At 69.6% G+C, this 56798-nt stretch carries 56 protein-coding genes, 1 tRNA gene and 2 pseudogenes (2 of these 59 cut by a window edge); 49 read left to right on the top strand and 10 right to left on the bottom strand.

What is annotated here, in order from left to right:
* Positions 1 to 473 carry the 3' portion of an aminoglycoside phosphotransferase family protein gene (locus tag ABZ453_RS30820; protein WP_359019908.1) on the top strand. Its footprint begins 454 nt before the window's first position, so only the last 473 of its 927 coding nucleotides appear in the window; its start codon lies off the left edge, out of view; the stop codon is at positions 471 to 473.
* A gap of 703 nt (positions 474 to 1176) precedes the next feature.
* Here ABZ453_RS30820 and ABZ453_RS30815 read toward each other — a convergent pair.
* Complete coding sequence (locus tag ABZ453_RS30815; protein WP_359019899.1) at positions 1177 to 2409, bottom strand: hypothetical protein; 1233 nt, start codon at positions 2407 to 2409, stop codon at positions 1177 to 1179.
* A gap of 405 nt (positions 2410 to 2814) precedes the next feature.
* Between ABZ453_RS30815 and ABZ453_RS30810 the strand changes: the two genes are divergently transcribed.
* The 3 genes from ABZ453_RS30810 to ABZ453_RS30800 are packed head-to-tail and all read left to right on the top strand — an operon-like array spanning position 2815 to position 4010.
* Positions 2815 to 3375 (top strand): bifunctional DNA primase/polymerase, encoded by a 561-nt coding sequence (locus tag ABZ453_RS30810; protein WP_359019897.1) that lies wholly within the window; start codon positions 2815 to 2817, stop codon positions 3373 to 3375.
* A complete protein-coding gene (locus tag ABZ453_RS30805) occupies positions 3365 to 3685 on the top strand; it encodes a hypothetical protein (protein WP_359019895.1) in 321 nt (106 codons plus the stop codon). Before ABZ453_RS30810 ends, ABZ453_RS30805 begins: the two co-directional genes overlap by 11 nt.
* Before the next feature lie 4 nt (positions 3686 to 3689).
* The gene (locus ABZ453_RS30800; RefSeq protein ID WP_359019893.1) at positions 3690 to 4010 is read left to right on the top strand and encodes a hypothetical protein; all 321 of its coding nucleotides are present in this window, start codon (positions 3690 to 3692) and stop codon (positions 4008 to 4010) included.
* Between the two features lie 1207 nt (positions 4011 to 5217).
* Here ABZ453_RS30800 and ABZ453_RS30795 read toward each other — a convergent pair.
* Positions 5218 to 5958: a GntR family transcriptional regulator gene (locus ABZ453_RS30795; protein ID WP_359019891.1), complete on the bottom strand. Its 741-nt coding sequence runs from the start codon at positions 5956 to 5958 to the stop codon at positions 5218 to 5220.
* Positions 5959 to 6160: 202 nt separating this feature from the next.
* Between ABZ453_RS30795 and ABZ453_RS30790 the strand changes: the two genes are divergently transcribed.
* The 9 genes from ABZ453_RS30790 (at position 6161) to ABZ453_RS30750 (ending at position 12137) form a co-directional block, all read left to right on the top strand.
* Positions 6161 to 6508, top strand: a complete 348-nt coding sequence (locus tag ABZ453_RS30790) for a hypothetical protein (protein WP_329267315.1) — start codon at positions 6161 to 6163, stop codon at positions 6506 to 6508.
* Positions 6508 to 7830, top strand: coding sequence for an FtsK/SpoIIIE domain-containing protein (locus tag ABZ453_RS30785; RefSeq protein ID WP_359019888.1), 1323 nt, complete (start codon positions 6508 to 6510; stop codon positions 7828 to 7830). The genes ABZ453_RS30790 and ABZ453_RS30785 overlap by 1 nt, the downstream gene beginning before the upstream one ends.
* Before the next feature lie 12 nt (positions 7831 to 7842).
* On the top strand, positions 7843 to 8037 hold the full coding sequence (locus ABZ453_RS30780; RefSeq protein WP_359019886.1) for a hypothetical protein: 195 nt from the start codon (positions 7843 to 7845) through the stop codon (positions 8035 to 8037).
* A 32-nt stretch (positions 8038 to 8069) separates the two neighbouring features.
* Positions 8070 to 8360, top strand: a complete 291-nt coding sequence (locus tag ABZ453_RS30775) for a hypothetical protein (RefSeq protein WP_359019884.1) — start codon at positions 8070 to 8072, stop codon at positions 8358 to 8360.
* A 104-nt stretch (positions 8361 to 8464) separates the two neighbouring features.
* The gene (locus tag ABZ453_RS30770) at positions 8465 to 8725 is read left to right on the top strand and encodes a hypothetical protein (RefSeq protein WP_078508950.1); all 261 of its coding nucleotides are present in this window, start codon (positions 8465 to 8467) and stop codon (positions 8723 to 8725) included.
* Complete coding sequence (locus ABZ453_RS30765; RefSeq protein ID WP_359019882.1) at positions 8722 to 10092, top strand: replication initiator; 1371 nt, start codon at positions 8722 to 8724, stop codon at positions 10090 to 10092. Before ABZ453_RS30770 ends, ABZ453_RS30765 begins: the two co-directional genes overlap by 4 nt.
* Positions 10082 to 10294 carry a helix-turn-helix domain-containing protein gene (locus ABZ453_RS30760; protein ID WP_007500496.1) on the top strand — a complete coding sequence of 71 codons (213 nt, stop codon included), beginning with the start codon at positions 10082 to 10084 and terminating at the stop codon, positions 10292 to 10294. The genes ABZ453_RS30765 and ABZ453_RS30760 overlap by 11 nt, the downstream gene beginning before the upstream one ends.
* Positions 10291 to 11673 carry a tyrosine-type recombinase/integrase gene (locus tag ABZ453_RS30755; RefSeq protein ID WP_359019879.1) on the top strand — a complete coding sequence of 461 codons (1383 nt, stop codon included), beginning with the start codon at positions 10291 to 10293 and terminating at the stop codon, positions 11671 to 11673. Before ABZ453_RS30760 ends, ABZ453_RS30755 begins: the two co-directional genes overlap by 4 nt.
* Before the next feature lie 128 nt (positions 11674 to 11801).
* A complete protein-coding gene (locus ABZ453_RS30750) occupies positions 11802 to 12137 on the top strand; it encodes a hypothetical protein (RefSeq protein WP_359019877.1) in 336 nt (111 codons plus the stop codon).
* A 274-nt stretch (positions 12138 to 12411) separates the two neighbouring features.
* Here the strand turns inward: ABZ453_RS30750 and ABZ453_RS30745 are convergent.
* Positions 12412 to 12483: transfer RNA gene (locus ABZ453_RS30745), tRNA-Arg, on the bottom strand.
* A gap of 176 nt (positions 12484 to 12659) precedes the next feature.
* Between ABZ453_RS30745 and ABZ453_RS30740 the strand changes: the two genes are divergently transcribed.
* The 26 genes from ABZ453_RS30740 (at position 12660) to ABZ453_RS30615 (ending at position 40859) form a co-directional block, all read left to right on the top strand.
* Positions 12660 to 13301 (top strand): response regulator, encoded by a 642-nt coding sequence (locus tag ABZ453_RS30740; RefSeq protein ID WP_359019875.1) that lies wholly within the window; start codon positions 12660 to 12662, stop codon positions 13299 to 13301.
* 148 nt (positions 13302 to 13449) lie between these two features.
* Complete coding sequence (gene nrtL, locus ABZ453_RS30735; protein WP_359019873.1) at positions 13450 to 14655, top strand: ArgS-related anticodon-binding protein NrtL; 1206 nt, start codon at positions 13450 to 13452, stop codon at positions 14653 to 14655.
* 13 nt (positions 14656 to 14668) lie between these two features.
* Complete coding sequence (gene lysA / locus ABZ453_RS30730) at positions 14669 to 16060, top strand: diaminopimelate decarboxylase (RefSeq protein ID WP_359019871.1); 1392 nt, start codon at positions 14669 to 14671, stop codon at positions 16058 to 16060.
* 186 nt (positions 16061 to 16246) lie between these two features.
* Positions 16247 to 17539, top strand: coding sequence for a homoserine dehydrogenase (locus ABZ453_RS30725; protein ID WP_133044663.1), 1293 nt, complete (start codon positions 16247 to 16249; stop codon positions 17537 to 17539).
* Between the two features lie 6 nt (positions 17540 to 17545).
* Entirely contained in the window at positions 17546 to 18604 is a 1059-nt protein-coding gene (thrC, locus tag ABZ453_RS30720) for a threonine synthase (protein WP_133044664.1), read from the top strand.
* 326 nt (positions 18605 to 18930) lie between these two features.
* Entirely contained in the window at positions 18931 to 19848 is a 918-nt protein-coding gene (thrB, locus tag ABZ453_RS30715) for a homoserine kinase (protein WP_359019868.1), read from the top strand.
* A 405-nt stretch (positions 19849 to 20253) separates the two neighbouring features.
* Complete coding sequence (gene rho / locus ABZ453_RS30710) at positions 20254 to 22278, top strand: transcription termination factor Rho (RefSeq protein ID WP_359019866.1); 2025 nt, start codon at positions 20254 to 20256, stop codon at positions 22276 to 22278.
* Between the two features lie 137 nt (positions 22279 to 22415).
* Positions 22416 to 24221 carry a trypsin-like serine protease gene (locus ABZ453_RS30705; RefSeq protein ID WP_359019864.1) on the top strand — a complete coding sequence of 602 codons (1806 nt, stop codon included), beginning with the start codon at positions 22416 to 22418 and terminating at the stop codon, positions 24219 to 24221.
* 206 nt (positions 24222 to 24427) lie between these two features.
* A complete protein-coding gene (locus ABZ453_RS30700) occupies positions 24428 to 25561 on the top strand; it encodes an LCP family protein (protein ID WP_359019862.1) in 1134 nt (377 codons plus the stop codon).
* A gap of 122 nt (positions 25562 to 25683) precedes the next feature.
* On the top strand, positions 25684 to 25908 hold the full coding sequence (gene rpmE, locus ABZ453_RS30695) for a 50S ribosomal protein L31 (protein ID WP_019753312.1): 225 nt from the start codon (positions 25684 to 25686) through the stop codon (positions 25906 to 25908).
* Between the two features lie 109 nt (positions 25909 to 26017).
* Positions 26018 to 27094, top strand: a complete 1077-nt coding sequence (prfA, locus tag ABZ453_RS30690) for a peptide chain release factor 1 (protein ID WP_359019860.1) — start codon at positions 26018 to 26020, stop codon at positions 27092 to 27094.
* 40 nt (positions 27095 to 27134) lie between these two features.
* Complete coding sequence (gene prmC / locus ABZ453_RS30685; RefSeq protein ID WP_133044669.1) at positions 27135 to 27980, top strand: peptide chain release factor N(5)-glutamine methyltransferase; 846 nt, start codon at positions 27135 to 27137, stop codon at positions 27978 to 27980.
* Between the two features lie 61 nt (positions 27981 to 28041).
* A complete protein-coding gene (locus ABZ453_RS30680) occupies positions 28042 to 28689 on the top strand; it encodes an L-threonylcarbamoyladenylate synthase (protein ID WP_133044670.1) in 648 nt (215 codons plus the stop codon).
* Complete coding sequence (locus ABZ453_RS30675) at positions 28686 to 29366, top strand: protein-tyrosine-phosphatase (protein ID WP_356768974.1); 681 nt, start codon at positions 28686 to 28688, stop codon at positions 29364 to 29366. Before ABZ453_RS30680 ends, ABZ453_RS30675 begins: the two co-directional genes overlap by 4 nt.
* A 71-nt stretch (positions 29367 to 29437) precedes the next feature.
* Entirely contained in the window at positions 29438 to 30679 is a 1242-nt protein-coding gene (gene glyA / locus ABZ453_RS30670) for a serine hydroxymethyltransferase (RefSeq protein ID WP_359019856.1), read from the top strand.
* A 150-nt stretch (positions 30680 to 30829) separates the two neighbouring features.
* The gene (locus ABZ453_RS30665) at positions 30830 to 32182 is read left to right on the top strand and encodes an MraY family glycosyltransferase (RefSeq protein ID WP_359019854.1); all 1353 of its coding nucleotides are present in this window, start codon (positions 30830 to 30832) and stop codon (positions 32180 to 32182) included.
* A 300-nt stretch (positions 32183 to 32482) separates the two neighbouring features.
* The gene (locus tag ABZ453_RS30660; RefSeq protein WP_356768968.1) at positions 32483 to 32920 is read left to right on the top strand and encodes a hypothetical protein; all 438 of its coding nucleotides are present in this window, start codon (positions 32483 to 32485) and stop codon (positions 32918 to 32920) included.
* Between the two features lie 273 nt (positions 32921 to 33193).
* Positions 33194 to 33964 carry a F0F1 ATP synthase subunit A gene (gene atpB / locus ABZ453_RS30655; RefSeq protein WP_359019906.1) on the top strand — a complete coding sequence of 257 codons (771 nt, stop codon included), beginning with the start codon at positions 33194 to 33196 and terminating at the stop codon, positions 33962 to 33964.
* Between the two features lie 76 nt (positions 33965 to 34040).
* Positions 34041 to 34280, top strand: a complete 240-nt coding sequence (atpE, locus tag ABZ453_RS30650; RefSeq protein ID WP_046591560.1) for an ATP synthase F0 subunit C — start codon at positions 34041 to 34043, stop codon at positions 34278 to 34280.
* Positions 34281 to 34319: 39 nt separating this feature from the next.
* Positions 34320 to 34868, top strand: a complete 549-nt coding sequence (locus ABZ453_RS30645; protein ID WP_240868647.1) for a F0F1 ATP synthase subunit B — start codon at positions 34320 to 34322, stop codon at positions 34866 to 34868.
* On the top strand, positions 34865 to 35680 hold the full coding sequence (locus ABZ453_RS30640; protein WP_359019850.1) for a F0F1 ATP synthase subunit delta: 816 nt from the start codon (positions 34865 to 34867) through the stop codon (positions 35678 to 35680). The genes ABZ453_RS30645 and ABZ453_RS30640 overlap by 4 nt, the downstream gene beginning before the upstream one ends.
* A gap of 130 nt (positions 35681 to 35810) precedes the next feature.
* Positions 35811 to 37400, top strand: coding sequence for a F0F1 ATP synthase subunit alpha (gene atpA / locus ABZ453_RS30635; protein ID WP_359019848.1), 1590 nt, complete (start codon positions 35811 to 35813; stop codon positions 37398 to 37400).
* A 21-nt stretch (positions 37401 to 37421) separates the two neighbouring features.
* Entirely contained in the window at positions 37422 to 38339 is a 918-nt protein-coding gene (locus ABZ453_RS30630) for a F0F1 ATP synthase subunit gamma (protein ID WP_133044678.1), read from the top strand.
* Positions 38339 to 39775, top strand: coding sequence for a F0F1 ATP synthase subunit beta (atpD, locus tag ABZ453_RS30625; protein WP_359019845.1), 1437 nt, complete (start codon positions 38339 to 38341; stop codon positions 39773 to 39775). The genes ABZ453_RS30630 and atpD overlap by 1 nt, the downstream gene beginning before the upstream one ends.
* A gap of 111 nt (positions 39776 to 39886) precedes the next feature.
* A complete protein-coding gene (locus ABZ453_RS30620) occupies positions 39887 to 40261 on the top strand; it encodes a F0F1 ATP synthase subunit epsilon (protein WP_133044680.1) in 375 nt (124 codons plus the stop codon).
* A 151-nt stretch (positions 40262 to 40412) separates the two neighbouring features.
* The gene (locus tag ABZ453_RS30615; protein WP_133044681.1) at positions 40413 to 40859 is read left to right on the top strand and encodes a DUF2550 domain-containing protein; all 447 of its coding nucleotides are present in this window, start codon (positions 40413 to 40415) and stop codon (positions 40857 to 40859) included.
* An 87-nt stretch (positions 40860 to 40946) separates the two neighbouring features.
* Here the strand turns inward: ABZ453_RS30615 and ABZ453_RS30610 are convergent, their stop codons facing one another.
* The gene (locus ABZ453_RS30610; RefSeq protein WP_359019842.1) at positions 40947 to 42773 is read right to left on the bottom strand and encodes a glycoside hydrolase family 18 chitinase; all 1827 of its coding nucleotides are present in this window, start codon (positions 42771 to 42773) and stop codon (positions 40947 to 40949) included.
* A gap of 181 nt (positions 42774 to 42954) precedes the next feature.
* Here ABZ453_RS30610 and ABZ453_RS30605 point away from each other — a divergent pair, with 181 nt between their 5' ends.
* From ABZ453_RS30605 to ABZ453_RS30590, 4 genes are read left to right on the top strand one after another with little or no spacing between them, the layout of a single operon-like run.
* The gene (locus ABZ453_RS30605; protein WP_359019840.1) at positions 42955 to 43647 is read left to right on the top strand and encodes a response regulator transcription factor; all 693 of its coding nucleotides are present in this window, start codon (positions 42955 to 42957) and stop codon (positions 43645 to 43647) included.
* The gene (locus ABZ453_RS30600; protein WP_359019838.1) at positions 43644 to 45107 is read left to right on the top strand and encodes a HAMP domain-containing sensor histidine kinase; all 1464 of its coding nucleotides are present in this window, start codon (positions 43644 to 43646) and stop codon (positions 45105 to 45107) included. The genes ABZ453_RS30605 and ABZ453_RS30600 overlap by 4 nt, the downstream gene beginning before the upstream one ends.
* A gap of 52 nt (positions 45108 to 45159) precedes the next feature.
* The gene (locus ABZ453_RS30595; protein ID WP_359019834.1) at positions 45160 to 45561 is read left to right on the top strand and encodes a hypothetical protein; all 402 of its coding nucleotides are present in this window, start codon (positions 45160 to 45162) and stop codon (positions 45559 to 45561) included.
* Complete coding sequence (locus ABZ453_RS30590; protein WP_359019832.1) at positions 45531 to 45749, top strand: hypothetical protein; 219 nt, start codon at positions 45531 to 45533, stop codon at positions 45747 to 45749. Before ABZ453_RS30595 ends, ABZ453_RS30590 begins: the two co-directional genes overlap by 31 nt.
* Before the next feature lie 19 nt (positions 45750 to 45768).
* On the opposite strand, the gene ABZ453_RS30585 is transcribed toward ABZ453_RS30590, so the two are convergent.
* Both ABZ453_RS30585 and ABZ453_RS30580 read right to left on the bottom strand, forming a co-directional pair.
* The gene (locus ABZ453_RS30585) at positions 45769 to 46341 is read right to left on the bottom strand and encodes a cob(I)yrinic acid a,c-diamide adenosyltransferase (RefSeq protein WP_359019830.1); all 573 of its coding nucleotides are present in this window, start codon (positions 46339 to 46341) and stop codon (positions 45769 to 45771) included.
* Positions 46342 to 46448: 107 nt separating this feature from the next.
* A pseudogene (locus tag ABZ453_RS30580) lies at positions 46449 to 47017 on the bottom strand (ATP-binding cassette domain-containing protein); the annotation flags it as partial.
* Between the two features lie 137 nt (positions 47018 to 47154).
* Between ABZ453_RS30580 and ABZ453_RS30575 the strand changes: the two are divergent.
* The 4 genes and pseudogenes from ABZ453_RS30575 to ABZ453_RS30560 all read left to right on the top strand — a co-directional run.
* Positions 47155 to 47472 (top strand): annotated as a pseudogene (locus tag ABZ453_RS30575) (helix-turn-helix domain-containing protein); the annotation flags it as partial.
* 136 nt (positions 47473 to 47608) lie between these two features.
* On the top strand, positions 47609 to 48457 hold the full coding sequence (locus ABZ453_RS30570) for a 3-hydroxyacyl-CoA dehydrogenase family protein (RefSeq protein WP_133044687.1): 849 nt from the start codon (positions 47609 to 47611) through the stop codon (positions 48455 to 48457).
* A 186-nt stretch (positions 48458 to 48643) separates the two neighbouring features.
* The gene (locus ABZ453_RS30565; RefSeq protein WP_133044688.1) at positions 48644 to 48967 is read left to right on the top strand and encodes an STAS domain-containing protein; all 324 of its coding nucleotides are present in this window, start codon (positions 48644 to 48646) and stop codon (positions 48965 to 48967) included.
* Positions 48968 to 49218: 251 nt separating this feature from the next.
* Complete coding sequence (locus ABZ453_RS30560; protein WP_359019828.1) at positions 49219 to 51753, top strand: ATP-binding protein; 2535 nt, start codon at positions 49219 to 49221, stop codon at positions 51751 to 51753.
* A gap of 75 nt (positions 51754 to 51828) precedes the next feature.
* Here ABZ453_RS30560 and nucS read toward each other — a convergent pair whose 3' ends face one another.
* Complete coding sequence (nucS, locus tag ABZ453_RS30555) at positions 51829 to 52500, bottom strand: endonuclease NucS (protein WP_359019826.1); 672 nt, start codon at positions 52498 to 52500, stop codon at positions 51829 to 51831.
* A 256-nt stretch (positions 52501 to 52756) separates the two neighbouring features.
* Between nucS and ABZ453_RS30550 the strand changes: the two genes are divergently transcribed.
* A complete protein-coding gene (locus ABZ453_RS30550; protein WP_208778005.1) occupies positions 52757 to 53149 on the top strand; it encodes an SCO5389 family protein in 393 nt (130 codons plus the stop codon).
* A gap of 88 nt (positions 53150 to 53237) precedes the next feature.
* On the opposite strand, the gene ABZ453_RS30545 is transcribed toward ABZ453_RS30550, so the two are convergent.
* A complete protein-coding gene (locus tag ABZ453_RS30545; RefSeq protein ID WP_359019823.1) occupies positions 53238 to 54266 on the bottom strand; it encodes an LLM class flavin-dependent oxidoreductase in 1029 nt (342 codons plus the stop codon).
* A gap of 222 nt (positions 54267 to 54488) precedes the next feature.
* On the opposite strand from ABZ453_RS30545, the gene ABZ453_RS30540 reads away from it, so the two are divergent.
* A complete protein-coding gene (locus ABZ453_RS30540) occupies positions 54489 to 54830 on the top strand; it encodes an ATP/GTP-binding protein (protein WP_359019821.1) in 342 nt (113 codons plus the stop codon).
* Positions 54831 to 54848: 18 nt separating this feature from the next.
* Here ABZ453_RS30540 and ABZ453_RS30535 read toward each other — a convergent pair whose 3' ends face one another.
* A complete protein-coding gene (locus ABZ453_RS30535; RefSeq protein ID WP_359019820.1) occupies positions 54849 to 55724 on the bottom strand; it encodes an ABC transporter permease in 876 nt (291 codons plus the stop codon).
* Positions 55721 to 56798, bottom strand: partial view of an ABC transporter ATP-binding protein gene (locus ABZ453_RS30530; protein WP_359019818.1) — the 3' portion only. Its footprint extends 245 nt past the window's final position; only the last 1078 of its 1323 coding nucleotides appear in the window; its start codon lies off the right edge, out of view; the stop codon is at positions 55721 to 55723. The genes ABZ453_RS30535 and ABZ453_RS30530 overlap by 4 nt, the downstream gene beginning before the upstream one ends.

Below are 56798 nucleotides of genomic sequence, written 5' to 3'. Positions count from 1 at the left end.
CGTCCCTCGAAGGCTTGGACGGCATCTCTGCGGAGGACCGAACGTTCCTCGAGGAGCGAGCATCGAGCCTCGGCAAGGATTACGGCCGGCTGGACTTCGTCCTCCCCTTCGGCCTGATCCACGGCGACGCCAGCATCGGGAACATCCTCCGCCACCGGGACGGGCACGCAGTGCTCATCGACCTGGACGGCTTCGCCCTTGCACCGCGAGAGTGGGATCTGATCCAGACGGCGATGTTTTTCGACCGCTACCGCTGGCACACAAAGGCGGAGTATGCCGAGTTCGTGCACCGTTACGGCTTCGACCTGATGAACTGGCCGGGCTACGAGACGTTGGCGGATCTTCGTGAGCTGATGATGATCTCTTGGCTGGGCCACCAGGTCACCGCAAGCGAGCGGTCTGCTGAGGAGTTCGTCCGGCGTGTGCAGTCCATCCGGACGGGCGAGGGTCGAGACGAGTGGCGTCCCTTCTGAGAGCAGTGCGTATTTCACGGCGGAACCTCTTGTTTGAGGGAGATGTTGCATGTCTGATAGGGCGCCAAGACACCGCGTAGTGTGGACTGCGATTGGTGCGCTTGCAGCGGTCACTTCTGCTCTGGTCGCGTTATTGGCTTACGCCTGGCCGCGAAGCGGCGATACCGCCACGATCCAATCTGGCCAGCCGAATGTGAGTGGGCAGGCCTCGACTGCACAGAGTGCCACTACGTCGTCGGAGTCGCCTCCACGATCAGTAGCCAGCACACGCAGCTCAACGGGAATCGGTCAGAGCATACTTTGGCATGGCGAGATTGGACTCAATGCAAGTATCGCCCATCAGTCTTTTCTCTATTTGAACGTAACTCCACCGGTCCGTGATGAACTCCAAGATCCCACCGGCTCGATTGCTCTGATTGACATGAGCGACGGCCATGGAATGCAAATCAGCTCGTCCGACGGACAGGGTGATCTCGAAGAATGGACGGGGGCTAGTAGTCCCACTCTGACTGACTGTCTGGGTCTGTATAACCGTCATCCCGTGCAACAGGTATACGGTTTACATCGGAAACAGAAGATCTGCTACGTATCTCCCGACATTAACGCGTACGCACTCTTGAAGATCGAAAAGTGGGACGGCACCAACATGTTGCTGGACATCACCGAGTGGGCAAAATCCTGAGAATTCGTTACAGTGTGATATTTAGTTGGCTGCCACCCAGAGGCGACTTTCGGAAACTTGATCGTAGAAGTCGCGCGTGGCCATTGTGTCCCCCAGGTGAGCGAGACGCTTACGGAATTCAGCGAGATAGCTGACGCATCGGGCTGACTTGAGCTGCTCACCCAGGTCGAGCGCATCGAGTGCGACACGGCAGGCCTCTTCGACGTCTCCGGCGCGTAGGTGGGCGTCCGCCAACACCATGGTCGCGAAGAAGTCGCTCCGTACATGGCTGCCGCTCATGGCGTTCTCGGCGTGGGCGACGGCCTTTCGGGCGCTGTTGACATCGCGGAAGCAGTGGGCGGCCTCGGCAGCAAGTTCAGCCTCGTCGAAGTAGCTGATCCATTCGGGCTCGTCGTCGCTGTTCCGGCTCTCCAGCGCTTTCGTGGCTGCGGTGAGCGCGGCTTCGCAGGCCCGTACATCGCCGGTGCGGGCAAGCGCTCGGGCCTCCATAGCGTGGAACTGGGCGCGCAGTGTCGGCGTGGCCACGGGGGAGATGCCCATGAGCGCCGCGCGAGCGAGCGTCGCGGCCTGTGTGTAGCGCCCGAGGAACGTCGCTTGGTGGCTCATGGCGGACAGGATGCTTCCGGCGAGCCGACGGTCGTTGGCGTCCTGGGCCAACCGGAGGGCCTGGAGGAAGTACCGCTGTGCCAGGCCGTGTCGGCAGGCGTCGTACGACATCCATCCGGCCAGGAGAGTCGCCTCAGCCACGGTGGAGAACAGGGCTCGGCCGACCTGCTCGGTGTACTGCCCGCGTAGGAGCGGCGTCACTTCGGTGCTGAGGTACTGCACTGCTGCGTGCCGAGCGTGGTCGCCTCCGAACCGGTCGTCTAACTCGGCGAACATGTCCGCCGTGGTCTTGATGGCGGTGACGTCTCCGAAACCGACGCGCACTCCGTCTCGACGTTGCCGAGGAATGGCCGGCTCGGGTGCGACCAGCCAACGGAGCGAGGCTTCGCTCCACGCGGGCTCGGAGGGCTCGGCCTGCAGCAGGGGCTCATACCGGTTGAGATCAGCGCGCCACAGCTGACCGACGGTATCGATCGCGACTTCGGGGCTCGCCGGATAGCTGGCGTCCAAGAGCCCGGTGTCCCGCTCGCCCTCGTGGTTCAGCCCCAGCTCGGCGGCGCTGAGGCCGTACGCTTCGCACAGCAGCGGACCGTAGAAGTCGTCCGGCGCGCTGTGGCCGTTCTCCCAACTGGCGATACGACGCTTCACGCTGGCGTCTGACGGGAGTTGGTGGCCGCGGCGGAGCGCAACCTGACGTAGCTCGCGTACCAACCTCGGCTGACTCCAGCCCCGGCCCGTACGGGCTTGCCGTAAGCGAACGCTGATTGGCTCCAGCGAAGACGTGACCATTCCCTCCCTACCTGAGCACGGGTGCGACGTCTGGGACGCACGACTCTTTGGCTTCACGACCGAATGTACGCGCAGTTGTTTACCGCGCGCTGCAAGTAACCGTAGATCGAGGGTTGTTGATCGGTGACGGGGGATGACGCGTCCACGCCTGACCCGTCATCCCCCGTCACCTCTCGTCATCTGCCCTGGCCAGGGTGGTGCCCCCGAGCCTGGACACAGGGCGGCATTGCGGCCGCAACCCAGTCTCGACCGAGGTGAGATGGCGTGCAGAGGATGACCAGGAGCGGCATGGAATGGCTATCGGCGGCAGCAGACAACCCCGTCGAGTGCCGGCAGGTGTGGGCGGACGATCCCCGCATGCCGTGCCTGTTGCCGACCGGCCGCTACTTCGACGTGCTGAGCGTGGAACAGCGCCTCGGGATGGAGATGTTCGACCGCCTCTTGCGGAGTGCGATGCCGTTCGGACCAACAGTCATCGACCGCAAGGCACAGCGAGTCGGATTCTTCCTCTCCTCGCAGAGCCGCGAGACCTTCACGCACTACCTCGAACGTGAAACGTCCTCGCCACCGCCGTACAGGTACTTGAGCAGGGACTGTGCCGTCGTCGTGCCGGGCCCCATCCCGCTGGCCGACGACCGCTATCAGTGGCTCCGCGCGCCTACGCGTCGACCGGAAGCCAATCCGCTGCGCCCCGTAGCCCTGGCCACCGCGCTGGTTGCTTCCGCGGAGCTCCTGGCCAGGATCGACCGCTTTGACGAGCAGTACCCGACGCCGTACGCGGCGGTCGCCGCGCTGCCCGAGGAGTCGAACACGGATGCCGAATGAGCCGACCGACGGGCGCGACGCTGCCGCGTGGTCGCCTCTCGACAGCGACGGCTGGTACGCGGCCAGAAACGCGACCACCGCACTGCGAGACGTCCTCGTTCGCGCCGGCCTGGAGCAGGACTTCCCCTACCTGCGCGCGGACCTGAACGCCTTCGGACACGGCCTTGTCGAGCTGGGCCGAGTGTCCCCCGCCACGGCCGAGCGCGTTGCAGAACTCCTGCGCCTGGCACTCGCGAGCGGCTTCGGCCGAGACGGTAACGACGACGGTGACGAACCGACCGTCGCCGAAGAACACCAGGGAAGGGCCTGACATCATGACCGACCGGCGCGGAGTAGTGGCCAAACGAGCGGAGAACCTGTCGCCGGGCGTCCCCTACGTGCGCGGCTGGAACCGCGCACGAGGAAGCGCAGGCGCTCTGGCTGATCAGCTTGTGCTGCTCGGGCTGGACTCGGACTTCCCCGGCTTGGTCGCCGACGTCAACGTTTTCGGTGACGGGTTGGTGCAACTCGGGACTGTGCGTCCTGAGGCGGCTGAGCTGCTGGCGAGGCTGATCACGGCCGGACTGGCCGCGGAATCGGCGGACACGACGACGAACGTGCCGCTGCTCGCTCCCCGGGAAGCGCCTGCGGCTTGACCCGCTCCTCGGCGGTCTGTTGCCCTGCCGCTCGGCCGGGACCGGCGCCCCAGCGCCGCAGCCCGGACGAACGGCAGGGCCATCAGCTTGGGAAGCTTGGGTCTCTTGGCGGCGGCTGCTGTGCTGACCTGCGGCGGAGTGGTGGTGAAGTCCTGGTCGCATCCGGGGCGAGTTACCGCTGTTCCCCCTGATTCCCCGCAGGATCTGGCACGCGAATGGCACGGTGCCCTTCGCCTCGAACGATCCTTGGCGGAACTGGGCCCCGGAGTGTCTGAGCCTCAGCCGACGACAGTCCGCCACGATGGCGGGTCGGCCGAACGCGCCGACGCGCGTGTGCCTCGCTATACCCCTACCGGCCTCAGCCACGCTGCCTTGTCGTCGACCAGACCTCGCCACGCCGGCGGAAGCGTGGTGGTGAGACGTTGGATGACGACCTCTTCGACCCGAAGCAACTTGGGTAGGCTGGTGACCTTGGGCCAGTGCGCATCTGACTTGCTGTCATGGTCCGTAGGAGTCCGCGTGTGTCCGCCGCTGTCCGTCGACTGTCACTGTCGGTCATCTCGAGTGGCCCCGGGGGCGCCGGACGGCCCAGGGACGGCCCAAGAGTCAGCCGCCTCACGTCCGCAGCGAGCAAGTGGCGAGGGCCAGCCGATCACTCCTGCGGCACGGGAGCGCCGGGAAGCTCTCCCAGATCAAGGTTTGCCGGAATGGTGATCACGAGGTGGGCGAAACCTCAAGGTCAGTCATGCGGCCACGGCTACGTCCCTTGGGCCCCACTCCCCATCTTGATCGACATGCATTCTCCGTGTGGTTAGCTAGAGTGGATATTGGTGGTCTTGAGGTATCCATCAGACGCGGTTCGTCACCGTTTCCTGGCGTTCTCGACGGCGCAGGAGAGAAGACATGAACACCACGGCTTCCGGGACGAGACAAGTCCAGCTCTCTATAGCCTTTGACCCCCGCCGCGATTGGCCCCTACTGGGTGCCGCCGCTAGCGCCATGCTGAGCTTTATCATGCTGTTCCCGCCTTGGCTATCAGGGGATAAGAGCGAGAGCGCAAACGCATTCAGCGCTGCACCGGGATACACCCTCAGCGGAACGATCGGCCCAGTATTCGTGATTCTCCTAGCTCTTGCAGTCGTAATCCTCACAGGGCTAGGGATGGCAACTGGATGACGTGGAGAAAGTCTGAGCCAACTGGGTTCGGCTACAGCCTGAACGACAGTTCCAATTCGTCGCCCGGTAGGTGGAACTCCTCCAGGCTCAAGGGCTTGTCCGCCTCCGCGAGCGTCATCCGGATGACGTGCAGGAGGGGTACTCCGTCCGCGAGTCGGAGGGCCTGGGCCTGGTCCGGTAGGGGCATGCGGGTGCGGACGTACTCGGTGAAGTGGAGTTCGTGGCCCAGTTCGGCGAGGGCGCTGTAGAGCTCCGGTGCTGGCGGCGGGGCCTCCTCCTCGTACTTGGTGTCGATCAGCACCGAGAACGGTACGTACGTCCGGTGGAGTTGGCGGAGGCGGCCGTGGTCTGCCGTCTGTAGGGCGTCGTACGTGAACATCGGCTCGCCCGGTGGGATACGGAGTAGGTCCGCCAGGGCCAATGGGGCGTCGGTGCGGGTGGCTACAGGCGGCTCTGCGTCGGTCCAGCGGATGCCGTCGGCCTCGATGTAGCGGCCGTCTGGGGCTCGGCGTACGCCGCGCGGGCGCGTGTGGCTGGGGCGACTGTGGGGTGAGCGGGCGAAGGTGCCGCGGCCCATGATGGCCTCGACGAGACCGGATGCCCGTAGCTCGGAGAGGCCCTGGCGGACTGTGGGACGCGTCACGCCGAACTGTTTGGCCAACGCCTCCTCCGACGGGAGCGGTTGGCCGGCCGGGAAGGTGCCATCCAGGATGCCATCGCGCAGGTAGTCGGCGATCTGCCGGTACTTCGGCTGCGTGTTCTTCGGCGGCATGCGGGCCCTCCGTGGCCGTGGCTTCTGCGGCTGTTCCTCGTCGTGGACGGCGTGCCCGCGATCGTGGACAGCTTCCCGTATCGCTGGGTCGGTTGACAACCCGTACTACGGGTTGCACTCTTGTCTGCGTCACCCGTACTACGGGTGGTATAGCAACCCGGAGGATCGGCCTTCGGGTGCCAGAGAAGAGGAGATCCAAGAAGTGGCAAGCCTTCCGATCGACACCGCGAAGTACACGGGGATCATCTGCGCCGTCCCCCCGGCCCCGCGGGTCGCCAACCGAGAGACCGGTCAGCTTCGCGTTGACCGCGAGACAGGCAAGACCATGTATCAGGTCGGGCTCTGCCTGATGGCCGGGGCGTCGGCCGACGTCGTGAACGTGAGCGTGGCTGGTGAACCGAGCGGCGTGCAGCTCGGTATGCCGGTGGCCGTGCGGGACCTGGTCGCCACGCCCTGGGAGAACGAGGGGCGGCACGGGATCGCGTTCCGCGCGGCGGAGATTCGGCCCCTGAACGCTCCCGCGCCGGCGGGTAAGGGGGCTGCACAGTGATGAACCTGGCCTCCTCCACCACTTCGGCCGGTTCGGCCGGGCCGAGTTGGGTTCTGGTGGTGGCCGCCGTGCTGGTGTCGGGCCTGCTTCTCGCGGGCCCGGCCCTGCGCCGCCGCTATCCCGTCGCCTGGTGGCTGTTACTCGGCTTCCCGGTCGCTGCCTTCCGGGTCATGCAGACCTGGCGGCCCCTGATGGCCGGATGCGGGCTCGCCGTGAGTCGGCGGCCGGCACTGACTGTCGTGTCCGGGCTCGTCGGCAACGGGGCGCCTCCGCCCCAGCCGCGGGTGCCGCGTCGCGGGCTCATACGCCCGACCTCCGGTGGGTTCGTGCTGCTGGTACGGCTGTTACCCGGCCAGGTGCCCGAGGACTTCGTCAAGGCTGCGCCTGCGATGGCGGAGGACTGGCAGGTTCACGCGGTACGGGTGACCTCCTGGAAGCCGGGGGTCGTACGGATTGTCGCTTCGGCGGCTGATCCGTTGGCCGCGCCTCGGATGCCGAAGCAGCGGGGCCCTGGCCATCTGCTCCGGGTGACCGTGGGTGCGCTGGAGACCGGGGCCGCGTGGGTGCTCGACCTGCGGCGCGTGCCGCACTGGCTGATCGTGGGTGCCACCCGGTCCGGTAAATCGACGCTGATCAACGCCCTCGTCGCGGGGCTGGCTCCGCAGCCTGTCGCCCTCGTCGGTATCGACTGCAAGGGCGGCATGGAACTGTCCCTCTACGAACCGCGGTTGTCCGCCCTCGCGACCAATCGTGTGCAGGCGGTCCGACTGCTGGCCGCGCTCGTAGACCTGACCCTCGACCGCATGACCGTCTGCCGGGCGGCTCGGGTCCGCAACATCTGGGGCCTGCCGGACAAGGAACGTCCCGTCCCAGTCGTCGTGATCGTCGATGAGCTGGCTGAACTGTTCCTCGTCGCGAGCCGGAACGAGAAGGACGAAGCTCAGGCGGCCGGTACGGCACTGATCCGACTGGCCCAACTCGGCGCTGCCCTTGGGGTGTTCCTCGTCGTCGCCGGCCAACGCGTCGGTTCCGACCTGGGGCCTGGCGTCACCGCACTACGGGCACAGCTCGGTGGCCGGGTCTGCCATCGCGTGGCGGACCCCGGTACGGCCGAAATGGCGCTCGGGGATCTGAATCCCGACGCCCTGAAGGCAGCGCAGGCCATCACCCCGGAGCAGGCCGGTACTGCCGTCCTTGCCTCCGGCGACGGCTGGGAGCGGGCCCGTTCGCGCCTGATCACGGAGACAGAGGCGGAAGCTGTCGCCGCCGAGTACGCGCACCTGACTCCCGTCCTGTCCGAACTGCACGTCGAAGCGCCGTGAAAGGGGCCTGCCGTGCTCGTGTCCATGTCCGCCGTTCTGCTGCTCGACCTGCTGATCTGGTTCCTTCTCCGCATCCGGTACCTGCGGTGGATCGACGCGCTGCTCTGCGCAGCCTTCGGCTTCCTGCTCTCCAAGACCGTGGCTGCGCCGTTCGCTCAGGCCTTCCTCGACGGCGTGAACGGCTTCCTCGGCCAACTCCGCTTCTGAAACGACCCGTTGACCCGAGAGGGGTTCATCCCGTGTCCGCATACGTCATCCGCTCCGGTGACCATGCCGCGTTCCTGGCCGGTCTGCGGGAGCTGATCGACTTCCTGACAGCCAACCCCGCGGTCGTCGTACCGCGCCATGCATCCGTCGTCCTGCTGGTCGACGCATCCGACTCCACCGGTCGGCGAGAGGGAGTGGCGTGCGTCGCCGCTCCGCTCGGCGTGCCGGCGGAGGACCTCGGCCAGGGCTACTTCAGCGCTCGCCGCGAGTTCGGACCGATCGCCTACGTCGTCGTTGCGATCCCGCCCGAGGAGCGGCAGTGATCGCCGGTACGAAGGGCTCCCGACGGGGCGCGAAGTCGCCAAACCCGACCCCGTCAGGAACCCACTCCATCCGCCACATGAGCAGTGAAAGGAGCACTCACACTTTGACCAGCGCGCATCATTCGCGCAAATCCCCGCTGCCCGACTGCGAACTCAGGCAGCGAGACTCGGAGGTCTCGACCTGCGCCGGACGGGAACAAGTCGTCCTCGTCGGGCTCGACGACACCGAGCAACGCCTGTGCCCCGCGCACGCGGCGGCACTCTGGCTCACGGATCCGACGTTCCGCTTCAGCGCCAAGACTCGGCCCGAGGGCATCTCGGCCGTGATGGCGCACGCGTTCGGCGGCGGGGGTGGTCGCCGATGACCATGACCCTCACGACCAACGCTGCTGCCCTGGTCGCCAGGGCAGCAGAGGCGGACTTCGCGGCCTGGAGGCGGAACATCGTCCGCCTCGGCGGCTGCACCAACCCGATTCACCTGGTCGGCGCGGCGACCGTCTACGACACGACCACGGGCGCGGCCCTGCTCTCGTACGGGTCGGACGTCTACGGCGGCCGCCTGCTCGTCGCATGCGGCAACCGGCGCGCGACGGTCTGCCCGGCCTGCTCGGCCCTGTACCGGGCGGACACGTACCAACTCGTCCGCGCCGGGCTTGTCGGCGGCAAGAACGTCACGGAGGCGGTGAGCGGCTACCCCCGCGTGTTCGTCACGCTCACCGCTCCTAGCTTCGGCCGGGTTCACACACGACGGGAACACGACGGGCGCGTACGGGCCTGTCGTCCCCGCCGGGCGGGGGAGTCGTGCCCCCACGGTCGGCCGATCGGATGCCCTGAGCGTCATTCGGTGGACGATCTACGTCTCGGCGAGCCGCTCTGTCCGCGCTGCTACGACTACGCGGGCGCGGTTCTCTGGCACGCGTTCGCCGGTCGGCTCTGGCATCGGTTCGGATTGGAGCTGCGGCGGGAGGTTGCACGGCGTGCCGGGCTGTCGCGGACGGAGTTCGGGGAGATCGCCCGACTCTCGTACGCCAAGGTCGCCGAGTACCAGCGGCGCGGCCTGGTCCACTTCCATGGCGTGATCCGCCTCGACGGACCGGACGGGCCCGACTCGGCTCCGCCGGGCTGGGCGACAGTGCCCCTGCTGATCGACGCTGTTCGGGAGGTGGCCGGTCGTGTGCGGCTGGCTGCTCCTGGAGCGGACGTCGTCGGACCGCGGGAGCTCCGCTTCGGTACACAGATCGACGTTCGGCCGGTCACCTCGTACAGGCGGGATGCGGGGGAGCGGCCTGCCTCCGCGGCGGCCGTTGCGGGCTACATCGCCAAGTACGCCACGAAGGGAGCCGAGACCGCCGGCGCGGTGGACGGTCGGATCTACCGCGCGCGGGACATGGTCATGCTGCCGGTGCGTGCACACGTGCTGCGCATGATCGGTACGTGCTGGTGGCTCGGCGGTCTGCCGGAGTTCGAGCCGCTCGGGCTGCGTCGGTGGGCTCACATGCTCGGGTACGGCGGGCACTTCTCCACCAAGTCACGCCGCTACTCGACGACCCTGACCGCGCTCCGACAGGCGCGTGCCGATCACCGTGCGGAGGAGCAACGGGCTTCCCTCGGGCTGGTCGACGGTCCGACGGTCACGGTTGGCCAGTGGCGTTATGCGGGTCGTGGCTACTCGCCGGCGGCGGCGCTCCTGGCCGCTTCCGTGCGGGAGGGCGGTGGTCTCCATGGCGCGTGACAGCCGCGCGAAGGCGGCCGAACTGCTCACTGTCCGCCAAGTGCTCGACGAACTGGGCGGCATCTCGCGGCGCACCTTCTACCGCTGGCGGGAACTGCGGCTCGCTCCGCCTTGCATACGGCTCCCGAACGGGGAGCTCCGGGTTCGGCGGGACGTGCTCAACGACTGGTTGGAGGAGCGGGCGGAGGGGGCTGCATCGTGAAGTCGTACAAGGTCGTCATCTGGAAACTCAGCATCAATCGCTCCGCGAAGAAACCGACGTATCTCGTGCGCTGGTCCGTCGACGGCGAACCCTTCCACGAGTCGCACAAGACGAAGGCGCTGGCCGATCGCTTCCGCGCAAAGCTCCTTCGGGCGGCGGACAAGGGCGAGCCCTTCGACACAGTGACCGGTCTGCCGGACTCGTTACGGGGCGGCAAAGCGGCCTTGTCGTTCCTGGAGCTGGCGCTCAAGTACATCGATGCCCGGTGGGCGGAGGCATCGGCCAAGCAGCGGGACAGCATGACAGATGCCTTGGCGACGGTACTGCCCGCGCTGGTCAAACAGGTTCGCGGGCGACCTGCTCCAGCTGACCTCAGGCGGGCGCTGCGGTCCTACGTGTTGCCTCCACCTCGGCGGGAGCACGAGCGGCCCGAGGAGATCGCGTCGGCGGTGAAGTGGATCGAGAAAGCTTCGCTGCCGGTTGCGGAACTCCAAGAGATCACCCGCGTGCACGACCTGATCGACGCGCTCACACGGAAGCTCGACGGTAAGCCTGCGGCGACGCAGACCTATCGGCGGCGCCGGGCCGTGGTCTTCAACACCCTTGAGTACGCAGTCGAGTTGGAGACACTGCACTTGAACCCGCTGAGCCGAGTGCGGCGTAAGCGGGGGAAGCGGGCAGTACAGGAAGTCGATCGTCGAGTGGTGGTCAACCCTCGGCAGGCGCGAGAGTTGCTGACCGCGCTGACGTACGTGGGCGGCTATGAGCGGGCGAGTGGTCGACGGCTGCGGGCGTTCTTCGGCTGCCTGTACTACGCGGCCATGCGGCCCGGTGAGGCACTGGGCCTGCGCCTGTCGGACTGCACGCTCCCGGGGAAGGGATGGGGCCGGATCGACCTGGCGGAGACCCGACCCACCGCCGGCAAGGCGTGGACCGACTCAGGTGAGGCGCACGACCGGCGGGGCCTGAAGCAGCGGGCGGACGGTGAGGTGCGCATCGTGCCGATACCGCCTCCGCTCGTCCGGATGCTGCAGGACCACGTCAAGGACTTCGGCACGGCGGAGGACGGCAGGCTGTTCGCGAGCGAGCGGGGCAACGTCGTAGCGGCGTCGTCGTACTCGCGCGCGTGGAAGCAGGCCCGGATGCTGGCCTTCCCGCCCGAACAGGTCGCCTCAGTCATGGCGACTCGCCCTTACGACCTCCGACACGCGGGCGTTTCTCAATGGCTCAATTCAGGCGTCCCCGCTCCGGAGGTGGCGGCTCGCGCCGGCCACTCAGTGGACGTGCTCCTGAAGATCTACGCGAAGTGCATCGACGGCCAGGAAGAGGAGATGAACGACCGGATCATGCAGGGGCTTGGTGGCGACTCGGAGGACTGACGCAACGGCTTGACCAATACGGGACCCCGGACTGCTCGCAGTCCGGGGTCCCGCCTGTCGGGAGCCGTATACCCTCCTGGGCTGTGGGGTCGGAGAGCGATCCGGCCGGGTCCGATTGAGGAGGCACTATGGTGCCCGAGCCCGTGAGCACGCCTGCAGAGACCCGCGTTCGCCTGAAGGACGGTGGTTATGCCGTCCTCACACTCGCGGACGTTGCTGTCGCTGCCCTGCATACGCCCGAAGACGATAAGTACGACGTGCTCGCGGTGGTCGGTGGGAAGAACGTCCCCGCCCTCGTGCTCGCGCGGGAGGCGCTGAAGGGCCGGGACCCCTGGAACACCAACGTCGCAGAGATGGCTCTGCACGAGCTCGGGTTCAGCATCTTGGTGCGGCGCCGGTTCGACAACGCCACCGGTGAGCCGGTGCGCCTCACCCGTGAGCAGATCAACAACTCTTCGATCTGACCTAGCGGCGTCTCTGACAGGTTCGATCGAATGCCGGTCCTCGGACTACGAGCTGCAGGGGCTTTCTGGCCTGTCCACAGGTGGTCCACACGGCTACGCTCGGAACCTCGCGAAACGCCTTCTGACCTGCCGTGAAGCCCAACAAGATCATTACGTCGTCATTACGTGATCACTGGCAAACGGCTGCTTCCGGCGGCATCCGCCTGCACATACGCGAAGACCCCGCTCTCAGCGAACACGCTGGTGGCGGGGTCTTTAGGCACTTCAGTCGAAGTGCCCCCGGCAGGATTCGAACCTGCGCACACGGCTCCGGAGGCCGTTGCTCTATCCCCTGAGCTACGGGGGCGTGTCGGGCGCCTTGGGTGGCGGCGACGGGTAGAACCCTACCAGCTCCTTCGGGGTGTTCATGAACGGGTTTAGCGGGGGTGGGCGTGGCGGTCGGGGTGGGTTCCTGTGGGTGGCGCCGGCGGTGCGAGGGCGAGGGCGCGGTCGTCCCCGCCGTGTTCCTCGCGCGGGGTGGAAGTGGGGAAAAGCCGGACGCGGTGGCCGGGGTCGACCTACTCTCGAGTTGTGCCAGGCGCGTCGGGTCGGGTGCTTGTTGTGGACGACAACAAGGTCATCCGGCAGCTGATCAGGGTCAATCTCGAGCTGGAGGGGCTCGAGGTCGTGACCGCGGCCGATGGTGTCGAGTGTCTGGATCTCGTTCATGACGTGCGGCCCGATGTCGTGACCCTCGACGTGGTCATGCCGCGGCTGGACGGGTTGCGCACCGCCGCTCGGTTGCGGTCCGATCCCCGTACCCGTGATCTTCCTCTCGCCATCGTGAGCGCCTGCACCTCTCACGAGGTCGAGGCCGGGCTCGACGTCGGCGTCGACGCCTTTCTCGCCAAACCCTTCGAGCCCGCTGAACTCGTTCGTCTCGTGCAGCAGTTGATCGAGCGGAAGCGCGGCACGCGGGGCGGGCGGAGCAGGGGAGGGGGAGAGGGGGGTGCGGGGCGTCATGACGCCGGGCTTCGCGACACCGGGCTTCGCGACAGCGGTCCGCGTGACGCCGGGCAGCCGCCCCTTCGCGTCGCTGGGCATCCCGATACCGGGCTTCGTGACGCCGGGCTCAATGACGATGGCCTCCACGACCCCGGTCTCCAGGACGCCGGGCATCCCTAGGGGCTACGTGGGGTGGCGGCGGGCGTGCCCGTCCGGGGGTGCGTTCGCGTGATCTGACCGATGTCCGGTCTGCGTCCCCGTCCCACATCCCGGGACCCCGCCCAAACCTATTCGCCTACCCACCCCCCTCCTCCCCTACGCTTGTCCCGTGACCCCCGTCGAGCTCTCCCGTACCGTGCTGGGCGCGGTGCGTCGTGCCGTTGACGGTGGGGAACTGAGCGTTGCCGTGCCGGCACGGGCCGTCGTCACCCCGCCCGGGCCCGGCGGCTGCGGTGACTACGCCACCAACATCGCCCTCCAGCTCGCCCGCGCCGCCGGGCACCCGCCCCTTCGCGTCGCCGAGATTCTGTGTCGGCATCTGGTCGAGACGGATGGGGTCGCCGGCGTCACCGTCACTGGGCCCGGGTTCATCAACATCAGCCTCGGGGGTGCCGCTCCCGTCGGCCTCGTGCGTGACATCCTGCGGGCGGGGGCGGCGTACGGCCACAGTGACGCCCTTGCCGGTCGGATCGTCGAGCTGCGCATTCCGTACGAGGTGCGGGCCGAGGTCGTCGCAGACGCGCTCACCCGGATCATCGCCTCCCAGGGCGGCCGCGCCGAGGTCGAGCACGCCGAGCCCGTCAGCCTCCGGCCCGTCCCGGCGCCGGAGGACCCCGCGCCGCTCGGTCCCGACGCCGCTCGCTGGGCCATGCTCCACCCCGCCCCGCACGACCGGCCCCGTATAACCGCCGACCACCTGGTCCAGCGCGAGAGCAATCCGCTCTTCCGGGTCCGTTACGCCCACGCCCGCGCCTGCGCTCTCGCACGCAACGCCGCCGCCCTCGGCTTCACCGCGGAACCCGGGGACGTACGACCACCCGAGCACGGTGATGCGTCGGCTCCCGAGCCCGCCCCCGTAAGCCCCCAATACGGCCGCGCCCGGCCCGAGCCTGCCCACACAAACCCGGAGCTCGTCCCCGTCCGCCCCGAACCCGTGAGCCCGGAGCACTTCCGCGCCCGGCCCGAGCCCCAGGGCGCACGACCCCCCGCCCCCGGTCGATCACCGGCTCCCGAGGGGGCATACACAAGCGCCGCACCCGACCCCACCCCCCTCCTGCCACCCCTCCTGACCGCCCTGGCCGACCACCCCCGCGTCCTCCTCGCCGCCGCCACCAGTCACGCCCCCGACCGTCTCGCCCGGCATCTCGTCACCGTTGCCGATGCCCTGCTGCCGCTGCTGCCGGCCGTGCTGCCCCGTGGCGCGGAGAAACCCTCGGCCGCCCACCGTGCCCGGCTCGCTCTTGCCGAAGCCGCCGGGGCGGTGCTGGCCGGTGGCCTGTCCCTGCTCGGCATCGACGCACCCCAACACCTCTGAAAGACGACCGAAGATGAGCCGTTCCGCACACCCCGCCGGGCCCCGTCACGCCGATGTGCTTCCCGAGGGGCACTACTCCGCCCCTCCGACAGACCTCAACAGCCTCGACTCCAAGGTGTGGGCGCAGACCGTGCGCCGGGACGCCGACGGGGTCGTGACCGTCGGCGGGATCGACGTCAAGGCGATCGCCGAGGAGTTCGGGACCCCGGCGTACGTCATGGACGAGGCCGACTTCCGTGCCCGGGCGCGTGCCTGGCGCACCGCCTTCGGGCACGACGCCGACGTCTTCTACGCGGGGAAGGCGTTTCTCTCGCGGGCCGTCGTGCGGTGGCTGGACGAGGAAGGGCTCAATCTCGACGTCTGCTCCGGGGGCGAGCTCACCACCGCGCTCTCCGCGGGGATGCCCGCCGACCGGATCGCCTTCCACGGCAACAACAAGTCGACCGAGGAGATCCGCCGAGCCGTCACCGCCGGGGTCGGGCGGATCGTGCTCGACTCCTTCCAGGAGATCGTGCGGGTCGCCCACATCGCGCAGGAGCTCGGTAAGCGGCAGCGGGTGCAGATCCGGATCACGGTGGGGGTGGAGGCGCACACTCATGAGTTCATCGCCACCGCCCACGAGGACCAGAAGTTCGGGATTCCGCTCGCCGGGGGGCAGGCCGCGGAGGCCGTGCGGCGGGCGTTGCAGCTCGACGGGCTCGAGGTGATCGGGATTCACTCCCACATCGGGTCGCAGATCTTCGACATGTCCGGGTTCGAGGTCGCCGCCCATCGGGTGGTCGGGCTGCTCAAGGACATCCGGGACGAGCACGGGGTGGAACTGCCCGAGATCGACCTCGGGGGTGGGCTCGGTATCGCGTACACCAGTGACGACGATCCCCGTGAGCCGCACGAGATCGCCAAGGCGCTCACCGAGATCGTCAGCCGAGAGTGCGACGCCGCCAAGCTGCGCACTCCCCGTATCTCCGTCGAGCCCGGGCGGGCCATCGTCGGGCCGACCGCCTTCACGCTCTACGAGGTCGGCACCATCAAGCCCCTCGACGGGCTGCGGACGTACGTCTCCGTCGACGGGGGCATGTCCGACAACATCAGGACCGCGCTCTACGACGCCGAGTACAGCGTCGCCCTCGTCTCCCGGGTCTCCGACGCCGAGCCCATGCTCGCGCGGGTCGTCGGCAAGCACTGCGAGAGCGGGGACATCGTGGTCAAGGACGCGTTCCTGCCGGCCGACCTGGCACCGGGTGACCTCATCGCCGTACCGGCGACCGGGGCGTACTGCCGGTCCATGGCCAGCAACTACAACCACGTGCTGCGGCCGCCGGTCGTCGCCGTGCGGGACGGCGAGGCGCGGGTGATCGTGCGGCGGGAGACCGAGGAGGACCTTCTCCGTCTCGACGTCGGGTGAGGTCGGGTGAGGTTGGGTGAGGTCGGCCGGACAGAGCCCCCGGAAGAGAGGTGGGGGTGGAAGATCTTCGGTCTTTCCGCCCCGTACAAATGAAATAGATGTCTCAGGATTCGGACAATCGGTAGAAAGTCCCGTCCGGTGAGTGAGACTGGTCCAACCGTAGACGGTATGAGGAAACGAGGTCGGATGATGCGTACGCGTCCGCTGAAGGTGGCGCTGCTGGGCTGTGGGGTTGTCGGCTCAGAGGTGGCGCGCATCATGACGACGCACGCGGCCGACCTCGCCGCTCGGATCGGGGCTCCTGTCGAACTCGCGGGGGTCGCGGTACGGCGTCCCGGCAAGGTCCGGGAGGGCATCGACCCCAAACTCGTCACCACCGACGCCACCGCCCTCGTCAAACGCGGCGACATCGACGTCGTGGTGGAGGTCATCGGGGGGATCGAGCCCGCCCGGTCGCTGATCACCACCGCCTTCGAGCACGGGGCCTCCGTCGTCTCCGCCAACAAGGCGCTGCTCGCCCAGGACGGCGCCGCCCTGCACGCGGCGGCGGAGGAGCGCGGCAGGGACCTGTACTACGAGGCCGCCGTCGCGGGCGCGATCCCGTTGATCCGGCCGCTGCGCGAGTCCCTCGCCGGTGACAAGGTCAACCGGGTGCTCGGGATCGTCAACGGCACCACCAACTTCATCCTCGACAAGATGGACTCGACGGGCGCCGGGTACCAGGAGGCCCTCGACGAGGCCACCGCCCTGGGGTATGCGGAAGCCGACCCCACCGCCGACGTCGAGGGCTTCGACGCCGCCGCCAAGGCCGCCATCCTCGCCGGGATCGCCTTCCACTCGCGGGTGCGCCTGGACGACGTCTACCGCGAGGGCATGACCGAGGTCACCGCCGCCGACTTCCGCTCGGCGAAGGAGATGGGCTGCACCATCAAGCTGCTCGCCATCTGCGAGCGGGCCGAGGACGGCCAGTCGGTCACCGCGCGCGTGCACCCCGCGATGATCCCGCTCACGCATCCGCTGGCCTCGGTGCGGGGCGCGTACAACGCCGTGTTCGTGGAGTCGGACGCCAGTGGGCAGCTCATGTTCTATGGGCCCGGTGCCGGCGGCGCCCCCACCGCATCCGCCGTTCTCGGCGACCTCGTCGCCGTCTGCCGCAACCGGCTGGGCGGTGCGACCGGTCCCGGCGAGTCGGCGTACGCCGCGCTGCCCGTGTCGGGCATGGGCGACGTCGTGACGCGGTACCACATCAGCCTCGACGTGGCCGACAAACCGGGTGTTCTCGCCCAGGTCGCGACGGTGTTCGCCGAGCACGGGGTGTCGATCGACACCGTTCGGCAGCAGGGCAAGGACGGCGAGGCCTCTCTCGTCGTCGTCACCCACCGCGCGTCCGACGCCTCCCTGTCCGGGACCGTCGAGGCGCTGCGCAAGCTCGACACCGTGCGGGGTGTCGCCAGCATCATGCGGGTTGAAGGAGAGTAACCAGCAATGACCCACCAGTGGCGCGGAATCATCGAGGAGTACCGGGACCGGCTGCCCGTCTCCGACACCACGCCGGTCGTGACGCTCCGCGAGGGCGGCACGCCCCTCGTGCCCGCGCAGGTGCTCTCCGAGCGCACGGGCTGCGAGGTCCACCTGAAGGTGGAGGGCGCGAACCCGACCGGGTCCTTTAAGGACCGCGGGATGACCATGGCCATCAGCAGGGCCAAGGAGGAGGGCGCGAAGGCAGTCATCTGTGCCTCCACGGGCAACACCTCCGCCTCCGCGGCCGCCTACGCCGTGCGCGCGGGCATGGTTTCGGCCGTTCTCGTGCCGCAGGGCAAGATCGCGCTGGGCAAGATGGGGCAGGCGCTGGTGCACGGCGCCAAGATCCTCCAGGTCGACGGCAACTTCGACGACTGCCTCACTCTCGCTCGCTCGCTGAGCGACAACTACCCGGTGGCGCTGGTCAATTCGGTCAACCCGGTGCGCATCGAGGGGCAGAAGACGGCCTCCTTCGAAATCGTCGACATGCTCGGTGACGCGCCCGACATCCACGTCCTGCCGGTCGGCAACGCGGGCAACATCACGGCCTACTGGAAGGGCTACACGGAGTACGCCGCCGACGGTGTGGCGAAGCGGACGCCCCGGATGTGGGGCTTCCAGGCCTCCGGCTCCGCGCCCATCGTGCGCGGCGAGGTGGTCAAGGACCCGTCGACCATCGCCACCGCCATCCGCATCGGCAACCCCGCGTCCTGGCAGTACGCGCTCGCCGCGCGGGACGAGTCCGGCGGCCTCATCGACGAGGTGACGGACCGTGAGATCCTGCGCGCCTACCGGCTGTTGGCCTCCCAGGAGGGCGTCTTCGTGGAGCCCGCCTCCGCCGCCTCCGTGGCCGGTCTGCTGAAGGCCGCCGAGCAGGGCAAGGTCGACCCGGGCCAGACCATCGTGTGCACCGTCACCGGCAACGGCCTCAAGGACCCCGACTGGGCCGTCGCCGGCGCCCCGCAGCCGGTCACCGTCCCGGTCGACGCGGTCACCGCGGCGGAGCGCCTCGGCCTCGCCTGACCGGGAACCCACGGGAAACCGACCGGGGAATTCGCGGCGGCCGACCGGGAACTCCGCGTCGGCTGACCGGGAACTTCGCGGGGGCGCCAGGGGTTGTCCCTACGGGGGTGCACAGGGGGCTTACGACACGCATCGTGCGCCTCCTGTGCGCCCTATGTCGCCACAGAACCTTCCTTCGATAGGCTGTACCGAACCCGCCCGCTGCATATGCCCTCGCATATGTCGGGTGCCGCGCCGTCTCCGCGGCCCGCAGGGTCTTCGTACGTCATCGAATGTCAATCGAACGCCATTCGACAATCACGCAGCTCAAGGAGAGTCGTCGAGCGATGGCCGGTCCAGCGTTCCGCGCCGCCGCCGTGCGGGTGCGCGTCCCCGCCACCAGCGCCAACCTCGGCCCGGGCTTCGACGCCCTGGGTCTGTCGCTGGGGCTCTACGACGACGTCGTCGTGCGGGTGGCCGACTCCGGGCTGCACGTCGACATCGCCGGTGAGGGCAGCGAGACGCTGCCGCGTGACGAAAACCACCTTCTCGTACGGTCCCTGCGCACCGCCTTCGATCTGCTGGGCGGACAGCCGCGCGGGCTGGAGATCGTGTGCGCCAACCGCATTCCGCACGGCCGTGGCCTGGGCTCCTCCTCCGCCGCCATCTGCGCCGGGATCGTCGCCGCGCGCGCCGTGACCATAGGCGGCGAGGCCCGGCTCGACGACACCGCGCTGCTGGAACTCGCCACCGAGATCGAGGGCCACCCCGACAACGTGGCCCCCTGTCTGCTCGGCGGCTTCACCATCGCCTGGATGGAGGCGGGGGCCGCCCGGGCGATCAGGCTGGAGCCCACCGATTCCATCGTTCCGGTGGTTTTCGTGCCCGGAAAGCCGGTCCTGACCGAGACCGCGCGCGGACTGCTCCCGCGCTCCGTGCCGCACGTCGACGCCGCCGCCAACGCGGGCCGGGCGGCCCTGCTCGTCGAGGCCCTGACCAGGCGCCCCGAGCTGCTGCTGCCCGCCACCGAGGACCGGCTGCACCAGGAGTACCGCGCCCCGGCCATGCCGGAGAGCGCCGCGCTGGTGGAGCGACTGCGGGCCGACGGGGTCCCGGCGGTCATCTCCGGAGCCGGGCCCACTGTGCTGGCGCTGGCCGACGCGGACAGCGCCGACAAGGTGTCCCATCTGGCAGGCGAGGGGTGGGCCGCCAACCGGCTCGACCTCGACGCCCGGGGAGCGAGCGTGCTGCCGCTTGCGACCTGACACACGGTTGCCGGATTTCGAGAGGGGGAATGTTTGTTGGATCCGGTAGTGTTAACCTCAAGTCTGCACCCGACCCCACCATGGCGAGGTGCTTCGTGTCCCCGTCCGGGACAGACATTCTTCCGGGAGCCTCCCAAGCCGCACTGTGTTCCGTACGACGTACGTGGGCAGTACCTCGTACGCGGGCACTGAGCGACTTGCCGGGCACGCTCCGGAATCGGTGCGACCAGGCCACGTGACACCGGCACTCGGTGCCACGGCCCTAGGAAGCGCCATCCCAGATATCGCCTCCGCCACCTTTGGCGGACCACCGCCCCGGCGCGGTCCACACAGCGAGGACCAAGCCGGACGCACAACCGGTCGCCGAGCCAGAAGGCCGACGTCCGCTCCAGGGAAGGACCCTTCGTGAGCGACACCACCGATCTGATGGGCGCACGTGTCGAGGAGACCGCTGCCGCGCCCGCCACGGACGCCTCCGCGCCTGCCACCGGTGCCGGCTCCCGGCGGCGCCGCGGTACCGGCCTCGAGGGCATGGTGCTGGCCGAGCTGCAGCAGGTCGCCTCGGGCCTCGGCATCAGGGGCACCGCGCGGATGCGCAAGAGCCAGCTGATCGAGGTCATCAAGGAGGCGCAGGCGGGAGGTGGGGCTCCGGCTGCCAAGGCCGACGCCGCCGCCGAGACCAAGCCGAAGCGCCGGGCCACCTCCAAGGCCCGTACCGGCGACGACGCCGCTCCCGCCGCCGACAAGAAGTCGGCCGAGGCGCCCGCCGAGACCGCCGTGGCCCAGCAGCAGATCGAGATCCCCGGCCAGCCCGCGGCCGGCGACGACGCGCCCACCGAGCGCCGTCGGCGCCGTGCCACCGCCGAGGCCGGCGCCCCGGCGTCGAACAGCGCCGAGACCATCGTCGCCGAGGCCAAGAGCGAGCCGAAGGCCGAGAACCCGGCCCAGGCGCAGCCGCAGGGCGACGCCGGTGACGGCGACGGCCGTGGCCGTCGCGACCGCCGGGACCGCGGCCGTGACCGCGGGGACCGTCAGGACCGCGGCGAGCGCGGGGACCGTCAGGACCGCGGTGACCGTCGCAAGGGCGACGACCAGCAGGGCCAGGGCGGCCAGCGCCAGCAGCAGAGCCAGCAGCAGGGCGGCGGCCGTCAGGACCGTGGTGGCGCCGGTCCGCAGGACGACGACGACTTCGAGGGCGGCCGCCGTGGCCGCCGGGGCCGTTACCGGGACCGTCGTGGCCGTCGCGGCCGTGACGAGATCGGCGGCGCCGAGCCGCAGCTCGCCGACGACGACGTCCTGATCCCCGTCGCGGGCATCCTGGACATCCTCGACAACTACGCCTTCATCCGTACGTCGGGCTACCTGCCGGGTCCCAACGACGTGTACGTCTCCCTCGCCCAGGTCCGCAAGAACGGCCTGCGCAAGGGCGACCACGTCACCGGCGCGGTCCGCCAGCCCAAGGAAGGCGAGCGGCGCGAGAAGTTCAACGCGCTGGTGCGGCTGGACTCCGTCAACGGCATGGCGCCCGAACACGGCCGTGGCCGCCCGGAGTTCAACAAGCTGACCCCGCTCTACCCGCAGGACCGGCTCCGTCTGGAGACCGACCCGGGCGTGCTGACCACCCGCATCATCGACCTCGTCTCGCCCATCGGTAAGGGCCAGCGCGGTCTGATCGTGGCCCCGCCGAAGACCGGCAAGACCATGATCATGCAGGCGATCGCCAACGCGATCACGCACAACAACCCCGAGTGCCACCTGATGGTCGTCCTCGTCGACGAGCGTCCGGAAGAGGTCACCGACATGCAGCGGTCGGTCAAGGGCGAGGTCATCTCCTCGACCTTCGACCGCCCGGCCGAGGACCACACCACGGTCGCCGAGCTCGCCATCGAGCGCGCCAAGCGTCTGGTGGAGCTGGGCCACGACGTGGTCGTGCTGCTCGACTCCATCACGCGTCTGGGCCGTGCGTACAACCTGGCGGCGCCGGCCTCCGGCCGCATCCTGTCCGGTGGTGTCGACTCGACCGCCCTGTACCCGCCGAAGCGCTTCTTCGGCGCGGCCCGCAACATCGAGGACGGCGGCTCGCTGACCATCCTCGCCACCGCGCTGGTGGACACCGGGTCCCGCATGGACGAGGTGATCTTCGAGGAGTTCAAGGGCACCGGCAACGCCGAGCTCAAGCTCGACCGCAAGCTCGCCGACAAGCGCATCTTCCCGGCGGTGGACGTGGACGCGTCCGGCACCCGTAAGGAAGAGATCCTGCTCGCCCCCGACGAGCTCGCCATCGTCTGGAAGCTGCGCCGGGTGCTGCACGCCCTCGACCAGCAGCAGGCGGTCGAACTGCTCCTCGACAAGATGAAGCAGACGAAGTCGAACGCCGAGTTCCTGATGCAGATTCAGAAGACGACACCGACACCCGGCAACGGCGACTGAGCGCTCCGCTGCTCGCGCCCCTGGGGCGCCAGGGCCGGCCCCCGTCACGAGAGTGACGGGGGCCGGCCCTTTGACGCTGATAGGAACGGGCGCTTTCACGCCCCTCCTGTCACTTGTGTCCCCTGGGGGGAACCTCCTTGTCCACACCCCTGTCCGGCGGGCGTCACAGACGTCGGATTCGTTTCGGGCTGCCCGTCGTCGCCGCGGGCGTCGCCGCGGCCGTCGGGATCGCGCTGTCCACCGCGTCGGCCAACGCCGCCACCCCGGTGCCCACGCCCGCCACCAAACCGGCCACCGCCTCCGTGCCGACCGCCGAGCTGACCAAACGCGTCGCCGGCGCGCTCACGACCGACGGCAGCGCCACGAAGTCGGCCTACAGCGCGAGCACGACCGGCTCGACGGTCTCGCCGTACGTCATCGGCGGCACCGACACCGCCATCACCACCGCGCCCTGGATGGCGCAGCTGTGGTACTACGACGACTCCGACAGCAGCAACGTCGTCAGCTTCTTCTGCGGCGGCACCGTCGTGGCGCCGACGAAGATCCTCACCGCCGCGCACTGCGTCAAGGACGAGAACGGCAAGGCCTACGACTGGAAGGACTACGGCGCCGTCCTGACCGGCACCTCGCAGACGCCGACCACCGACAGCTCGGGCAACACCGACCTGCACGGCGGCACCGTCTCGCTGCCGCTGCGGCAGTGGAACCACCCGTCGTTCAGCCCGACGACCCTCAACAACGACATCGCCGCCCTCACCCTCGCCGCGCCCGTCACCGCGACGCCGCTGCCGATGACGACGTCCGGCGACACCGCCTCGTACGCCGGCGGCACCAGTGCCCGGCTCTACGGCTGGGGGCGCACCAGCTCCAGCAGCAGCGACATCTCCGAGACGCTGAAGTCGGCCGCGCTGACCATCCACGCCGACACCACCTGCTCCGGCGCCTGGGGCTCCCAGTACGTCAAGGGGCACATGATCTGCGCCGGCACGCAGAGCGGCACCGACAGCGGGACCAAGGCATCCTGCAACGGGGACTCCGGCGGGCCGCTGGTCGTGAACAACCGGATCGTGGGCGTGGTCTCCTGGGGCGTGCAGAACTGTGTGAAGAAGGGCTACTACAGCGTCTTCACCAAGGTCAGCAGCTACGTCGGCGCCGCCTGGGCCAATGTCGACGACTCCAACCTCAGCTACACGGACGGCAAGGCCGACCTGTTCGTGCGCAACTCCTCCACCAAGGAGGCGTTCGAGAAGGACTCCACCGGCTCGGCGTTCGCCGCGCGGGTCTCCCTGGGGTCGTACGACGGTGTCAACGTCGTTCTGCAGACCGACCTGAACCGGGACGGCTACCAGGACCTCGTGCTGCGCCAGAGCTCCACCGGTGACGTCTACTGGCTGCACTACGTGCCCGCCGGCGACTCCTGGGCCAGGACGAAGATCTTCAGCGGCTGGACGACCCGGACCCGGATCGTCACCCCGGGTGACGTCACCGGCGACTACCTGCCCGACCTGCTGTCCGTCGACACCGGCGGCACCCTGTGGATCTACCCGGGCAAGGGCAACGGCACCTTCGCCGCCCGGGTGAAGGTCGGCAGTGGCTGGAACCAGTACGACGTCCTGCGGGGCAAGGGCGACTTCACCGGCGACGGAAAGGCCGATCTGCTCGCCCGGAACAGGAGCACCGGGGACGTGTACCTCTACAAGGGCACCGGAAAGGCCGGTACGGGCGCCTTCTCGGCCCGGATCAAGGTGCGCAGCGCCTGGACCGGCTACAACGCCTTCGACGCGATCGGGGACGTCAACGGCGACGGCAGGGCCGACTTCCTCGCCCGCACGCCCGGCGGCACCCTGTATCTCTACAAGGGCACCGGTAAGGCCACGAGCGAGATCTTTGCCACAAGAGTCTCGGTCGGTGGTGGTTTCCAGCAGTACGACCTGTTCGGCTGAAACCCTTGGTGACGGCGGTACGGCCGTAAACCTTCGTGACACTCTGTGCCCAACCTTCCACGGGTTGGGCACAGTGCGTTGTGCAACCCTTTCCCGAGTTTCCCCGTCTGACCGGACGGAGCGACGATGGAGCGGTACCAGCCACGCCGATTCAGGCCTGTCCCTGAAAACAGGGGGTAACCGACCGTACGAGATTTGAGGAGCACATGTCCGCCGAGAGCACTCCGGAACCCGGCATACCCGGTGAGAACGGGACCAGCGGTCCGCGCCGCGGCGCCAAGGGGCGCCGTCGCAAACCGCGCAGCGAGCACCACAAGGCCCTGATCCTGATGGCCTGGACCGCCGCGGGGATCGTCGTGCTGGGCGGCACCGGAGCCGGCTACCTGTACTTCAAGCTCAACGGCAACATCAAGAGCGTCGACATCAACCAGGCCCTCGGCACCGACCGGCCGACGAAGGTCGACAACGGCTCCGAGAACATCCTGGTCCTCGGTTCGGACTCGCGCTCGGGGAGCAACAAGAAGCTCGGCGGCGGCGCCGACGACGGCAGCGCCCGCTCGGACACCGCGATGATCGTGCACGTCTACAAGGGCCACAAGAGCGCCGGCGTGGTCTCCATCCCGCGCGACACCCTCGTCGACCGCCCCGAGTGCACCGACACCAAGGGTGAGAAGCACGCCGCCGCCTCCGGCGTGATGTTCAACTCCGCGTACTCCACGGGCGGGGCGGCCTGCGCGGTGAAGACCGTGGAGTCGCTCACCGGGCTGCGCATGGACCACTACCTCGAGGTCGACTTCAGCGGCTTCCAGAAGCTCATCGACGAGCTCGGCGGTGTCCCGGTCACCACGACGAAGAACATCGACGACAAGCAGAGCCACCTCGACCTCAAAGCCGGCACGCACACCCTCAACGGCAAGCAGGCGCTGGGCCTCGTCCGCACCCGGCACGGCGTCGGCGACGGCTCCGACCTCGGCCGCATCCAGCTCCAGCAGGCGTTCATCAAGGCCCTGGTCGACCAGGTCAAGCACGTCGGCATCTTCACCAACCCCAAGAAGCTGTACGACCTCGCCGACACCGCCACCAAATCGGTGACCACCGACTCCGACCTTGGCTCGGTCAACTCCCTGATGTCCTTCGCGGGCGGCCTGAAGGGCATCGGCTCCTCGAAGATGCACATGGTGACGATGCCGGTCCAGTACGACCCGGCGAACCCCAACCGCGTCATCATCGAGAAGGCCAAGGCCCGGCAGGTCTGGGACGCCCTGCGGGGAGACCTGCCGATCCCGGCGAGCGCCACCAGGGGCACGGCGTCCGGCGACGCCAGGGGCGTCGTGGAATAGAACGCGTGAGCCCCCGGTTTGGGAGGACGGCCCCAGTCCTGGCAGACTGGTACGTCGGCTCCGGTTCACGCCTCCGCATCCCGCGGCTGCGACCCGGCGCCCTCCCGGAACTAGGAGACACCTTGAAGCGCGACATCCACCCCGAGTACGTCGAGACGCAGGTCAGCTGCACCTGTGGCGCGTCGTTCACCACCCGCAGCACGATCTCCAGCGGCACCATCCGCGCCGAGGTCTGCTCCGAGTGCCACCCGTTCTACACGGGCAAGCAGAAGATCCTCGACACCGGTGGCCGTGTGGCCCGCTTCGAGGCCCGCTTCGGCAAGGCTGCGGCCGGCTCCAAGAAGTAGCGAGCCCCCATCCGCCGGTCCACGGCCGCGCCCTTCACCAGGCGCGCCGGGACCGGCGTTTTTGGTCGCCCGCCTTCCCCCTTTCGTTCGCAGTATCAGGAGCCCAGAGATGTTCGAGGCCGTCGAGGACCTCGTCGGCGAGCACGCCGACCTGGAGAAGAAGCTCGCCGATCCGTCGGTCCACTCCGACCAGGCCAACGCGCGCAAGCTGAACAAGCGGTACGCCGAGCTCACCCCGATCGTCGCCACGTACCGCTCCTGGAAGCAGACCGGCGACGACATCGAGACCGCGCGTGAACTCGCCGCCGACGACCCGGACTTCGCCGCCGAGGTCAAGGAGCTGGAGAAGACCCGCGAGGAGCTCACCGAGAAGCTGCGGCTGCTGCTCGTCCCGCGCGACCCCAGCGACGACAAGGACGTCATCCTGGAGATCAAGGCGGGCGCGGGCGGCGACGAGTCGGCCCTGTTCGCCGGCGACCTCCTGCGGATGTACCTGCGCTACGCCGAGCGCGTCGGCTGGAAGACCGAGATCATCGACGCCACGGAGTCCGAGCTGGGCGGCTACAAGGACGTCCAGGTCGCCGTGAAGACCAAGGGCGGCCAGGGCGCCACCGAGCCCGGGCAGGGCGTCTGGGCGCGGCTGAAGTACGAGGGCGGTGTGCACCGTGTGCAGCGCGTGCCGGCGACCGAGTCCCAGGGCCGTATCCACACCTCCGCCGCCGGTGTGCTGGTCACGCCCGAGGCCGAGGAGGTCGACGTCGAGATCAACCCCAACGACCTCCGCATCGACGTCTACCGCTCCTCCGGCCCCGGCGGCCAGTCCGTCAACACCACGGACTCCGCCGTGCGCATCACGCACATCCCCACCGGAGTCGTCGCCTCCTGCCAGAACGAGAAGAGCCAGCTGCAGAACAAGGAGCAGGCGATGCGTATCCTGCGCTCCAGGCTGCTCGCAGCGGCGCAGGAGGAGGCGGAGAAGGAGGCCGCCGACGCCCGCCGCAGCCAGGTCCGCACCGTCGACCGCTCCGAGAAGATCCGCACGTACAACTTCCCGGAGAACCGCATCTCGGACCACCGCGTCGGCTTCAAGGCGTACAACCTGGACCAGGTCCTGGACGGCGACCTCGACGCGGTGATCCAGGCCTGCCTCGACGCGGACTCGGCGGCGAAGCTGGCGGCCGCCTAAGAGGTACGTACGCACGACCCAGTACGACACGGAGGAATGCGTGAACCTGCTGCTCGCAGAGGTGGCACAGGCCACCCAGCGGCTGGCCGACGCCGGCGTGCCCTCGCCGCGCAACGACGCGGAGGAGCTCGCCGCGTTCGTGCACGGCGTGAAGCGGGGCGAGCTGCACTCCGTGAAGGACGCGGACTTCGACGCCCGGTACTGGGAGGTCATCGCCCGGCGTGAGCAGCGCGAGCCGCTGCAGCACATCACCGGGCGGGCCTACTTCCGCTACCTCGAACTCCACGTCGGGCCGGGCGTGTTCGTGCCGCGGCCGGAGACCGAGTCGGTGGTCGGGTGGGCCATAGACGCCGTGCGCGCGATGGACGTCGTCGAGCCGACCATCGTCGATCTGTGCACCGGCTCCGGCGCCATCGCGCTCGCCCTCGCCCAGGAGGTCCCGCGCTCCAAGGTGCACGCCGTGGAGCTCTCCGAGGACGCCCTGACGTGGACCCGCAAGAACGTCGAGGGCTCGCGGGTCGACCTGCGGCAGGGCAACGCCCTGGACGCCTTCCCCGACCTCGACGGCCAGGTCGACCTGGTCATCTCCAACCCGCCGTACATCCCGCTGACCGAGTGGGAGTACGTCGCCCCCGAGGCGCGGGACTACGATCCCGAACTCGCCCTGTTCTCCGGCGAGGACGGCCTCGACCTCATCCGCGGTCTGGAACGGACCGCCCACCGGCTCCTGCGCCCCGGCGGGGTGGTCGTCGTCGAACACGCCGACACCCAGGGCGGCCAGGTGCCGTGGATCTTCACCGAGGAGCGGGGCTGGGCCGACGCGGCCGACCACCCCGACCTCAACAACCGCCCCCGGTTCGCCACGGCCCGCAAGGCACTGCCGTGAGCACCGCCCGCACCGCTTTCGTGGATCCCCGAAATCCGTTGTACGAGGAGGCCCGCTAGATATGGCACGGCGATACGACACCAACGACGCGACCGACCGCACGACCGGTCTGCGTGAAGCCGCGTCCGCCGTCCGCCGTGGCGAGCTGGTCGTCCTCCCGACCGACACGGTGTACGGCATCGGCGCGGACGCGTTCTCCTCGGAGGCCGTCGCCGACCTGCTCGAGGCCAAGGGGCGGGGCCGCAACATGCCCACGCCCGTCCTCATCGGCTCCCCGAACACCCTGCACGGCCTCGTCACGGACTTCTCCGAGCTGGCCTGGGAGCTCGTCGACGCGTTCTGGCCGGGCGCGCTGACGATCGTCGCCAAGCACCAGCCGTCGCTGCAGTGGGACCTGGGGGACACCCGGGGCACGGTGGCCGTCCGCATGCCGCTGCACCCGGTCGCCATCGAGCTGCTGACCGAGGTCGGCCCCATGGCGGTGTCCTCGGCGAACCTCACCGGGCACCCGGCGCCGGAGGACTGCGACGCCGCGCAGGAGATGCTCGGCGACTCGGTCTCCGTCTACCTCGACGGCGGCCCGACCCCCGGCAACGTCCCGTCCTCCATCGTCGACGTCACCGGTCCCGTGCCGGTGCTGCTGCGGGAGGGCGCGTTGTCGCCGGAGGAGCTGCGCAAGGTCGTACCCGACCTCGAGGTGGCGAATTGACAGCCCCTGACGCGGGGCGTGGCATAGGCAACGGGGAAAGCGCGGCGGAGATCACGACGACGTTCGTGGGGCTTCCGCGCGATGTCTTCCGCATCCTCCACGTCAGCACCGGCAACGTGTGCCGCTCGCCCATCACCGAGCGGCTGACCCGGCATTACGTGAAACAGCGGCTCGGCATCCTGGGCGGCGCGCTGATCGTCGAGAGCGCCGGAACCTGGGGTCACGAGGGTGCGCCCATGGAGGCCAACGCCGAGGCCGTGCTGGCCGACTTCGGCGCGGACGCCTCCGGGTTCACGGGCCGGGAGCTGCTGGACGAGCACGTGATCATGGCCGACCTGGTCCTCACGGCCACCCGCGACCACCGCGCCCAGGTCATCTCGATGGGCCACTCGGCCGGCCTGCGCACCTTCACGCTGAAGGAGTTCACCCGTCTGGTGCGCGCGATAGACCCCGCCACGCTGCCTCCGCTGGAGGAGGGCGTGGTCGTCCGCGCGCGTGCCCTGGTCCGCGCCGCGGCCGCTCTACGCGGGTGGCTGCTGGCGCCCACCGCCGAGGCGGACGAGGTCTACGACCCCTACGGCGCACCCCTGACCTTCTTCCGGTCCATCGGCGACGAGATACACCAGGCGCTGGATCCGGTCGTCACGGCGCTCACGGGTGTCCCCGCGCGGATGTAAGTACCGAGCACCCCACTGGTCCCGGGCCTACATTGGTCGTACGTCATCGCCGACGCCCCCCGGAGCCCACCATGCCGGTCATCCACACCCTCGATGCCGCCGACGTCCTGCGGCGGCAGGACCCCGAGCTCGCCGAGATCCTGCTCGGGGAACTCGACCGGCAGTCGACGACGCTGCAGCTCGTCGCCGCCGAGAACTTCTGCTCCCCGGCCGTGCTGGCCGCGCTCGGGTCGCCGCTGGCCAACAAGTACGCCGAGGGATATCCGGGCGCCCGGCACCACGGCGGCTGCGAGATCGTCGACGTCGCCGAACGGCTCGCCGTCGACCGGGCCAAGGCGCTGTTCCAGGCCGAGCACGCCAACGTCCAGTCCCATTCCGGGTCGAGCGCCGTGCTGGCCGCCTACGCGGCCCTGCTGCGCCCCGGTGACACCGTCCTCGCCCTCGGGCTCCCGTACGGCGGCCACCTCACCCACGGCTCACCCGCGAACTTCTCCGGCCGCTGGTTCGACTTCGTCGGCTACGGCGTGGACGCGGAGACCGGGCTCATCGACTACGACCAGGTGCGGACGCTGGCCCGCACCCACCGGCCCAAGGCGATCGTGTGCGGCTCCATCGCCTACCCCCGGCACATCGACTACGCCCTCTTCCGCGAGGTCGCCGACGAGGTGGGCGCGTATCTGATCGCCGACGCCGCCCACCCCATGGGGCTCGTCGCCGGGGGAGCGGCGCCCAGCCCGGTGCCGTACGCCGACATCGTCTGCGCGACCACGCACAAGGTGCTGCGCGGGCCGCGCGGCGGGATGATCCTGTGCGGCGCCGAGCTGGCCGAACGGGTCGACCGGGCGGTGTTCCCCTTCACCCAGGGCGGCGCGCAGATGCACAGCATCGCCGCGAAGGCCGTCGCCTTCGGCGAGGCGGCAACCCCCGACTTCACCGCGTACGCCCATCAGGTGGTCGCCAACGCGAGGGTCCTCGCGGCCGGGCTGGCCGCCGAGGGGCTGGTGGTGACGACCGGAGGGACGGACACCCACCTGATCACCGCGGATCCCGCGCCCCTCGGCGTCGACGGCCGCAGCGCGCGGGGCCGGCTCGCGGCGGCCGGGATGGTGCTGGACTGCTGCGCCCTGCCGCACGGCGACGCGCGCGGACTGAGGCTCGGCACCGCGGCCCTGACCACGCAGGGCATGGGCGAGGAGGAGATGGGCCTTGTCGCCGGGTTGTTCGGGAATGTGCTGCGCGGCGAGGTCGAAGCTCAGCGGGCGCGTGATCATGTGCGCGAGCTGACCGGTAGATTTCCGCCGTATTCCCGCTGAGCGGGGGTAGGCGCAGCTGCGTACACCTGGTTGCAACCTGATGACACAGCCACACGTGCAACCATCGTCGCTACCCGGCAGTCCCCACAGTTATGCGCACATCGCTAGGGTGTGGGGCTGAGATGGCCAGCGAGACCTGTGGGGAAGCCCGTGCGTGAATACCTGCTGACGCTCTGCGTCACGGCCGCGGTGACGTATCTGCTGACAGGGCCGGTACGGAAGTTCGCGATCGTGGCCGGAGCCATGCCGGAGATCAGGGCCCGTGACGTGCACCGGGAACCGACTCCACGGCTCGGCGGTATCGCGATGTTCTTCGGGCTGTGCGCCGGTCTGCTCGTCGCGGACCACCTGACCAACCTCAACGAGGTCTTCGAGAAGTCGAACGAGCCGCGGGCGCTGCTCTCCGGCGCTGCGCTGATCTGGCTGATCGGCGTCCTGGACGACAAGTTCGAGATCGACGCCCTGATCAAGCTCGGCGGTCAGATGATCGCGGCCGGCGTGATGGTCATGCAGGGTCTGACGATCCTGTGGCTGCCCATCCCCGGTGTCGGCAACGTGGCGCTGACCCAGTGGCAGGGCACCCTGCTGACCGTCGCCCTCGTCGTCATCACGATCAACGCGGTGAACTTCGTCGACGGCCTCGACGGCCTCGCCTCCGGCATGGTCTGCATCGCGGCCGCCGCGTTCTTCCTGTACGCCTACCGCATCTGGTACTCGTACGGCGTCGAGGCCGCCGCCCCGGCCACGCTGTTCTCGGCGATCCTGATGGGCATGTGCATCGGCTTCCTGCCGCACAACATGCATCCGGCGCGGATCTTCATGGGCGACTCCGGCTCGATGCTGATCGGGCTCGTCCTGGCCGCCGGCGCGATCTCCATCACCGGACAGGTCGACCCGGACGCGCTGAAGCTGTTCGTCGGCTCCGAGAAGGCGGCCGTGCACCAGACGGTGCCGGTCTACATCCCGCTGCTGCTGCCGCTGACGATCATCGCGGTGCCCACCGCCGACCTGGTGCTCGCGATCGTGCGCCGCACCTGGCGCGGTCAGTCGCCGTTCGCCGCCGACCGCGGCCATCTGCACCACCGGCTGCTGGAGATCGGCCACTCGCACAGCAGGGCCGTGCTGATCATGTACTTCTGGTCGGCGCTGATCGCCTTCGGGGCGCTCGCCTACTCGGTCAACTCCGCGTCAATGTGGATCGTGCTCGGCATCGTGATCCTCAGCGCGATCGGTCTCGCACTGCTTCTGCTGCCGCGCTTCACGCCGCGTGCCCCGCGGTGGGCCGAGGCCTTCCTGCCGCCCCGCTACCGGCGGCGCCGCGCGCTGGCCCGTGCCGCCTCTGCGCCCGTACAGGAAGCGGGAGTTGGGGCCGTGGACGAGTCCGAAGGAGTCCCGGAGCCGTGCCCTCCGGTCGTGGCCGGTGTGGCGGGAGTCAACGGTGCGACCGCGCTGGGCGCCCGTCCGCACCTCCTCGACCGGGGAAAGGCCGGTACGTCACGCTGACGTCGGCAAGGTAAGAATCTGACTAGAGCATTGCCAAGTCGTGGGGAAGCAAAGCCCCCCAATACCAGACAAGTCACCCCGGACTTTGCACAGACGCGCACTCTCACTCTCATGTGTGACAGCGAGCACACGCCTTGGTAAAGACCGCATCAAATAGTTTGTGATACGGTTCACGAGAACCCGGGGTAGAGCCGAAGGACCGTGATGCGACGGTCCATTGGCCGCGAGTTCCCCTCTCGGCCCGGGACTACGCTCGTCCATGACGACACCCTGCCCCCCTGCGAAAGCGGAGTTGCCGCCATGCCGTCCAATGACGCCCGGAACCTGGTGCCGATCGCCGTACCCACGGCGGCTGCCGGCGTGGTCGCCGTCGCCGTCAGCGCGGCCGTGGCCGGAGGCAAGGGAGCGATCGGCGCGGCCGTCGGTGCGCTGCTCGCGATGCTCTTCATGGGGATCGGTCTCTACGTCCTGCAGTGGACGGCAAAAACGCTCCCGCAGCTGTTCCAGGCCATGGGGCTGATGCTCTATGTCGCCCAACTCCTGCTGCTCATGATCTTCGTGGCCCTCTTCAAGGGCACCTCCCTCTTCAACGGCAAGGCGTTCGCGCTCTCGCTCGTCGTCGCGACCGTCGTGTGGATGGCCACTCAGGCACGTGCGCACATGAAGTCCAAGATCTTCTACGTCGATCCGGACTCCGCGAAGAGCGAGCGGCCCGAGAAAACGGGTCACCCGTCGTGAGGGGTAGGGGCGGGATAAAGGCGTGCGAGATCTCCTGCTATCGTCCGGTGCCAACTGCGGCATCGCGGGCGCGGGCATCCGAGCTGACGCCTGCAGCAACGCGAGGCTCGAAGCCCCCCAGCCGCCCTCACATCCGTAACACCAGTCCGGTGCCGACCCGCGGCTGCGCGCCGCGCCGACACAACGAGGTTGCCGTACCCATGCGTCACGCCGAAGGAGCCCGTGGTGAGTGCTGACCAGACCCAGCTCGCCTTTGACTGGAGTTGTCGGATCATGTCCGACAACGGGTGTGGCTTCCCGGCTCCGGGCCTGCACTCGTTCCTGTTCAAGCCCCTGTTCACGGTGGGCGGGTTCGAGTTCAACAAGGTGATGCTGCTCGCCCTGCTCACCAGCGCGGTCGTCGTGATCTTCTTCTCGGCGGCCTTCGGCAAGGCCAAGGTGATCCCGGGCAAGCTCCAGATGGTCGGCGAGGCCGGATACGACTTCGTCCGCCGCGGCATCGTCTACGAGACCCTCGGCAAGCGCGACGGCGAGAAGTACGTCCCGCTGATGGTCTCGCTGTTCTTCTTCATCTGGATCGCGAACATCTGGTCGGTGATCCCGCTGGCCCAGTTCCCGGTCTCGTCGATCATCGCCTACCCGGCCGTGCTCGCCGCGGTCGTGTACCTGACCTGGCTGCCGCTGACCTTCAAGAAGCACGGCTTCGCCGGCGGCTTCAAGAACATCACCGGTTACGACGCCTCGCTCGGCGCGGTGCTGCCGCTCGTGGTCGTCATCGAGTTCTTCTCGAACGTCATCGTCCGCCCGTTCACGCACGCGGTCCGACTCTTCGCCAACATGTTCGCCGGTCACCTGCTGCTGGTGATGTTCACCGTCGCCAGCTGGTACCTGCTCAACAGCTGGCTGATCCCCGGCGCCGCGGTCTCCTTCGTGATGACCATCGTGATGGTGATGTTCGAACTCTTCGTCCAGGCCGTCCAGGCGTACGTGTTCGTGCTGCTGGCCTGCTCCTACGTTCAGGGCGCTCTCGCCGAGCACCACTGAGCACCGTCCGCACCACCCCCACCAGTCGTCCGGTGGCCAACCCCCACCGGTCCGTAAAAGAGAAGGAAGAAACGGCATGTCCGCTGCCATCGACCTCGCCGCCGGCGTCTCCGGTTCCCTCGGCTCCATCGGTTACGGCCTCGCGGCCATCGGCCCCGGCATCGGTATCGGCATCATCTTCGGTAACGGCACCCAGGCCCTGGCCCGTCAGCCCGAGGCGGCCGGTCTGATCCGCGCCAACCAGATCCTGGGCTTCGCCTTCTGTGAGGCGCTCGCCCTCATCGGCATCGTTATGCCGTTCGTGTTCGGTCAGTAAGACCTCTTACACCGACACGTATCGACGAAAGGCACTGATGTGATCGCCAACCTGGTTCAGCTGGCGGCCGAGGAGAAGCAGAACCCCCTCGTCCCGCCGGGCCCCGAACTGCTTGTCGGCGCCATCGCCTTCGCCATCGTGTTCTTCTTCTTCTGGAAGAAGCTGCTCCCGAACATCAACAAGGTTCTGGAGGAGCGCCGCGAGGCGATCGAGGGTGGCATCGAGAAGGCCGAGGCGGCTCAGGTCGAGGCCCAGAGCGTCCTCGAGCAGTACAAGGCCCAGCTCGCCGAGGCCCGGCACGAGGCCGCGCGTCTGCGCCAGGAGGCGCAGGAGCAGGGTGCCGCCCTCATCGCCGAGATGCGCGCCGAGGGCCAGCGGCAGCGCGAGGAGATCGTCGCCGCCGGTCACGCGCAGATCGAGGCCGACCGCAAGGCCGCCGCGTCCGCGCTGCGGCAGGACGTCGGTCACCTCGCGACCGAACTGGCCGGCAAGCTCGTCGGCGAGTCCCTCGAGGACCACGCCCGCCAGAGCCGTGTCATCGACCGCTTCCTCGACGAGCTCGAGGAGAAGGCCGAGGCCACCCGATGAACGGAGCGAGCCGCGAGGCCCTGGCAGCCGCACGCGAGCGTCTCGACGCGCTGACGGACTCCACGTCCGTCGACGCGGGCACGCTCGCCGACGAGCTGGCCGCCGTCACCGCGCTGCTCGACCGCGAGGTCGGCTTGCGTCGGGTCCTGACCGACCCGGCGCAGGCCCCTGAGGCCAAGGCCCAGCTGGCCGAGCGTCTGCTCGGCGGGCAGGTCGGCGGCCCGACCGTCGACCTCGTGTCCGGCATGGTGCGCTCCCGCTGGTCGCAGTCCCGCGACCTGGTGGACGCCCTCGAGGAGCTGGCCGACATCGCCGACCTCACCGCCGCGCAGAAGTCGGGTTCGCTCGACGACGTCGAGGACGAGCTGTTCCGCTTCGGGCGGATCGTCTCCTCCAACACCGAGCTGCGCGCGGCGCTGACCGACCGCGCCGCCACCCCCGCCGCCAAGGTCGAGCTGCTGCACCGGCTGCTCGGCGGCCGGGCCGCGCCGGTGACCGAGCGTCTGGTGACGCGCCTTGTGACCGCGCCGCGGGGACGTAGCCTGGAGTCGGGACTGGAGTCCCTGTCCAAGCTCGCCGCCGAGCGCCGGGAGCGCCTGGTCGCCGTGGTCACCTCGGCGGTGCCGCTGAGCGACACACAGAAGCAGCGCCTGGGCGCCGCTCTCGCGAAGCTCTACGGCCACACGATGCACCTCAACATCGACGTGGACCCCGAGATCGTCGGCGGCATCCGGGTGCAGGTCGGCGACGAGGTCATCAACGGCTCGATCGCGGACCGCATCGAGGACGCCGGCCGCCGCCTGGCGGGCTGAGCAGCAACTTCATAAGCAGTACAGCAGTACGTACCTACGGCCCGGTTGGGCCGTGCAGAGGATTCCTGGGGGTCGCCCCCAGACCCCCAAGTTGAAACTTCGGGCCCAACAAGGAGAGCAGGGAACCCAGATGGCGGAGCTCACGATCCGGCCGGAGGAGATCCGGGACGCGCTGGAGAACTTCGTCCAGTCGTACAAGCCGGACGCGGCCTCGCGCGAGGAGGTCGGTACGGTCACCCTTGCCGGCGACGGCATCGCGAAGGTCGAGGGCCTGCCCTCGGCCATGGCCAACGAACTGCTGAAGTTCGAGGACGGCACCCTCGGCCTCGCGCTGAACCTGGAAGAGCGCGAGATCGGCGCCATCGTCCTCGGTGAGTTCAGCGGCATCGAGGAGGGTCAGCCGGTGCGGCGCACCGGTGAGGTGCTCTCCGTGGCCGTCGGCGAGGGCTACCTCGGCCGCGTGGTCGACCCGCTCGGCAACCCGATCGACGGCCTCGGCGAGATCGAGACGTCCGGCCGCCGCGCGCTGGAGCTGCAGGCCCCCACGGTCATGCAGCGCAAGTCGGTGCACGAGCCGATGGAGACCGGCTACAAGGCCGTCGACGCGATGACCCCGATCGGCCGTGGTCAGCGTCAGCTGATCATCGGCGACCGCCAGACCGGCAAGACCGCCCTGGCCGTCGACACGATCATCAACCAGCGCGACAACTGGCGCACCGGCGACCCGAACAAGCAGGTCCGCTGCATCTACGTCGCCATCGGCCAGAAGGGCTCCACCATCGCGTCGGTCCGCCGCGCGCTGGAGGAGAACGGCGCGCTGGAGTACACGACCATCGTCGCCGCCCCGGCGTCCGACCCGGCCGGCTTCAAGTACCTGGCGCCGTACACCGGTTCGGCCATCGGCCAGCAGTGGATGTACGAGGGCAAGCACGTCCTCATCATCTTCGACGACCTCTCGAAGCAGGCCGACGCCTACCGCGCCGTGTCCCTGCTGCTGCGCCGCCCGCCGGGCCGCGAGGCCTACCCCGGTGACGTCTTCTACCTGCACTCCCGTCTGCTGGAGCGCTGCGCGAAGCTCTCCGACGACATGGGCAAGGGCTCGATGACGGGTCTGCCGATCGTCGAGACCAAGGCCAACGACGTCTCGGCGTTCATCCCGACCAACGTCATCTCCATCACCGACGGCCAGTGCTTCCTGGAGTCGGACCTGTTCAACGCCGGTCAGCGCCCCGCGCTGAACGTCGGTATCTCCGTCTCCCGAGTCGGTGGTTCCGCGCAGCACAAGGCGATGAAGCAGGTCTCCGGCCGTCTGCGCGTCGACCTCGCCCAGTTCCGTGAGCTGGAGGCGTTCGCCGCCTTCGGTTCCGACCTGGACGCCGCGTCGAAGGCGCAGCTGGAGCGCGGTCAGCGCATGGTCGAGCTGCTGAAGCAGGCCCAGTACCAGCCGATGTCGACCGAGGACCAGGTCGTCTCGGTGTGGGCCGGCACCACCGGCAAGATGGACGACGTCCCGGTCAACGACATCCGCCGCTTCGAGAAGGAGCTGCTGGAGTACCTGCACCGCAAGGAGCAGGGCCTCATGACCTCCATCAAGGAGGGCGGCAAGATGTCGGACGACACCCTCACCGCTGTCGCCGACGCGATCGCCGAGTTCAAGAAGCAGTTCGAGACCTCGGACGGCAAGCTTCTCGGCGAGGACGCCCCGGCCGCCGCCAAGTGACGTAAGGAAGGGACCTGACTCATGGGAGCCCAGCTCCGGGTCTACAAGCGTCGCATCCGATCCGTCACCGCGACCAAGAAGATCACCAAGGCGATGGAGATGATCGCCGCCTCGCGCGTCGTCAAGGCGCAGCGCAAGGTGGCGGCCTCCACGCCGTACGCGCGGGAACTGACGCGCGCGGTCACGGCGGTCGGTACCGGCTCGAACACCAAGCACCCGCTGACCACGCAGGCCGAGACGGTCACGCGGTCCGCGGTGCTGCTCCTGACGAGCGACCGCGGTCTCGCCGGTGCCTTCAACTCCAACGCCATCAAGACGGCGGAGCAGCTCACCGAGCGGCTGGAGCGCGAGGGCCAGGAGGTCGAGATCTACATCGTCGGCCGCCGTGGTGTCGCCCACTACAACTTCCGTGAGCGCAAGATCGCGGAGTCGTGGACGGGCTTCACCGACGAGCCGACGTACGCGGACGCCAAGAAGGTCGCGGCCCCGCTGATCGAGGCCATCGAGAAGGACACGGCCGAGGGCGGCGTGGACGAACTCCACATCGTCTTCACCGAGTTCGTCTCGATGATGACGCAGACGGCCCTCGACGACCGTCTGCTGCCGCTCAGCCTCGAAGAGGTGGCGAAGGAGGCCGCCCCGCAGGGCGAGATCCTCCCGCTGTACGACTTCGAGCCCTCGGCGGAGGACGTCCTCGACGCCCTGCTGCCGCGCTACGTGGAGAGCCGTATCTACAACGCGCTGCTCCAGTCGGCCGCTTCCAAGCACGCCGCCACGCGGCGCGCGATGAAGTCGGCGACCGACAACGCGGGTGAGCTCATCGAGACGCTCTCCCGGCTTGCCAACGCGGCCCGCCAGGCCGAAATCACCCAGGAAATCAGCGAGATCGTCGGTGGCGCGAGCGCCCTGGCCGACGCGACCGCGGGGAGTGACCGCTAATGACCACCACTGTTGAGACCGCGACGGCTACGGGCCGCGTCGCCCGGGTCATCGGCCCGGTCGTCGACGTGGAGTTCCCCGTCGACGCGATGCCGGAGATCTACAACGCGCTGCACGTCGAGGTGGCCGACCCGGCCAACGCCGGCGAGAAGAAGATCCTGACCCTGGAGGTCGCCCAGCACCTGGGTGACGGCCTGGTCCGCACCATCTCCATGCAGCCGACCGACGGTCTGGTCCGCCAGGCCGCGGTGACCGACACGGGCACGGGCATCACCGTCCCCGTCGGTGACTTCACCAAGGGCAAGGTGTTCAACACCCTCGGTGAGGTGCTGAACGTCGACGAGACCTACGACGGCGAGCGCTGGTCCATCCACCGCAAGGCGCCGAACTTCGACGAGCTCGAGTCGAAGACCGAGATGTTCGAGACCGGCGTCAAGGTCATCGACCTGCTGACCCCGTACGTCAAGGGCGGCAAGATCGGTCTGTTCGGCGGTGCCGGCGTCGGCAAGACGGTGCTCATCCAGGAGATGATCTACCGCGTCGCCAATAACCACGACGGTGTCTCCGTGTTCGCCGGTGTCGGTGAGCGCACCCGTGAGGGCAACGACCTCATCGAGGAGATGTCGGACTCGGGCGTCATCGACAAGACCGCGCTGGTCTTCGGTCAGATGGACGAGCCCCCGGGCACCCGTCTGCGCGTCGCGCTGGCCGGCCTGACCATGGCCGAGTACTTCCGTGACGTCCAGAAGCAGGACGTGCTGTTCTTCATCGACAACATCTTCCGCTTCACGCAGGCCGGCTCCGAGGTCTCCACCCTGCTCGGCCGTATGCCCTCCGCGGTGGGTTACCAGCCGAACCTGGCCGACGAGATGGGTCTCCTCCAGGAGCGCATCACCTCGACCCGCGGTCACTCGATCACCTCGATGCAGGCGATCTACGTCCCCGCGGACGACCTGACCGACCCGGCCCCGGCCACCACCTTCGCCCACCTCGACGCGACGACGGTTCTGTCCCGTCCGATCTCCGAGAAGGGCATCTACCCGGCCGTGGACCCGCTGGACTCCACGTCCCGCATCCTGGACCCGCGCTACATCGCGCAGGACCACTACGACGCCGCCATGCGCGTCAAGACGATCCTGCAGAAGTACAAGGACCTCCAGGACATCATCGCGATCCTCGGTATCGACGAGCTCGGCGAGGAGGACAAGCTCGTCGTCCACCGTGCCCGTCGCGTGGAGCGCTTCCTGTCCCAGAACACCCACGTCGCCAAGCAGTTCACCGGCGTCGACGGGTCGGACGTCCCGCTGGACGAGTCGATCGCGGCCTTCAACGCGATCTGCGACGGCGAGTACGACCACTTCCCGGAGCAGGCGTTCTTCATGTGCGGTGGCATCGAGGACCTCAAGGCCAACGCCAAGGAGCTGGGCGTCTCCTGAACTCCCTGAGTTCACCTGAGGGGGCGGGTGCGTCCCGCCCCCTCTTTCACGCCCACTAGACTTGTAACCAACACCCGGCCGAACCGCCGGGTGGTGACCCGAGGAGCCACCTTGGCTGCTGAGCTGCACGTCGCGCTGGTCGCGGCCGACCGAGAGGTCTGGTCCGGCGAGGCCACCCTGGTCGTCGCGCGCACCACGTCCGGCGACATCGGCGTCATGCCCGGTCACCAGCCGCTGCTCGGTGTGCTGGAGTCGGGCCCGGTGACCATCCGTACGAGTGAAGGTGGAACGGTCGTCGCCGCGGTGCACGGCGGTTTCATCTCGTTCGCGGACAACAAGCTGTCGCTGCTGGCCGAGATCGCCGAGCTGTCGGACGAGATCGACGTCCAGCGCGTGGAGCGGGAGCTGGAGCGCGCGAAGGCGGAGGGCGACGCCGCCGCCGAGCGCCGCGCGGACGTACGACTGCGTGCGGCGGCGACGAGCTGACCCCGCTCGGAGCTGTATGACGTCACTCAGCCGCGATCGGAACCGGAGCAATCCGGAGCCGGTCGCGGCTGAGGCAGATATGGATGATTTTTCCGTTCCGTGACCTAAAGCAAGCCGTGTTCGGTACTAGGAGACGAGGAGGTCGGTGTCGATGGTCCTCGCTCTGACTGTGTGCGGAGTAGTCGTGGCCCTGGTGGTGCTGGGGCTGTTCGTCTTCGGGCTGCGCCGCAGACTGATCCAGCGCTCCGGGGGCACCTTCGACTGTTCGTTGCGCTGGGACGTCCCCGAGAAACCCGACGCCAGCGGAAAAGGCTGGAGCTACGGTGTCGCCCGCTACAACGGCGACCGCATCGAGTGGTACCGCGTCTTCTCCTACGCCTACCGTCCCCGCCGCCTGCTGGAGCGCGCCGCGATCGAGGTCGCCGGCCGCCGCCTCCCCGAGGGCGAGGAGGAACTGGCCCTTCTCTCCGACGCCGTCGTGCTCACCTGTCTGCATCGGGGCACCCGCCTCGAACTCGCCATGAGTGAGGACGCGTTGACCGGTTTCCTGGCCTGGCTGGAGGCGGCACCGCCCGGGCAACGGGTCAATGTCGCCTGAGATCCGGCGAAGGATCCCTGCCGGGCACAACGAGCCGCCGCGGACGGGCTCGTGGACCGTCCGCGGCGGGGTGGGGCGGGCCGAGGGTCAGCTCAGTCCGCTGTTGATGGCGCTCACCAGCTCTCCGTTGCTGGTGTCGCCGCTGAACTCCCAGAAGAACGCGCCGCCCAGACCCTGGGACTTGGCCCAGCTCATCTTCCCGGCGACCGTCGACGGGGTGTCGTAGGACCACCAGTTGCTGCCGCAGTGGGCGTACGCCGTGCCGGCGACGGTGCCGGTGACCGGGCAGGACGTCTTGAGGACCTTGTAGTCCTCGATGCCCTGCTCGTACGTCCCCGCCGCGGCCCCCGTGGCGGTGCCGCCCGGCGCGTCCTGGGTCACGCCCGTCCAGCCGCGGCCGTAGAAGCCGATGCCGATGAGCAGCTTCGAGGCGGGGACCCCGATGGCCTTGTACTTGGCGATCGCGTCGGCCGTGGTGAACCCGGCCTTCGGGATGCCGGAGTACGAGGTGAGCGGGGAGTGCGGGGCCGTCGGGCCCTGGGCGTCCCACGCGCCGAAGAAGTCGTACGTCATCACGTTGTACCAGTTGACGTAGTTCGCGGCGCCCGCGTAGTCGGCGGCCTCGATCTTGCCGCCGGCCGAGCCGTCGGCGGTGACGGCCGCGGTGACCAGCTTGCTCGTGCCGAACTTGGCGCGCAGCGCGGACAGCACGTTCTTGAAGGCCGCCGCCCCGCTGGTGTCGCAGGACAGGCCGCAGGCGTTCGGGTACTCCCAGTCGATGTCGATGCCGTCGAACACGTCCGCCCAGCGCGGGTCGTTGACGAGGTTGTAGCAGGAGGCGGCGAACGCGGCGGGGTTGGCCGCGGCCTGGGCGAAGCCACCGGACCAGGTCCAGCCGCCGAAGGACCACAGCACCTTGATGTTCGGGTACTTGGCCTTCAGCTCGCGCAGCTGGTTGAAGTTGCCGCGCAGCGGCTGGTCCCAGGTGTCGGCGACCCCGCTGACGGACTGGTCGGCGGTGAACGCCTTGTCGTAGTCGGCGTACGAGTCGCCGATCGCGCACTGGCCGTTGGTCACGTTGCCGAAGGCGTAGTTGATGTGCGTGATCTTCGCGGCCGAGCCCGACGTCACCAGGTTCTTGACGTTGTAGTTGCGGCCGTAGATGCCCCACTCGGTGAAGTAGCCGAGTCTGACCTTGTCGCCGGTGGTCGGGGGAGGGGTCGTACCGCCGGTGGTGTGGACCGCGACCGCGGAGCTGGCCGGGCCGGTCTGGTTCGCGGTGTCGCGGGCCTGGACGGTGTAGGAGTAGTCGCTGCCGGCGGTCAGGCCGGTGTCGGTGTAGCTGGTGGCGGTGACGGTGGAGACGACCTTGCCGTCGCGCAGGACGTCGTAGTTCTTCACGCCCTTGTCGTCGGTGGCCGCGCTCCAGCTCAGCTTCACCGAGGTGTCGGTGATCGAGGACGCCGTCGGGGTGCCGGGCGCGGAGGGCGGGTTGTCGCCGGGGACGGTCGTACCGCCGTCACAACTGCCGCCGTTCAGCGTGCAGTTACTCGGCGAGCCGGAGCCGGTGCCGTTGAAGCCGAAGGAGACGGAGGCGCCGGGGGCGAGGGTGCCGTTGTAGGACTTGTTCTTGGCGGTCCAGTGGGTGCCGGAGCTGGTGACGTCGGCGTCCCAGGCCGAGGTGACGGAGGTACCGGAGGGGAAGTCCCAGGCGATCGTCCAGGAACTGATCGACGTGGAACCGGTGTTGGTGACCGTCCATTTGCCCTCGAAGCCGGTGCCCCAGTCCTGGGTCTTGGCGTAGGTGGCCGTAGCGGTGCTCGCGGCCTGGGCGGGGCTCGCGAGACCGACGAGTCCGGCCAGCGGGAGCAACAGCGTCGCGAACCCGGCCGCGGCTCTGTGTCTGAAGCGCATGTCGCGCCTCCTTAGGGGGAGTTGGGGCGTGACTGAGCCTTCACACCCACGGTGCCGCGAGAATAGAAAGGTCTGGACCACGGGTCAATAGGTCTGGACCACTCGGTCACCTCGGAACCACCGCTGCCGCGCGCCCTGCGGGGGCCCGTACCCTGACCGGGCGGCGAGCTGGGAGGGGTGTATGAGCGAGGCGGAACGTTCCGGGGCCGTGCTGGTCGTGGACGACGACGCGGCCATCCGGCGCTCCCTGGAACGCGGGCTCAGGCTGAGCGGATTCCGGGTCCGCACGGCGGACGGCGGCCGGGAGGCGCTGGCCACGGTCCGCGAGGCACCGCCCGACGTCCTGGTCCTCGATGTGTCGATGCCCGGCATGAGCGGCATCGAGGTGTGCGAACGGCTCCGCGCGGACGGGCTGGACCTGCCCGTGCTGATGCTCTCCGCGCTCGACGAGACCGCCGACCGTATCGCCGGGCTCCAGGCGGGCGGCGACGACTACCTGGTCAAGCCGTTCGCCCTGCAGGAACTGGTGCTGCGGCTGCGCGCCCTGCTGCGCCGTCGGCCGCCCGCGGGGGAGGTGCTCCGGATTGCCGGTCTGGTGATCGATCCGGGCGCCCGCACCGCCGAGCGCGACGGGCGGCCACTGGAGCTGACCCGCCGCGAGTTCGAGCTGCTGGAGGTGCTCGCCCGCAACGCCGGGCTCGTCCTCACCCGCGACCAGCTGCTGGAACGGGTGTGGGGCTACGACTTCGACGTGCGCACCGACGCCGTCGACACCTTCGTCAGCTATCTCCGGCGCAAGCTGGAGGCCGACGGCCGGCCCCGGCTGGTGCACACCGTGCGCGGAGTCGGCTTCGTGCTGAGGGACGAACCGTGAGGCTCTCCACCCGTATCGGGCTCGCGGTCGGCGTCACCGTGCCGCTGCTCGTCCTGGCCTCCGGCTGGCTGCTGCTCCGGCTGGTCAACCATGACCTGCGCAGCGCCGAGGACGACCATCTGCGCGCGCGTGCCACCGCCGTCGCCCCCGACGCCCGCGCCCTGCTGCGGGCCACCGCCGACAACCGCCCCAAGGCGGCCGACACCCGCGAACGGCGGCTGTTCAGCGCCGCCCTCGACGTCGGCGTACGCGTCACCGGCCCGGACGCCACCTTCAGCGGCGGCCCGCAGCCGGACGCCTCGGTGCCGTTGCCCGAGGGCACGAAGGGTCCCGTCACGGTGCGGGACGGCGCCGAGAGCTGGCGTGCGCTGGCCCGGACGATCACCACCCCGCGCGGCTCGGGCACCCTCTGGGTCTTCTCGCCCAACGCGGCCGACCAGGCCCAACTCCGCCTGGTACGGCGCCGGGTGGCCGTCACGACCCTGCTCGCCGTCCCGCTCTCCGGCCTGCTCGCCTGGGCGGTCGCCACCGGCGCGACCGGCCCGCTGCGGCGCCTGGGCCGTCGTACCGCCGGACTCGACCCCCGCACCAGCACCGCCCGGCTCTCCGACGAGCCGAGCGGGGTCACCGAGGTCGACGAACTCGCGGCCACCCTGCGCACGGTCCTCGCCCGCTACGACGAACAGGCCGCCCGTACCGCCGAGGCGCTGGACACCGCCCGCTCCTTCTCCTCGGCGGCCGCGCACGAACTGCGCACCCCGCTGATGAGTATGGGCACCAACCTCGACATCCTCGCCGCCCATCCCGACCTGCCCGAACCCGACCGCACCGAGGTCCTCGCCGACCTGCGCACCGAGCACGCCCGGCTGCTGAACCTGCTGGTCATGCTGCGCGAGCTGGGCCGCGGCGACCTGGTGGAGGCGGAGGCCTTCAAGGCCGTGGACGTCTCCGAGACGGCCGACGCCGCTGTGGCCGAGGCCCGACGGCGCGCCCCGGAGGCCCGGATCACGCTGGCCGCGGAACCCGGGCCGACGGTGCACGGCTGGGAACCGGGCCTGCGCCTGCTGCTGGACAACCTGCTGGCCAACGCCCTGGCCCACGGACGGGACGCGACGGGCCGGGCGACGGTGACGGTCGGGGTGCGGCGCGCGGGCGACCAGGTCGTCGTCACCGTCGACGACGCCGGCCCCGGGGTGCCTTTCGAAGCCCGCGCCCGGATCTTCGAGCGCTTCCGGCGTGGACCCGCCAGCTCCGGCTCCGGGCTCGGCCTGACGCTCGTCGCCCAGCAGGCGGCCCTGCACGGCGGGAGCGTCACGGTCGAGGACGGCCCCTCGGACGTGGGCGCCCGCTTCGAGGTGCGGCTGCCGTCATCCGGTGGCCCGCTGCCCGCGCACCGCGACTGGCTGATCGACACAGCCGGGACAAACCGGTCACAGAGTTTCCCCAAAGACGCTCCCTAGCCTCCCGGGCGGGCGGACGGACGAAGGGGCCGTCCGCGGAACGGAGGCTGAGATGTACGTACGACGACGCCGGCGCACGCTCCTCACCGGGGCGGCCGTGGCGGCGCTCCTGGCGGGGACCACCGGAGCGGCCGTCGCCGACAGCACCCCCGCGCCTTCCTCCACGCCGACCGGTGACGGCGCGCGGGCCCTGTGCAAGCGGGCCTCGAAGATCGACCACCGGATCGACCGGGCCCTGAAGCGGCTGAACGCGGGCGCCGGGCAGCGCGGCTCGATCGCCCGGCTGCAGCAGCGGGTGGACAACGCGAAGAGCGCCGGGCACTCCGAGATCGCCACCTACCTCCAGGACCGGCTGACCTTCCGCAAGTCCCTGGTGACGACGCTGGAGCAGCGCCAGAAGGACCTGGCCGAGGTGGAGAACTGGTGCAAGGATCACAACGGCGGCGCGAGCTGATGCGGCCGAAGGCCGCAGCCGCCGCTGTCGCGCTTCTGATCGCGCTGACCGCGGGCTGCGCCCACGACGCCGGTACGCCCCGGAAGGCCGCCGCCACTCCTTCCGGCTACGCGGAGATGCAACGGAAGCTGGCTGCCGCCGAGTCCGCCCTGGCCCGGGCCGACAAGGACGCGGCACAGGACCACTGAGAGAGGGGAGCGACCCGGCTCAGCGCTCCCCGCCGGGCACCCACAGCACATCTCCCGTCGCCTTGTTCGCCGTGCGCGCCAGGATGAAGAGGAGGTCGGAGAGGCGGTTGAGGTAGGTCGCGGTGAGGGGGTTCATCGCATCGGCGTGGGCCTCCAGGGCCGCCCAGGTGGAGCGCTCGGCCCGGCGGACGACCGTGCAGGCATGGTGGAGCAGGGCCGCGCCGGAGGTGCCGCCCGGAAGGATGAAGGAGCGCAGCTTCTCCAGCCGCTCGTTGAAGCGGTCGCAGTCCGCCTCGAGCTTGTCGATGTAGAACTGCTCCACCCGCAGCGGCGGGAACTCGGGGTTCTCCACCACGGGCGTCGACAGGTCCGCGCCCACGTCGAACAGGTCGTTCTGGACGCGGGTGAGGACCTTGACGACCTCCTCCTCCAGACCGCCCAGCGCGATCGCCGTGCCGATCACCGCGTTCGCCTCGTTGGCGTCGGCGTACGCGGCGATGCGCAGATCGGTCTTGGCGACCCGGCTCATGTCACCGAGGTTGGTGGTGCCCTTGTCGCCGGTCTTCGTGTAGATGCGCGTCAGATTGACCATGCGGCCAGCGTAATTACGCTCCGGCCGTCCGGAACACACGTGTGCCCACTGTCACGGCGAGCACCGAGAGACCGGCGGCCACCAGCGCGCCGTACTGCCGCGACCGTGCCCTTGTCGACGATCACCAAGCGGTCGGCGAGGGCGTCGGCCGCGTCCAGGTAATGGGTGGTGCGGAAGACCGTGGTCCCGTGTTCGGCGCGCAGCCGGCGGATCAGGTTCCACAGGTCGGCCCGGCTGCCGGGGGCGAGGCCGGTCGTCGGCTCGTCGAGGAACAGCACCCTGGGGCGGTGGGTGAGGGCCATCGCGATGTCGAGGCGTCGGCGCTGCCCACCGGAGAGCGCGCCGGCCTTGCGGTCGAGGAGGTCCGCGAAGTCCAGCTCGCGGGCCAACTCCTCGGCCCGGACGCCCGCCTGGTGCTTCGTCAGGCAGCAGGGCGGCCCTGGGTGACGAGCTCCTCCCGCACGCCGATGTTCGGGTCGACCCCGCCCGACTGGGCCACGTATCCGTACGCCCGTCGCCCCCCGACCGGATCGGTCACCAGGTCGCAGCCGGCCACCGAGGCCGTGTCGCCGGTCGGTGCGAGCAGGGTCATGAGCATCCGGAGGGTGGTGGTCCTGCCGGCGCCGTTCGGGCGGATGAAGCCGAGGATCTCGCCCTCGCGGACGGTGAGGTCGATACGGTGCCCCGGCGGGCGGCTGAGCGGTGATGAGGGCGATTCGGTTGGGGGCGCCGCAGTGCGTGCCCCCAATCGGGGGTCTTGGGGCGTGGGGGCGTGACAGCGCCCCCGCTCCCTCCTCACCGCCGGAGGCCCCCGCCGTGACGGTCGCCGAGATCGCCGAGGCCGCCGACGTCTCCGTAACACCGTCTACACCTGCTTCCCGGCGAAGGAGGACCTCTTCTTCGGGAGCTGCGCGAGGAGGTCGAGGCGGTGTCGCCGCGGGTCGGGCTCATCCCGTGACCGCCGGTCAGCTCGGCTGGGCGCACAGCACCGTGATGGGCGTCATCGGCCGTGAGATGGTCAAGGGGCGCAATCCACGCGAAGTGTCACGAGAGGTGCCGGCCCTCCTCGACGACATCGAGGAGCTGTTGAGTGGCAAGGTGCTCAACTACGCCGTCCGGGGCGCTGAATGACCCCTGCCGGTGTGATGTCCGTCAGATGAGACGTGACGCGCATTACTAACCCGTCACACAACCGGTCATCGGCGCTAGGGTCCGCCGGAGAGGCAACCTGAACAGGGTTCAAGGCGTTTCAAAGGGGAGTCGCACAGTGGCACGGAAGCTTGCCGTCATCGGTGCCGGCCTGATGGGTTCCGGTATCGCCCAGGTCTCCGCGCAGGCGGGCTGGGACGTCGTCCTGCGCGACGTCACCGACGAGGCACTGGACCGTGCCGTCGGCGGCATCCAGGCGTCGTACGACAAGTTCGTCGGCAAGGGCAAGCTCGAGGCACACGACGCCGACGCCGCCCTCGCCCGGATCACCACGACCACCGACCTGGACGCCGCCGCGGACGCCGACGTCGTCGTCGAGGCCGTCTTCGAGAAGCTGGAGGTCAAGCACGAGATCTTCCGCACGCTGGACAAGCTCGTGCGCGAGGACGCCGTGCTCGCCTCCAACACCTCCGCCATCCCGATCACCAAGATCGCGGCGGCCACCGAACGTCCCGAGCGGGTCGTCGGCGTCCACTTCTTCTCGCCGGTGCCGATGATGCAGCTCGTCGAGCTGGTCCGCGGCTACAAGACGAGCGACGAAACCCTCGCCACCGCGCGGGAGTTCGCCGAGTCCGTCGGCAAGACCTGCATCGTCGTCAACCGCGACGTGGCCGGCTTCGTGACCACCCGTCTCATCTCGGCGCTGGTCGTCGAGGCCACCAAGCTGTACGAATCCGGCGTGGCGAGCGCCGAGGACATCGACCTCGCCTGCAAGCTGGGCTTCGGCCACGCGATGGGCCCGCTGGCCACGGCGGACCTGACCGGGGTCGACATCCTGCTGCACGCCACCAGCAACATCTACACCGAGTCGCAGGACGAGAAGTTCGCGCCGCCGGAGCTGATGCGCCGGATGGTTGACGCCGGTGACATCGGACGCAAGAGCGGGCAGGGCTTCTACACGTACTGACACACCGGTGCGTCCAGCCACGGAAACCGCACAGCCACTGAAACCGCACAAGCCCCGGGAGCCTCACTCCTGGGGGTGAATTCGGTATCGGTTCGCTTACAGACGGCAACCACTTCGCCGCTGAAGCAGTCAGACGATGCACAGCCACCGTCATGGAGTACGCCACCGCACTCACGGGGAGCGCATATGTACATCAGGGGCGACCACGCCGAGCTGGTCGTCGGGGGCCGCCTCGACGTCCGCAGCGCGGCGGACGCCCGTACGGTCCTGCACTCGGCCGTCGACGACGGAGTCGGCGACCTGGTGCTCGACCTGTCCGAACTGGACTCCTGGGACGCCACCGGACTCGGGGTGATCATGGGCGTCCACCGGCGGGCCGGCCGCTGCGGCCGGCGCCTGGTGCTGCGCGAGGTACCCCCGCAGATGCAGCGCCTGCTGGTGGCCACCCGACTGCACCGGATCCTGGCGATCGAGGGGGGCATCGGGGTGGAGTCACTGCCCCGGGTGTGACGGCGGACCCGCGAGGGCACCCGGACGCTCCGGTTCCGAAACGTACGACACGTGCAATCCTCACCGGACTGTGACGTCTCGGACGGCGCGGTACCCCGGGCTGTCGGAGATACTGTGCGAAGGTTTAGGGTTCGGTCGCCCGCCACCCCGAGAACCCTCGAGCGGGCACCGGACCAGAAGCGACAGCGAGGTGTGCGGCAAGGCCGGGAGGGGCTGTATCGGCACACGAGCGCTTTTGGGGGGCTTGACCTATGGACCCGAACAACCGGGGACCCGAGGAGTACGGCCATGACGGCGACGGCGGTTCGCCGCGCCCGCGCCCGCCCAGGGACTCCCTCACATCCGACTTCGGACAGACTGCGCCCGCGCTCGCGCGTACGGTGCAGCTGGTCACCGGCGACTATCTGCTCACCGTCAACCCCGTCGACGGCAGCGAGATAGAGACCTGCCCGCCCGGGGAACGCCCGGGCCGGCCCGAGAAGCTCACCCCGGCCGAGCGCGCCGAGGTGGCCCGTGCCGCCAAGGCACCCGTCCCGCCCGGACCGGCCCTGCCCGTACTGCCGCTGCTGGAACGCCAGGACGACCGCGAGCGGCTGGTCCGCCTGCTCGCCCGCGGCCGCTCGGTACGCCTCACCGGCCCGGCCGGCTCCGGCCGCACCGCCCTGCTCGACCTGGTCGCCGAGGACTGCTCGGACCTCGCCCCCGACGGCGTCGTCCGCCTCAGCGGCTTCCACCGCACCGCCGACGAACTGCTCCTCGACCTCTTCTACAACGTCTACAACGCGCCGCTGCACCGCCCGGGACGGGACGAACTGCTCGGATTCGTCCGGGACATCGGCGCGGTCGTCGTCCTGGACGACATCGAGTTCGGCGGCGCCGCCCTCGACGAGCTGCTCGACGCGACGCCCGAGTGCGCCTTCGTGATCGGCGCCACACCCGACGTGCCCGCCCCGTCCGTCGACGCGGTCGTCGAGGAGGTCTTCCTCGGCGGTCTCGAGCGCGCGGGCGGCGTGGACATCATCGAGCGCACCGTCGGCCGGGCGCTCACCGAGGAGGAGGCCAACTGGGCCGGCGACCTCTGGTTCGAGTCCGAGGGTCTGCCGCTGCGCTTCGTCCAGGCCGGCGCCCTGCTGCGCCAGCGCGACCAGCAGCGGGCCGGCGCGAGCGCCGTCGACGAGTTCGGCGTCTTCGCCGACGCGCTGCCCGTCGACGCGCCCTTCGAGACACCCTTCGGCGTCGAGGAGAGCGACGACCTGCCGCTGCCCTCGCTCGGCGAGGCCGCCGCGCCCGCGCCGCTGCTCGCCTCGCGGCTCAGCGACTCGGCCCGCGCCACGCTGCGGTTCGCCGTGGCGCTCGGCGGCGAGCTCCCGCACCAGGCCCACCTGCCCGCCCTCGTCGGCGACACCCACGCGGACGCGGCCCTCGGCGAACTGGCCTCCTGCGGACTGGTTTCGCCGGTCGGCTCCCGCTACCGCCTCGCGGCCGGTGTGCTGCAGCAGCTGGAGGCCGCCGGGTACGGCGACGACATCGAGGCCCGCGCGCTGACCGCCGCCCAGCACTACGCCTGGTGGGCCGGGCACCCCTCGGTCACCCCGGAGCGCGTGTGCGCCGAGGCCGACGCCCTGCTCGCCGCCCTCGCGGTCCTGGTGCCGGTGACGACCCCGCCCGGAGAGGACGAGGAGGCCGTCACCGTCCAGCTGGCCCGTACGGCCGCGCCCGCCTTCGCGGCCGGGCTGCACTGGAGCGCCTGGGACCGCGCCCTGCGGTCCGGCACCGAGGCCGCCCGGCTGGCCGGAGAGGTCGCCGAACAGGCCTACTTCCACCATGAGCTGGGCGTCCTCGCGATCTGCGGCGGGGACTTCGAGCGGGCCCGCACCGAGCTGGAGACCTCCCTCGGGCTGCGCGGCGCGATATCCGACAAGCGTGGCACGGTGGCCGGCCGCCGCGCCCTCGCCCTGGTCGCCGACCGGACCGGCACGGCGCCGGGCTTCGTGGCGACGGCGGGGGAGGAGGTGCCGGACGCGCGCTACGAGGAGTCCCAGTCGCCCCCGGGCGGGGTGCCCGCCGCCTTCGGGGCGGTCGCGGCCCTGCCGCCGCCGACCGGCGAGACCTCGACGATCGTCGTCAACCGCGCGGCGCCGGGCCCGGGGACACCGCCCAAGGCCCACCGCGCCGGCATTCGCGGGCTCGCCCGGCGCAACCTCGTCGCGGCGGGTGCCGGCGCGCTGCTGGTGGCGGTGCTCGGCACGGTGGTGACGCTGGGCGCGACCTCCAACAACGACGCCAACAACCCCTCCGACAAGGTCGGCGTCAACCCGTCCGCCAGCCAGGGCGTGGACGATGGCTCCCTGGGCGCGGACACCCCGAAGAACGGCAAGGGCAACGGCTCCGGCGACACGGGCACGGCGACGAGCCGCCCGAGCGACCCGGGCCCCGACGGCACGTACGGCACCTCGGACGACCCGACCCCGCCGTCCTACGGCAACACCCCGTCGGACAAGCCGAGCGGGACCAGGGGGTCGGGGGGCGGCACGACGTCGTCGCCTTCGCACTCGACGACTCCGAGGCCGTCGACCTCGACCAGCCCCACGCCGTCCCACTCGTCGACTCCGACCCCGACGCCCACGCCGTCCGACTCGGCGACGTCCCAGCCGCCGTCGGACACTCCGACCACCTCCACCTCCGCCAGCGGCCCCGCCTCCAGCGCCCCCGCTTCGTCGAGCGCCCCGGTCGGCACGACCAGCGGTCCGGGCACGCCGAGCGGTTCGGCGGGCTCGGTGATCTGAGGCCGAGACACACGGAGGGGGCCGGGTTCGTACGGACGAACCCGGCCCCCTCGGCCGTAGAGGAAGAACCCTCTCTCAGAACAACCGCAGCTTGTCGTCCTCGATGCCCCGCAGGGCGTCGTAGTCCAGGACCGCGCAGCCGATGCCGCGGTCCGTCGCGAGGACGCGGGCCTGGGGCTTGATCTCCTGGGCCGCGAAGATGCCGCGGACAGGGGCGAGATGGGGATCGCGGTTCAACAGCTCGAGGTAGCGCGTGAGCTGCTCCACACCGTCGATCTCACCGCGCCGCTTGATCTCGACGGCGACGGTCCGACCCTCGGAGTCCCGGCACAGGATGTCGACCGGGCCGATGGCCGTCATGTACTCGCGGCGGATGAGGGTGTAGCCGTCGCCCAGGGTCTCGATGCGGTCGGCGAGCAGTTCCTGGAGGTGTGCTTCCACGCCGTCCTTGATCAGGCCGGGATCCACGCCCAGTTCGTGCGAGGAGTCATGGAGGATCTCCTCCATCGTGATGATCAGCTTCTCGCCCGCCTTGTTGACGACGGTCCACACGCCTTCCTCCTCGCCGCTGCCCTCCTTCAGCGTGCAGGGCGGAGACATCCAGTTCAGGGGCTTGTACGCACGGTCGTCCGCGTGGATCGAGACGCTGCCGTCCGCCTTCACCAGGATCAGGCGGGGCGCCGGGGGGAGATGGGCGGTGAGCCGGCCCGCGTAGTCGACGGAGCATCGGGCAATGACGAGACGCATGGTCGGCAACGCTACTCGACGGGTGCCTGTGCACGCGATTCGCCCCGGAAGTACTGGGTCAACCCCTGTTCATTTATGGCCGATTGTGTGCCCAAAGAGACCGCCCCATGTGCGCATTCTGCTGGTGCCGTCACCGTCCGTTGCATACCGTAGTGACCGGGAGGTCGCGATGCGTATACAGCGCGTGTTCGAAGTCGCGGACTCCCTTATCTGTCCGGCAACCCCTGTCAACCACGGGGGTGCGAGAGGAGAACCCATGTCGCTCGACGTCTCACCGGCCCTACTCGAACAGGCCGAGCGAGGCGAGGTCGACGAAGCAGCTTTCGTCGACTGCGTCCGGACCTCCCTGCCCTACGCATGGGAGATGATCAGCTCCCTGGTGGCCCAGCTGAAGGTGGACGGTGGACAGTTCGCCGACAACCAGACGCCCCCGCCGGACGAGCAGGCACGCGGTCAGTTGCTGCGTGCGCTCGCGAGTGACGCGATACGCGGCGCCCTGCAGCGGCACTTCGGTGTGCGGCTGGCCTTCCAGAACTGCCACCGGGTGGCGGTGTTCCCGCTGGACTCGTCCGTCGACGAGACCCTGGCCCGCTTCACCTCGGTGCGCAGCCAGTTGCTCAACCAGTCCCCGGAGTTCCGGGACTGCTGAGCGGCACGTCGCAGGCTTGCCGCTCCATACGCGGGAGGTGCATCAGTACTGGGGCGGCAAGCTCCGTGCAGAACAGCACAGTTCGAGATCAGCCGAGGTGGGGCAGGACCTCGGCGCCCAGCCGCCGTACGTTCTCCTCGGTGGCCGCCAGATCGCCCGAGCCCTCGACCAGCAGGGCGAAGCGGGAGATGCCCGTCCGCTCACTGGTCGCCGTGAGCCGGTCGACGCACAGCCGCGGGGTGCCCACCGGGTGCAGCCCGCAGAGCAGTTCGGTGTACGCCAGCGGGTCGCGCATCTGCCGGGCCCGCCCGTCCACCGTGACATGGGCCTCGAGCCCCTGCCGCAGCCAGCCCGGCATCGCCTTCGTCAGCGCCTCCACCGCGTCCGTGCGCCGGTCCGCGATCTGACAGACGCCGGCCGAGACATGGGGCGCGTACAGGACCCGCTCCGGCGCCTGCCCGGCCGCGCGCGCCGACTGCCGCCACAGCGCGACCATCTCGGCCTTCTCCTCGTCGCCCACATGCATCCCGACCAGCATCGGCAGTCCGCGCTCGGCCGCCAGCCGCACACTCGCCGCCGAGGTGCAGGCGACGACCACCTCGGGGCCCGGCTCACCCGACAAGGATTCCGACGGCCTGGGGACCACGGGCACTTCACGGAAGCTGAAGCGCTCCCCGGCGGCCCCGACCGAGGCTTCACGCAGCCAGCGCACCAGCAGATCGAGTGATTCCGGGAACCCCTTCTCGTACGCCGCGAGGCCGGAACCGAAGACCTCCAGATCGACCCACGGGCCGCCGCGCCCCACGCCCAGTGAGAAGCGGCCGCCGGAGGCGATGTGCAGCAGCGCCGCCTGCTCGCCGAGCGCCACCGGGTGTGCGGTGGGCAGCACGCTGACCGCCGTGCCGACCCGGAGCCGGCTGGTGCGGCCCAGCAGCAGAGCCGCGAGGGTGATCGCCGACGGGCAGGTCCCGTACGGCACGAAGTGGTGCTCGGCCAGCCAGACCGAGTCCAGACCGGCCTCCTCGGCGACCTCGGCCGAGCGGATCGCGCGGTGCAAGGCCTCCCCGTGACCCTGGCCCGGGAACTGGGCCGCCAACACGAACGTTCCTACGTGCATTGCCTTTTCCTGCTTCCTTGGCTCCGACGCGGAGCTCCCCCACCCGGCATAACCGTCCGACACGTGCCGAGGACACGGCCTGGCGAAGAGATTTGCGGATTGTCTGCAGAATGGGTGGCCGCAGTGGGGACTTGAGGGGGTTGGTCCCCTACGCGTACCCCTGTCCTGGACCCGTAGGCTGGATGCGGCCCCAGCTTCCTGTATAGCCCCGTGAGGTGTTCCGTGTCCCCGCGTCGCAACCGACCCAAGGGAGCAGATCCGTCGTCCTCCTCCGGCCGGAGCGCCGAGGACGACCGCCCCGGCCGCTACGGCGGCTGGCAGTCGACGGAGAACTGGCAGGGCGAGGAGTGGAGCGTGCGCCATGTGGCGGGCGCGAGCGCGCAGGGCAAGACGTACCGCTGCCCGGGCTGTGACCAGCTCATCGCCTCCGGCGTCCCGCACGTGGTGGCCTGGCCGGAGCACGCGGGGGTCGACGACCGGCGGCACTGGCACAAGGCCTGCTGGAACGCGAAGGACCGCCGCACCACGCGGGTGCAGCGGTCCCGTAACGCGCCGAAGTTCTGAGCCGGTTCCGGCCGTCTGCTAGACGTCGCGCTTCTGCAGCAGCGACACCGCGCCGGCGAAGGCGGCCGCGGTCACACCCAGGGCGATCCACAACGGGTCCCAGCCGGTGGGGCCGTCGTTGGTGAGGGATGTGGTGTAGAACACGCTCATCTGGCTCGGGATCGAGTAGTTGAACAGGGCGTCGCGCAGTCCGCTCAAAGACTCCGAGAACATGAACAGGGCGAGCACCAGCGGGGCCAGCACGAGGCCGATCATGATGGTGATGGCGCCCGCCGAGTGCCGGATGACGGAGCCGAGGACGAGCGAGAGCAGGCCGAGCAGCGCGACGTACAGCGAGATGCCGAGCGTGCCCTTCAGCCACTCCTGGGTGGAGGGGGACCTGGCCCCGCTGAGGATGGAGGCGTCCGCGAGGGCGACGAGCAGCACGGACACGAAGGTCACCGAGAAGGCGACCGCGAAGAACACGATGGCTTTCGCCGCGAGCACCCGGCTGCGGGACGGGCAGGCCGTCATCGTCGTCCGGATCATGCCGGTGCCGTACTCGGAGGCGGTGGTCAGCACGCCGAGCGTGATGATGCAGATGCTGCCGAGCAGCAGGCCGAACACGCCGAAGGACAGCGGGTTGTCGCTGGCCAGGCTGCCGTCGGAGGCGTTGGCCTCGACCAGCGCGGCGACCAGCAGACCGATCCCGACGACCAGTACGAGGAACACGCCGAGCGTCCACATCGTGGAGCGCACCGACCTGATCTTCGTCCACTCCGAGGCGATCGCGTGCCCGAGGTGCGTGCGCACGACGGGGATCGGCGAGGTGTAACCGCCGTACGGCGAACCGGCCGCGCCACCCTGCCAGTCGGGTACGGCGGCCTGCGGCATCGGGGGCTGCGGGGTACTCATCGTGCGTCCTCGGGCTTGGTCAGGTCGGCGGGAGCGGCGGACGGGGCGGAGGCCGGGGCGGCGTCCTGCGGCGCGGACGGCCGCGCGGCATCCGTCGGCTGGGCGGACGGCTGTGGTGGTGCCGGAGTCGTGGCGGCGGCCGGGGCCTGCTGTGGCGCCTGGGACGGCTGGGGCGTCGGCTGGGCGTAGGGGTTGGGCTGGTCCGCGCCCGGGGCTCCCGAGGTGCCGTACGGGCCCGTAGGAGGCTGTCCCGCGCCGCCGTAAGGACCCGGCATCGCGAAAGGCCGGCCGCCGTGTCCCGGCGGGGGTGGGGCGTACCAGCCGGGCTGGCCCTGGCCGGGGACCGGGACCGGGGGCTGGGCGCCGGGCGGGAGGGGCTGCATCAGGCCCTCCTTCTGGTCGACGGTCGAGCGGTAGTCGACCGCGCCCTGCGTCATCCGCATGTACGCCTCCTCCAGCGAGGCCTGATGCGGGGACAGCTCCCACAGCCGTACGTCGGCGTCGTGCGCGATGTCGCTGATGCGGGGGAGCGGAAGTCCCGTGATCCTGAGCGCGCCGTCCTGCTCCGGCAGCACGTGCCCGCCCGCCTCGGTCAGCGCGGACGTCAGCTTCTCGCGCAGCTGCGGCTCGGTGTCCGGAGTCCGCACGCGCGCGAAGTCGGCGGAGTTCGCGGAGATGAAGTCCTTCACGCTCATGTCGGCGAGCAGCTGCCCACGCCCGATGACGATGAGATGGTCGGCGGTCAGCGCCATCTCGCTCATCAGGTGCGAGGAGACGAAGACCGTACGGCCCTCCGAGGCGAGCGCCTTCATCAGGTTGCGCACCCACAGGATGCCCTCGGGATCGAGCCCGTTGACCGGCTCGTCGAAGAGCAGCACCTGGGGATCGCCGAGCAGCGCGACGGCGATGCCGAGCCGCTGCCCCATGCCGAGCGAGAAGCCCTTGGACCGCCGCTTCGCCACGTCCTGCAGGCCGACCACGCCGAGCACCTCGTCGACCCGGCGGGCCGGGATGCCGGACAGCTGGGCGAGGCACAGCAGGTGGTTGCGGGCCGAGCGGCCGCCGTGCACGGCC

It is taken from the genome of Streptomyces sp. NPDC005799, assembly GCF_040630525.1.
In the GTDB taxonomy this organism is placed as follows: Bacteria; Actinomycetota; Actinomycetes; order Streptomycetales; family Streptomycetaceae; genus Streptomyces; species Streptomyces griseorubiginosus_B.
This window is presented reverse-complemented; position numbering and strand designations above follow the sequence as displayed.

Bases quoted from the DNA above. Each gene is read 5' to 3' on its own strand.
- ABZ453_RS30805 (WP_359019895.1), top strand. From the start codon at position 3,365: ATGCCGAATGAGCCGACCGACGGGCGCGACGCTGCCGCGTGGTCGCCT.
- ABZ453_RS30800 (WP_359019893.1), top strand. From the start codon at position 3,690: ATGACCGACCGGCGCGGAGTAGTGGCCAAACGAGCGGAGAACCTGTCG.
- ABZ453_RS30795 (WP_359019891.1), bottom strand. From the start codon at position 5,958: ATGCCGCCGAAGAACACGCAGCCGAAGTACCGGCAGATCGCCGACTAC.
- ABZ453_RS30785 (WP_359019888.1), top strand. From the start codon at position 6,508: ATGAACCTGGCCTCCTCCACCACTTCGGCCGGTTCGGCCGGGCCGAGT.
- ABZ453_RS30765 (WP_359019882.1), top strand. From the start codon at position 8,722: ATGACCATGACCCTCACGACCAACGCTGCTGCCCTGGTCGCCAGGGCA.
- ABZ453_RS30760 (WP_007500496.1), top strand. From the start codon at position 10,082: ATGGCGCGTGACAGCCGCGCGAAGGCGGCCGAACTGCTCACTGTCCGC.
- ABZ453_RS30750 (WP_359019877.1), top strand. From the start codon at position 11,802: ATGGTGCCCGAGCCCGTGAGCACGCCTGCAGAGACCCGCGTTCGCCTG.
- lysA (WP_359019871.1), top strand. From the start codon at position 14,669: ATGAGCCGTTCCGCACACCCCGCCGGGCCCCGTCACGCCGATGTGCTT.
- ABZ453_RS30725 (WP_133044663.1), top strand. From the start codon at position 16,247: ATGATGCGTACGCGTCCGCTGAAGGTGGCGCTGCTGGGCTGTGGGGTT.
- thrC (WP_133044664.1), top strand. From the start codon at position 17,546: ATGACCCACCAGTGGCGCGGAATCATCGAGGAGTACCGGGACCGGCTG.
- thrB (WP_359019868.1), top strand. From the start codon at position 18,931: ATGGCCGGTCCAGCGTTCCGCGCCGCCGCCGTGCGGGTGCGCGTCCCC.
- ABZ453_RS30700 (WP_359019862.1), top strand. From the start codon at position 24,428: ATGTCCGCCGAGAGCACTCCGGAACCCGGCATACCCGGTGAGAACGGG.
- prfA (WP_359019860.1), top strand. From the start codon at position 26,018: ATGTTCGAGGCCGTCGAGGACCTCGTCGGCGAGCACGCCGACCTGGAG.
- ABZ453_RS30680 (WP_133044670.1), top strand. From the start codon at position 28,042: ATGGCACGGCGATACGACACCAACGACGCGACCGACCGCACGACCGGT.
- glyA (WP_359019856.1), top strand. From the start codon at position 29,438: ATGCCGGTCATCCACACCCTCGATGCCGCCGACGTCCTGCGGCGGCAG.
- ABZ453_RS30660 (WP_356768968.1), top strand. From the start codon at position 32,483: ATGCCGTCCAATGACGCCCGGAACCTGGTGCCGATCGCCGTACCCACG.
- atpB (WP_359019906.1), top strand. From the start codon at position 33,194: ATGTCCGACAACGGGTGTGGCTTCCCGGCTCCGGGCCTGCACTCGTTC.
- atpE (WP_046591560.1), top strand. From the start codon at position 34,041: ATGTCCGCTGCCATCGACCTCGCCGCCGGCGTCTCCGGTTCCCTCGGC.
- ABZ453_RS30640 (WP_359019850.1), top strand. From the start codon at position 34,865: ATGAACGGAGCGAGCCGCGAGGCCCTGGCAGCCGCACGCGAGCGTCTC.
- atpA (WP_359019848.1), top strand. From the start codon at position 35,811: ATGGCGGAGCTCACGATCCGGCCGGAGGAGATCCGGGACGCGCTGGAG.
- ABZ453_RS30630 (WP_133044678.1), top strand. From the start codon at position 37,422: ATGGGAGCCCAGCTCCGGGTCTACAAGCGTCGCATCCGATCCGTCACC.
- atpD (WP_359019845.1), top strand. From the start codon at position 38,339: ATGACCACCACTGTTGAGACCGCGACGGCTACGGGCCGCGTCGCCCGG.
- ABZ453_RS30615 (WP_133044681.1), top strand. From the start codon at position 40,413: ATGGTCCTCGCTCTGACTGTGTGCGGAGTAGTCGTGGCCCTGGTGGTG.
- ABZ453_RS30610 (WP_359019842.1), bottom strand. From the start codon at position 42,773: ATGCGCTTCAGACACAGAGCCGCGGCCGGGTTCGCGACGCTGTTGCTC.
- ABZ453_RS30605 (WP_359019840.1), top strand. From the start codon at position 42,955: ATGAGCGAGGCGGAACGTTCCGGGGCCGTGCTGGTCGTGGACGACGAC.
- ABZ453_RS30595 (WP_359019834.1), top strand. From the start codon at position 45,160: ATGTACGTACGACGACGCCGGCGCACGCTCCTCACCGGGGCGGCCGTG.
- ABZ453_RS30585 (WP_359019830.1), bottom strand. From the start codon at position 46,341: ATGGTCAATCTGACGCGCATCTACACGAAGACCGGCGACAAGGGCACC.
- ABZ453_RS30565 (WP_133044688.1), top strand. From the start codon at position 48,644: ATGTACATCAGGGGCGACCACGCCGAGCTGGTCGTCGGGGGCCGCCTC.
- ABZ453_RS30560 (WP_359019828.1), top strand. From the start codon at position 49,219: ATGGACCCGAACAACCGGGGACCCGAGGAGTACGGCCATGACGGCGAC.
- nucS (WP_359019826.1), bottom strand. From the start codon at position 52,500: ATGCGTCTCGTCATTGCCCGATGCTCCGTCGACTACGCGGGCCGGCTC.
- ABZ453_RS30550 (WP_208778005.1), top strand. From the start codon at position 52,757: ATGTCGCTCGACGTCTCACCGGCCCTACTCGAACAGGCCGAGCGAGGC.
- ABZ453_RS30545 (WP_359019823.1), bottom strand. From the start codon at position 54,266: ATGCACGTAGGAACGTTCGTGTTGGCGGCCCAGTTCCCGGGCCAGGGT.
- ABZ453_RS30535 (WP_359019820.1), bottom strand. From the start codon at position 55,724: ATGAGTACCCCGCAGCCCCCGATGCCGCAGGCCGCCGTACCCGACTGG.